The following is a 57671-nucleotide window of genomic DNA, read 5'->3' on the forward strand; positions in this document are numbered from 1 at the left end:
CGCCAGCCTGACCATTGCCTATGAGGTGCATGGCCCGGAAACCGGTGTGCCGGTGATCCTGCTTCACGGCTTCCCCTATTCCCCTCGCGCTTACGACGAGATCGCGCCGCTCCTCGCCGCTCAGGGTTACCGAGTCATCGTTCCGTACCTGCGCGGTTACGGGCCGACTCGCTTCAACGATGCAAAAACACTGCGCTCAGGCCAGCAAGCCGCACTCGCTCAGGATTTGCTGGATTTGATGGATGCACTCTCCATCGAACAAGCCACGCTCTGCGGTTATGACTGGGGTGGTCGCGCGGCATGCATCGTCGCGGCGTTATTTCCGGAACGGGTGCGCGGCCTGGTGACCGGTGATGGCTACAACCTGCAGGACATCCCGAACTCGATTCGACCGCTGGATCCCGAGACCGAACATCGGCTCTGGTATCAGTATTACTTCCACACGCCACGTGGCGTTGAGGGCCTGAAGCAAAATCGTCGGGAGTTTTGTGAATTGCTATGGAAGCTGTGGTCACCGACCTGGTCGCGCAGCGCCGAGCGTTATCCTCTGAGTGCGCCAACCTTCGACAACCCTGATTTCGTTGACGTGGTGATCCACTCCTATCGCCACCGTTTCATGTATGTCGCGGGAGATTCGGCGTTTGAATCGATGGAAGATTTGCTGACTCGACAACCGGCCATTAGCGTGCCGAGCATTTCTTTGTGCGGTGCCGACGACGGTGTCGGCCCTGCACCACAAGAGGATGAAGACGCGGAGCATTTCACTGGTTTTTATGAGCGGCGCGTGTTGTCCGGTGTCGGGCATAACATTCCCGAAGAAGCCCCCGAACAAACCCTCAAGGCATTACTGGATCTGTTGCAGCACTGACCGAAAACCGCTCGCGATAGGCTTGTGGCGTCACGCCAATCGCCCGCAGAAAACTGCGGCGCAATGTCTCTTCACTGCCAAACCCGCAATTGGCGGCGATGCGTTTGACCGGTAATCCAGTGTCGCCGAGCAATCGCCGAGCGGTTTCAACGCGGATCAATTCGATCGCCCGCGCCGGGGTCTGGCCGGTGTCGGCGCGGTAGTGGCGGACGAAGCTGCGTTCGCTCATCCCGGCTTGTTCGGCGAGGGTCGGGATGCCGAGGTCGCAGGTGAGGTTTTCGGCGATCCACGCGTGCAGTTCATCAAAACGATTGCCCTGATTTTGCAGCGATAAGGTCACGCTGAATTGCGACTGCCCGCCCGGGCGTTTGAGGAACACCACCAGATGCCGGGCGACGTCCAGGGCGATGTCGCTGCCGAGATCTTCCTCGACCATCGCCAGTGCCAGGTCGATGCCGGCGGTGACACCGGCGGACGTCCAAACGGGGCCGTCGTTGATGAAGATCGGATTGGCCTCGACTTGCAGTTTCGGATGTTGCTGGGCCAATTGTTCACAACGAGTCCAGTGCGTAACCACGCGGCGACCATCCAGCCAGCCACTCGCCGCCAGCAGAAACGCGCCGGTACATACCGAGGCAACCCGCCGGCATTTCGCAGCGTGCTCGCGCACCCAGTCGACCAGCGGCACGTCTTCGGCCGCAGGATAAATGCCCCAACCACCGGCGATGATCAACGTGTCACTCGCCTCTTGCGGCAACGGTTCGGCCAATACCGCCAGCCCCGCCGACGACATCACCGCCCCGCCGCCGCTGGCGATCACCGTCGGCGCATAAGGGATCGGCATACCGCGCTGGCGGGCGATGTCGTTGGCCGAGGCGAACACTTGCAGCGGCCCGGTGACGTCGAGGATCTGCATGTTGGCAAACGCGAGTACGTGGATGGTTTTGGACATTTGGCGTAATTCGTGGGGTTATTGGCGTATGCGCCAGAACCTACGCGCCTACAGTGAAGCCGTCCACCCCTTTTCATGGAGCAAGAACGATGACGCTGCAGATCGGTTTTCTGTTGTTTCCGCAGGTTCAGCAACTCGACCTGACCGGGCCTTATGACGTGCTCGCCTCGCTGCCGGACGTGCAGGTGCATCTGATCTGGAAGGATCTGATGCCAGTCACCGCCAGCACCGGTTTGCTGCTGAAACCGACCATGACATTTGAAGATTGCCCGGATCTGGATGTGATTTGTGTGCCGGGGGGTGGCGGTGTCGGCGTGTTGATGGAGGATGAAGCGACGCTGGAGTTCATCAAGCGTCAGGCTGCTCGGGCGAAATACGTGACGTCGGTGTGCACCGGGTCGCTGGTGCTGGGGGCGGCGGGATTGTTGAAGGGTAAACGCGCGACCACGCACTGGGCGTATCACGATCTGCTGCCGACGCTGGGGGCGATTGCGGTGAAGGATCGCGTGGTGCGTGACGGCAACCTGTTTACCGGTGGCGGGATTACGGCGGGGATTGATTTTGCCTTGGTGTTGGCGGCCGAGTTGGTGGGTGCGGATACCGCGCAACTGGTGCAGTTGCAGCTGGAATATGCGCCGGCGCCGCCGTTTGACTCGGGCAGCCCGGAGACGGCGCCGAGCGCTGTTGTCGATGAGGCCCGCCTGCGCGCTGCGCCTTCGTTGAAGTTACGCACGGAAATTACCGAGCGTGCGGCGGCGAAACTCAACCTGCGCTGATCCCTAGCCCTACACAAATCCCTGTAGGAGCTGCCGAAGGCTGCGATCTTTTGATCTTGATCTTGAAAAGCCAAAATCAAAAGATCGCAGCCTTCGGCAGCTCCTACAGGTTGTGTGTCCGGTTTGCCGCCACACTTCACTTGTCCCCACGCCCTCGCCCGTGTAGAAAGCCCTTCCACAAATGTGCACAGGGACTTTCGATGAAGGCTTTGCCATGGCTCTATCTGGCCCTTCTCAGCCTCGGCTACGGTTTGGCGTTGAGCCACGGCCAACTCGGCTGGCTGGCGTTGATCTCGCTTGGGCTGCTGTTGTTCGCGGGCTTTGCCGTGCGCCAGCAACAGGTGCCGGTCGGGCGGTTTCTCGGTCACGGTCTGTTCATCGTGCTGGCGTTAGCGTTGGCGCTGCACTGGTTGCCGGGCTTCTCCAGCGCGCGGGTTATCGATGCGCAACGCTTCACCGATGACGCCGTGCCATTCGCGATGTACCTCAATCTCGACAAACCGTTGATTGGCTTCTGGCTGTTGCTGGTCTGCCCGTGGATTGTCGCGCGACGTTCGTTGCGACTGACGGTCTACGCCACCGTCGTCGCCCTGACCTTGAGCGTGATCCTCGCCCTCGGCGGCGCGGTATTGCTCGGCGTGATCGCGTGGGCACCGAAGTGGCCCGATCAGGCCTGGTTATGGGTGCTGAACAATCTGCTGCTGGTGACGCTGGTCGAGGAAGCGCTGTTTCGCGGCTATATACAGGGCGGTCTCAGCCGTCGTTTGAAAAACCTGCCTTACGGCGAAAACCTCGCCCTACTGCTCGCCTCACTGATTTTCGGCCTGGTGCATCTGGGTGCCGGTTGGCAGTGGGTGTTGCTCGCGAGTCTGGCCGGTGTCGGTTATGGCCTGGCCTACCGTTTCGGCGGACTGGGCGCGGCGATCGCCACGCATTTCGGCCTGAATCTGCTGCACTTTGCGTTGTTCACTTATCCGATGCTTGCCGGTTGAAGCAATGGCCGTTTTGCGACGCCATTCTTGAATCTGAAAAATAATTTCAATAAAACGCCGCGACCGCCGACAACCTTTCAAAGCCTTGCGGATTGAAAAGCCATGCGTAATAACCAGCCCATCACACAACGCGAACGGACGTTCCCGGCTCAGCAGCGGTTGATTTCCACAACCGACGCCAAGGGCGTGATCACTTACTGCAACGACGCTTTCGTTGAAATCAGCGGGTTTTCGCGTGAAGAACTGATCCGTGCGCCGCACAACCTGGTTCGTCACCCCGACGTCCCGGCGGCGGTGTTTTCGCACATGTGGGGCACATTGAAACAAGGCTTGCCATGGATGGGCATTGTCAAGAATCGCTGCAAGACCGGTGACCATTACTGGGTTAACGCCTACGTAACACCGGTGTTCGACGGCAATCAGGTGGTCGGTTACGAGTCGGTGCGGATCAAACCCACCGCCGAACAGATCCGCCGCGCCGAAGCACTCTATCAACGCATCAACCAGGGCAAGTCGGCGATTCCTTCCAGCGATAAATGGCTACCGGTGCTGCAAGACTGGTTGCCGTTCATTCTGGTCAGCCAACTGAGCTTCGTGATCGGCGCGACCCTCAACTCGCACTGGGGCTTCGCCCTCGCCGCCGGTTTGTCGGTGCCGCTGGGCCTGATGGGTCTGCAATGGCAGCAGCGTGGGCTCAAGCGCCTGCTGCGTCTGGCCGAGCAGACCACGTCCGACCCGCTGATCGCACAAATGTACACCGACAGCCGTGGCGCGCAGGCGCGTCTGGAAATGTCGATCCTCAGCCAGGAAGCACGTCTGAAAACCTGCCTGACCCGCTTGCAGGACACCGCCGAACACCTGACCGATCAGGCCAGGCAATCCGACGTCCTCGCGCACAACAGCTCCAGCGGTCTGGAACGTCAACGCGTGGAAACCGAACAGGTCGCCACCGCCGTCAACCAGATGGCCGCGACCACGCAAGAAGTCGCGAGCCACGTGCAGCGCACGGCTGACGCGACGCAGGAAGCCAATCGCCTGACCGGTCGCGGTCGTGACATCGCTGGCGAAACCCGCGAAGCCATTCAGCGCTTGTCCGTCGTCGTCGGCGAGACCGGCCTGACCGTCACTCAACTGGCCAAGGACAGCGACGAAATCGGCGGCGTGGTTGATGTGATCAAAGGCATCGCCGATCAGACCAACCTGCTGGCGCTCAACGCCGCGATTGAAGCCGCACGTGCCGGCGAGATGGGCCGTGGTTTTGCCGTGGTGGCTGACGAAGTTCGCCAGTTGGCGCAACGCACCAGCGAATCGACCGGGCAGATTCACGCCTTGATCGCCAAGTTGCAGCAGACCGCGTCCAGCGCCGTGCAAACCATGGAAGCCGGGCATCGTCAGGCCGAAGAAGGTGTGGCGCGGGTATTGGAAGCGGATCAGGCATTGGTCGGGATCAGTGAAGCGGTGGCCAACATCACCGACATGACCACGCAGATTGCAGCGGCGACGGAAGAGCAAAGTGCGGTGGCGGAAGAGATCAGCCGCAACATCAGCAACATTTCGGAACTGGCGGATCAGACGTCGGAACAGGCGCACAACTCGGCATTGTTGAGTGAAGAGCTGACGAAGACGGCGAATACGCAGTACTCGTTGGTGGAGCGGTTTAACCGCTAAAAGCAAAAGATCGCAGCCTTCGGCAGCTCCTACATCGATCCCTGTAGGAGTTGCCGCAGGCTGCGATCTTTAGATCTTCAAAGCCCGGACAAGCGAAAGCTTTCCGGGCTTTTAATTGCCTAAGTGAAATCAATGAAACTGGCAGACCTGATCGCGAGCAGGCTCACTCCTACATTGAAGCTGCGGTGATCACAGCTTTTGCGCCCGATTACGCCCCCGCTGTAGGAGTGAGCCTGCTCGCGATCAGGCCTGAACTGTTGGTGCCTATCCCTTGGGCACCACGTTATCCAGTGCCTGATTGACCGCCAACTCCCCCAGCATCACAACCTGCGCAATGCCCAACAGCGTATTGCGGCTGGGGCCTTCCAACATCCCGGCGAAGTCACCGAGCATGACCGTGGCCGAGGCCAATGACTCACAGGCATTCGCCAATAAGGATTCAGTGTCGGTTTGCGGATTGACCATGAACATACTGCTGGGACTATAAGGCGTGGCCATGATCTGCGCGGGTGCGAGGTAATGGTCGAGGGCGCGTTCGGCGGCGGCGTGGAGCTTCTTTGAAGCGAATGATTCGTACGGTGAAGCCGGATCTGTGACCAGCGGTTTTGTGGTTTCGGACATAAGCTGAAACTCCTCGAAGCACTGCGAAAAAATGGCACCGTGTAGGCGCTGCCGCAGGCCGCGATCTTGTGATCGGCTTTTGATTGTTAAAAAGCAGATCAAAAGATCGCAGCCTGCGGCGGCAGCTCCAAGGGATCGTGGCGGGATCGCTAGTGCGGCAAGCGGCGACCATCCAGGACTCGATTGACCATGAGCTCACTGAGCATGATCACCTGATGCAGCATCAACAGGGCTCGGCGTTGTGTGTTGTCGACGACATCGCCGATTTCACGCGCCATGTCACTGGCGGCTGCTAGCGATTCGCAGGCTTCGACGAGTAATGTTTCTTCGTCCACGGCGGGGGCGATGAGGAAGATCTTGCTGGTCTTGCGGGAAGGGACTGAGAGTTTCAAAGAACCGGGGTTGAGATAGAAGTTGATGGCGCGGTCGGTTGCTTCTTTTATCTTTTGTGGTTCGAGGGTTGGGTCGTACGGGATTGCTTCGACGTCCGGGGGGTTTGGCGTGGCTTTGAACATAGATGAAACTCCAATTCGAAAAATGAGAGCCATCACCCTCGCTACCAAACGGCGGGTGGCGGCCATGCGCGGGTTGGTAGACCGGTCGAATTGGGAAACCCGGCGCTCACGAATGAGCCCCACGCATGCCCACCATACAAAGCGACGCTCAAAAAAGAGACCGCATTGGAGGTGTCGCAATATCCACAACTCAAAACGGGCTACCAAACCCGATCACTGTTTTTCAGTGACAGGGAAACGATATAACCCGGCCTATAGTCGTGTATGCCGGCGGATTCTGGCGTACGCGTAGGTAACGGCGCAAGGCGTTGTAGGGCTTGTGGCGTAACGGTTTGTGTAATGTAAACGCACTCACAGGATTACGTTTAAAGACAGAAAGAGACGGAGATTGCTCTAGTAGTTTGATGTGGTTTGTCCGAACACTTTCGCGAGCAAGCCCGCTCCCACAGTGGGATTTGTTACACCGGTTAGGGATGGGTTGGCTGGTAGGTCGCTATCGCTGGCAAGCCTGCTCCCACACGGATTGAGTACATCTGATAGAGATTCGGCGGGTCGCCATCGCCAGCAGGCTGGCTCCTACAGTGGGATCCGGTGCGTTCAGCAAGAGACAGGTCGGCTATCAGGCCGCCTTCGCGAGCAAGCTCAGCTCCTACAAAATCAAGATCAAAAGATCGCAGCCTTCGGCAGCTCCTACATGGAATTCGCGGCGCAGCCGCCCCACTCAACAGGATGAGCGTTAGCTCGGCTGCTGCTGTTGATTTTGATTTTGATTTGGATCTTGATCCACAAGCGACATCGGAAGGCTGAGTGGAGGGATTCATCCGGGGGTGGGAGCGCAGCGACCGTTTGGCGCAGCCAAACACATCGAGAGGAGGTGCAGCGCAGCAAACCGGAGGCGATGCGCCCGGATGGATCCCGGAGCGAAGGAACCCCGAGCCCCAGCGAGCGGGCCGAACGTAGGAGCAAGCGTTTTTTGCTTACTTTTTTAGGCGCTTGTAAAAAAGTGAGTCGCCGTAAGGGCGAAACCGTAAGTGGCCGTTACCGCAGCAATGGATATGTACTCAAAAAATATGTCGCAGCTGATATCCATCCCCCTCACCCCAGCCCTCTCCCCCAAGGGGGCGAGGGGGAAAGGGAGCAGATCTTCATGCAGTTCAAAATCTCAGCCCGGCTCGGTCACTTGCTGAGAAACTCGGATACTTTCTGCGCAGCACTGGCCAAATGCTGTTCATGGGTAAAACCTGAAGCCTTGAGCGGTTTCAAATCATGATCCCCGGCCACCAGCCAAAACACCTTGATACTCGGCGATAACGCATACGCCTCCACGGCTTCACGATTGCCAAGCGCATCCCGCTCCCCCTGCACAATCAACGTCCGCGTCTGCAAAGAAGCCAAATGCTCAACCCGAGGCTTCTCCGGCTTCCCCACCGCATAAAACGGATACCCCAGACACACCAACGCATCCACGCCCAATTCGTCAGCCAAAAGACTCGCCATCCGCCCCCCCATCGACTTCCCGCCAATCGCCAAAACCCCAGTGACATGACGTCGCACTACAGCAAACGCCTCACGCCAGCACTCCAACAGCTTCGGCGCCGGATTGGGCGGACGTTTACCACCGTCAACGCGCCGCTGCGCCATATACGGAAACTCAAACCGCAACACGTTAATCCCAAGAGCAGCAAGGCGCCCAGCCATGTCGTTCATCCAGTCGCTGTCCATCGGCGCACCAGCACCGTGAGCCAGGATCAACGTCGCCGCAGCTTCCCCATGAGCAGCATCCCAAAGCCACCCATGATCACGCACGCACTGCGCCCATTGATCCCCGTCAATACTGGCCTTGTGCTGTTTGTCCATGCTTGCCTCGCTTTTAGTCTGCCTATAACTCCAGACGAAGGATTCGCCGCGTCTTTTGCGCGGGCTCACTTCGGCTGAACCGTGGATGGGGAACCATGAACACTTCTATCAGTACCGCCTACAACTACAAGGTGGTCCGCCAATTCGCCATTATGACGGTGGTGTGGGGCATCGTCGGCATGGGGCTCGGGGTTTTTCTCGCGGCCCAATTGGTCTGGCCCGAACTCAACTTCAATTTGCCTTGGACCAGTTTTGGCCGCCTGCGCCCGCTGCACACGAACGCGGTGATCTTCGCGTTCGGCGGCTGCGCGCTGTTCGCCAGTTCGTTTTACTCGGTGCAACGCACCTGCCAGACCCAATTGTTCGCGCCAAAAATCGCCGCGTTCTGCTTCTGGGGCTGGCAACTGGTGATCCTGTTGGCGGCGATCAGCCTGCCACTGGGTTATACCAGCTCCAAGGAATACGCCGAGCTGGAATGGCCGATTGACATTCTGATCACCATTGTCTGGGTCGCCTACGCCATCGTGTTCTTCGGCACGATCATGCAGCGCAAAACCAGACACATCTACGTGGGCAACTGGTTTTTCGGCGCGTTCATCATCACCGTGGCGATTCTGCACATCGTCAACAACCTTGAGTTGCCGGTGAGTTTCACCAAGTCCTACTCGGTGTACGCCGGTGCAACCGACGCGATGGTGCAATGGTGGTACGGCCATAACGCCGTAGGCTTTTTCCTCACCGCCGGTTTCCTCGGGATGATGTATTACTTCGTGCCGAAACAGGCCGAGCGTCCGGTGTACTCGTATCGTCTGTCGATCGTGCACTTCTGGGCACTGATCACCCTGTACATCTGGGCCGGCCCGCACCACTTGCACTACACCGCGCTGCCGGACTGGGCACAGTCGCTGGGCATGGTGATGTCGCTGATTCTGCTGGCACCGAGCTGGGGCGGCATGATCAACGGCATGATGACCCTCTCGGGCGCCTGGCATAAGTTGCGCAGCGATCCGATCCTGCGCTTCCTCGTGGTCTCGCTGGCGTTCTACGGCATGTCGACCTTCGAAGGTCCGATGATGGCCATCAAAACGGTCAACGCCCTCTCCCACTACACCGACTGGACCATCGGCCACGTACACGCTGGCGCCCTCGGTTGGGTGGCGATGATTTCCATCGGCGCGCTGTACCACATGATCCCGAAAATCTTCGGCAAAGCGCAGATGCACAGCATCGGCCTGATCAACGCGCACTTCTGGCTCGCGACCATCGGCACCGTGCTGTACATCGCCTCGATGTGGGTCAACGGCATCGCGCAAGGCCTGATGTGGCGCGCCATCAACGAGGACGGCACGCTGACCTATTCCTTCGTCGAAACCCTGGTGGCCAGCCACCCTGGCTTCATCGTGCGGCTAATTGGCGGGGCGATCTTCCTCAGCGGCATGTTCCTGATGGCTTACAACACCTGGCGCACCGTGCGGGCCTCGCAGCCTGCTGACGTCGTCGCTGCCGCTCAGATGGCCTGAGGAGTCCGCCATGAAACACGAAACGATTGAAAAGAACGTCGGCCTGCTGATGTTGCTCATGGTGCTTGCCGTGAGCATCGGCGGCCTGACCCAGATCGTCCCGCTGTTCTTCCAGGACGTCACCAACAAACCGGTCGAAGGCATGAAGCCTTACACCGCGCTGCAACTGGAAGGCCGCGACATCTATATCCGTGAAGGTTGCGTCGGCTGCCACTCGCAGATGATCCGCCCGTTCCGCGCCGAAACCGAACGTTACGGACATTACTCGGTGGCCGGTGAAAGCGTCTGGGATCACCCGTTCCTGTGGGGCTCGAAACGTACCGGGCCGGATCTGGCCCGGGTCGGCGCGCGCTACTCGGATGACTGGCACCGTGCGCACTTGTACAACCCGCGCAACGTCGTACCGGAATCGAAAATGCCGGCCTACCCATGGCTGGTCACGCAAGCGGTCGACAGCAGCCACACCGAAACCAAGATCAAAGTCATGCGCACCCTCGGCGTGCCGTACACCGACGATGACATCGCCGGCGCGGTGGCCAGCCTCAAGGGCAAGACCGAAATGGACGCGCTCGTCGCCTACCTGCAAGTGCTTGGCACTGCGATCAAGAGCAAGAGGTGAGCACGATGGTCTTTGAAATGAGCGCAGGGCTGATCCGTGGTTTAGGCACTGTTGTCGTGTTTGTAGCGTTCGTCGGTTTGACCTTGTGGGTGTTCAACCGCAAGCGCACCCCGGAGTTCGCCGAAGCACGTCTGCTGCCGTTCGCCGACGAGCCACAGCCCGAAACTACCCCGGCATTTGCAACAACCCAAGCACCTGAACCAAGGAGTACCCGGCCATGACCACCTTCTGGAGTACGTGGATCTGCGTACTGACCATCGGCAGCCTGATCGGCCTGACGTGGTTGCTGATCGGCACCCGCCGGGGCGAGACCAAAGGCAGCGTCGACCAGACCATGGGCCACAGCTTCGACGGCATCGAGGAGTACGACAACCCGCTGCCGCAGTGGTGGTTCATGCTCTTCGCCGGCACGCTGGTATTTGCCGTGGGCTATTTGATTCTGTATCCGGGTCTGGGCAACTGGAAAGGCATCCTCCCGGGTTACGAGGACGGCTGGACCGGCGTTCACGAGTGGGAAAAGGAAATGAGCAAGGCTGACGCCAAGTTCGGGCCGATCTTCGCCAGGTTCGCTGCCATGCCGGTGGAAGAAGTGGCGAAGGATCCGCAGGCGCTGAAAATGGGTGGCCGCCTCTTCGCTTCCAACTGCTCGGTGTGCCACGGCTCCGACGCCAAGGGCGCATTCGGTTTCCCTAACCTCGCCGACAGCGACTGGCGTTGGGGCGGCGACGCCGAGACCATCAAGACCACCATCATGGGTGGCCGGGTCGCGGCGATGCCGGCGTGGGGCGAGGTGTTGGGCGAGGCCGGGGTGAAGAACGTGGCCGCGTATGTGCGTCATGATCTGGCCAAATTGCCGTTGCCCGCCGACAGCAAGGCTGACCTGCAAGCGGGCCAGCAGGCGTTCAGCACCACCTGCGTAGCCTGTCATGGGGCAACCGGCCAAGGCACCGAAGCCATGGGCGCGCCGAATCTGACGCACCCGGCCGGATTTATCTATGGCACCAGCCTGACCCAACTCGAGCAGACCATTCGCCATGGTCGTCAGGGTCACATGCCGGCGCAAAACGAGCTGCTGGGCAACGATAAAGTGCAATTGCTCGCTGCTTATGTATACAACCTATCAAAAGATCGCGATCAATTGAGCGAAAAGATTCAAGCTGAAAGCTCCAAGTAAAATCAACATCACTGTATACAATCCTGCGAGCGACTTGAACTATCTTGTCGCTTGCAGCTTTCTGATTGCAGCTGCTTCTTTTTGTCGCACCCCTTAACAGCCTCGCCTTTCGGTTCCCCGAATTCGGGTCTAAGCTTGCTCGATGCGGACTGGCTCATGCCGGTTGCAGGTCGATCCTGAGCGTTGTGTTCGATGAATTGGCTGACAGATTCGCCGCAAAGGCCAGTAGATACCGGCTGTCGCGCCGATTGCCATTCGTCACCCAAACCGGTCGTTTGAACACACCTCGTTACAAGCGACCTGAACCCCTCGCTTTTTTCATCCGCAGCGACTTTTTTTTCGAGGGCATTTTTGTCCTTACGCGGCGCATGGAAAGGCCGCAGAATCAGCGTTGGAAAGCATTGACCCAGGTCATGGCGCGTTGCAATGACCCCCTGCTCTCTGCATACTTGCGGCCGATTTTAATCCTAATAAAACACCCAAACCGTGGAACCTTAGAATGAGCACAGCAATCAGTCCGACTGCTTATAACTATAAGGTAGTCCGCCAGTTCGCCATCATGACGGTGGTCTGGGGGATCCTTGGCATGGGGCTCGGTGTCTTCATCGCCTCGCAACTGGTTTGGCCGGAGTTGAACTTCGGTCTGCCGTGGACGAGCTTTGGACGCCTGCGCCCGTTGCACACAAACCTGGTGATTTTCGCCTTCGGTGGTTGTGCACTGTTTGCCACTTCCTACTATGTCGTGCAGCGAACCTGCCAGACGCGACTGATTTCCGACAGCCTCGCGGCCTTCACCTTCTGGGGCTGGCAAGCGGTCATTGTCGGCGCGATCATTACCTTGCCGCTGGGTTACACCACCACCAAGGAATACGCGGAACTGGAATGGCCGATCGCCATTTTGCTGGCCATTGTCTGGGTCACCTACGGTCTGGTGTTCTTCGGCACCATCACCAAGCGCAAAACCAAGCACATCTATGTGGGTAACTGGTTTTACGGCGCGTTCATCGTCGTCACGGCGATGCTGCACATCGTCAACCACGCGTCGCTGCCGGTGAACCTGTTCAAGTCCTACTCCGCCTACTCCGGCGCGACCGATGCGATGATCCAGTGGTGGTACGGCCACAACGCCGTAGGTTTCTTCCTGACCACCGGTTTCCTCGGGATGATGTACTACTTCGTGCCGAAACAGGCCGAACGTCCGATCTACTCGTATCGTCTGTCGATCGTGCACTTCTGGGCACTGATCACCCTGTACATCTGGGCCGGCCCGCATCACTTGCACTACACCGCACTGCCGGACTGGGCACAATCGCTGGGCATGGCGATGTCGATCATCCTGCTGGCACCAAGCTGGGGCGGCATGATCAACGGCATGATGACCCTGTCGGGCGCCTGGCATAAGCTGCGCACCGACCCGATCCTGCGCTTCCTCGTGGTCTCGCTGGCGTTCTACGGCATGTCGACCTTTGAAGGTCCGATGATGGCGATCAAGACCGTCAACTCGCTCTCGCACTACACCGACTGGACCATCGGCCACGTACACGCCGGCGCGTTGGGCTGGGTGGCGATGATCTCGATCGGCGCGATCTACCACATGATCCCGAAACTGTTCGGTCGTGCGCAGATGCACAGTGTCGGCCTGATCAACGCGCACTTCTGGCTCGCGACCATCGGCACCGTGCTGTACATCGCTTCGATGTGGGTCAACGGCATCACTCAGGGCCTGATGTGGCGTGCAATCAACGATGACGGCACCCTCACCTACTCGTTCGTTGAAGCGCTGCAAGCCAGCCACCCGGGTTACATCGTGCGTGCCTTGGGCGGTGCTTTCTTCGCCAGCGGCATGTTCCTGATGGCTTACAACGTATGGCGCACCGTGCGTGCCTCGAACGCTGTTGAAGCTGAAGCCGCCGCCCAGATCGCTGTCGTTGGAGCTCACTGATGAAGCATGAAGCTGTCGAGAAGAATATTGGCCTACTGGCCTTCTTCATGGTCATCGCCGTCAGCATCGGTGGCCTGACTCAAATCGTTCCGCTGTTTTTCCAGGACGTCACCAACAAGCCGGTCGAAGGCATGAAGCCACGCCCCGCCCTTGAACTGGAAGGCCGCGACGTCTACATCGCCAACGGCTGTGTCGGCTGCCACTCGCAGATGATCCGTCCGTTCCGCGCTGAAACCGAACGCTATGGCCACTACTCGGTTGCCGGTGAAAGCGTCTGGGATCACCCGTTCCTGTGGGGTTCCAAACGTACCGGCCCGGATCTGGCCCGTGTCGGCGCGCGTTACTCCGATGACTGGCACCGCGCGCACTTGTACAACCCGCGCAACGTGGTGCCTGAGTCGAAAATGCCGGCGTACCCGTTCCTCGTGGAAAACAAGCTCGACGGCAAGGAGACGGCCAAAAAAATGGAAGTCTTGCGCACGCTCGGCGTTCCTTACACCGACGAAGACATCGCCGGTGCTCAGGATGCCGTGAAGGGCAAAACCGAAATGGACGCGCTGGTGGCCTATCTGCAAGGCCTGGGCACCATCATCAAAAGCAAACGGTGATTTAGATGGATATCGGGATGATTCGTGGCCTGGGCACCGTTGTTGTGATGGTGGCCTTCATCGGTCTGGCGCTGTGGGTGTTCAGCCCCAAGCGCAAGTCGGAGTTTGAAGACGCGACCTTGCTGCCTTTCGCGGATGATCCCGAAGCCATCAAGCACGTCGAGCAAGCTTCTAGGAGTAACAAAGAATGACTACATTCTGGAGTCTGTACGTCACAGTCCTCAGTCTCGGTACGATCTTTTCCCTGACCTGGCTGCTGCTGTCGACCCGCAAGGGCCAGCGCAGCGAGCAGACGGAAGAGACGGTCGGGCACTCCTTCGACGGGATCGAGGAGTACGACAACCCGCTGCCAAAATGGTGGTTCATGCTGTTCGTCGGCACCATCATTTTTGCCTTGGGTTACCTGGTGCTGTACCCGGGTCTGGGCAACTGGAAAGGCCTGCTGCCGGGGTACAACTACCTCGATAACGACAAGCAGACCGCGTTCGCCAACGGCCAGACCGGCTGGACCGGCGTGCACGAATGGGAAAAGGAAATGGCCCGTTCGGACGCCAAGTTCGGTCCGATCTTCGCCAAGTTCGCCGCCATGCCGATCGAAGAAGTCGCCAAGGATCCGCAAGCACTGAAAATGGGGGGCCGTTTATTCGCCTCCAACTGCTCGGTGTGCCACGGTTCCGACGCCAAGGGCGCTTACGGTTTCCCGAACCTGACCGACGCCGACTGGCGCTGGGGCGGCGAGCCGGAAACCATCAAGACCACCATCATGGGTGGTCGCCACGCGGTGATGCCGGCCTGGGCTGAAGTGATCGGCGAGCAAGGCGTTGCTGACGTTGCCGCGTTCGTGGTGAGCAACCTCGATGGTCGCAAGCTGCCGGAAGGCACCAAAGCGGATGTCGCCAACGGCCAGAAACTGTTCGCCGGCAACTGCGTGGCGTGCCACGGCCCGGAAGGCAAAGGTACGCCAGCGATGGGCGCACCTAACCTGACTCACCCGGCCGCGTTCATCTACGGTTCGAGCTTCGCGCAACTGCAGCAGACCATCCGTTACGGCCGTCAGGGCCAGATGCCTGCGCAGGAACAGCTGCAAGGGAACGACAAGGTTCACTTGCTGGCCGCTTACGTTTACAGCTTGTCCCACGGTGAAAAAGCCCCGGAAGCGAACGCCGAGTAAGGCTTACGCTTGAAACAAAAAACGGCCCCGCCAATGTGAATTGGCGGGGCCTTTTTGTTGCCGGCCTCGCTTTACTTTAAGACCTCGATGGTATCGATCAGCTCACGCCGCGGCCAATTGTTACCGTTGACCTGAAACACGTTCAGCTTCTTGCGATCATCGGCAAACTCGGCGATCAGGTAAGTCCAATTTGATGCACCGCCACTGAGGTAGACCGGCACATCGCCGAAGTTTTGATGGCTGTAGTAGAAGTAATAACCCGGTCGAGTGTGCAAGTGCCCGGCAAACACGGCAGTTACCGCATATTTAGCAATCATCGCTTTGAACCGATCGACCTGCTCGCTGCTACCCGCCCATCCACTGGGCTTGTGCAGATTTAAAAGAATGATCTTGTCTTGCGCACGAGCAGCTTTCAAATCCCGCTCAAGCCAATCGAGCGCACTCGTTATATCATAATCAACTTTAAACAGAGGAAAACCGGAAGAGAACGACACCGTATAGGTCGGCTCATTATTCAACTGCACCAGGTGCACGTCACCATAGTTTTTTGAGTAAGCGAGACTGCCATAGAATGTCTTCCTGCCTTTAATAACTCGCGCTGCAAGATCAAACGTATCGACCTTCCCCCAATACTTATCCTTCATATCCGAAATGCTGCCGGCAGCACAGTTATTCTCCGGAACACTGCAATCATTGATATTGTTTTCATAATCATGATTACCAAGACCGTAATCGTAATCACCCCCCAGGTGCTTCTCCAGAATCTCCTTGGTAGTGGAGCGTTGCCCGCTGTGGCCGAACGCCGTCAAGTCACCATTGATCATGACCGGAATCGGCCGCAACTCCCGGTTGAAAAACTTTCGGTAACTGGCAACATCCGAGTATTGGGTTTCTATCAGCCAGCGAGAGCGCTTGTCACGATCCGACGCCGACTCTTCCCCACCATTATCGGAACTTTCAGTCCATGGAAATTGCGGATCAGATGTAAAAATCAGTCGATTGGGGGAACGCTCATCAGCTTGAGCCCCAATCGTTACTGCCATCAGAAAAAACGTTAAAACACTGCACCGCCACAACTTGACTTGTTGCATGAGAGATCCTTCTCGTATGAGCTTATTAAATTAAAAGCCTGACTGGCCACTTCAATAAAACTACTGCAAGCACACGACAGTGAAAACCTTAAGTACGAATAACATTAATAACTTTTATGTCTGTCACCCCCTGAAACAACAAAAAGCAGACTTACGCTTTTAGTTCTTCTTGATGCACCCAACAACGCAAGTCTTGAATGTGCGGATCCTGCCGGTCAATGCCACCATCACCCTGCGCTCGCAGCAACAACGTCGGTGCACGGCTTTACCGTGATGGCGAGTCGCCCGCTCATATTTGGCAATTGAAATTCGATAGGCACGTTGCCCGACACGCGATAACGTCTGAGCTCTTCAGAAGTACCGCCATGCAATACACCCTCAATTAATCAGACAAGGATGCTGAGTAATGACCGAACCAGACAAAACCCTGAATTCCGAACTTCCGACCGTGGACAGCGCACTCGCGCCACTGACTGGCTCCGAAGACCTGAACAGAAAAAAACGCTCGATTGACGACGAAAACGAGATTGATAAAAAACGTGGCAGTGGCGGCCTCGACAGCCTCGGCGGTGGCCGACTGCCTTGATCGGTGAGTGAAAACGGGGCAGTGCCTGCACTGCCCTCCTCAGCTGTCACGATACCGGCAACAGCCATCGTCTATAGTCAATTGACCTGCATCATGCTTTGCTGCAATCGCTACACCATTCACGCTCTTCCCCCAACGCGACCAAAGGTCGCACCCTTGAGCTAGAGCGACAGGCGTATCATTGCGCCACTGCAATACCCCCTTTTGACCGCGGTTGGCACGTATCGACCGAGGCATTTTTCCACTGCCGTGGGATGCAATGATGAGCAACCAGATTCCGGTACACGACGTCACACCACCGAGCAAAAACGCGAACAACAGCGTTGACCTTTACGCCTCACGAGAAAAAATCTACACCCGCGCTTTCACCGGCCTGTTCCGCAACCTGCGGATGATAGGCGGCGCCGCGCTGTTTCTGCTGTATTTCGGTACGGTCTGGCTGAATTGGGGCGGCCATCAGGCGGTGTGGTGGAACTTGCCCGAGCGCAAATTCTTCATCTTCGGCGCTACCTTCTGGCCGCAGGATTTCATTCTGCTGTCCGGCCTGTTGATCATTGCCGCGTTCGGCCTGTTCTTTATAACCGTGTACGCCGGTCGCGTCTGGTGCGGTTATACCTGTCCGCAAAGTGTGTGGACGTGGATTTTCATGTGGTGCGAGAAGGTCACCGAAGGCGACCGCAACCAGCGCATCAAACTCGACAAGGCGCCGATGAGCGCCAACAAACTGCTGCGCAAAGCCGCGAAACACGCGATGTGGCTGCTGATTGGTTTTGTCACTGGCATGACCTTTGTCGGTTACTTCTCGCCAATCCGCGAACTGGTTTTTGAATTCTTCACCGGCCAGGCCGATGGCTGGTCGTACTTCTGGGTCGGTTTCTTCACCCTCGCCACCTACGGCAACGCCGGTTGGTTGCGCGAGCAAGTGTGCATCTACATGTGTCCGTATGCGCGCTTCCAGAGCGTGATGTTCGATAAAGACACGCTGATTGTTTCCTACGATCCGCGCCGTGGCGAAAGCCGTGGCCCGCGCAAGAAAGGCATCGACTACAAGGCGCAGGGCCTCGGTGATTGCATCGACTGCACCATGTGCGTTCAGGTCTGCCCGACCGGCATCGACATTCGCGACGGTCTGCAGATCGAGTGCATCGGTTGCGCCGCGTGCATCGACGCCTGCGACAGCATCATGGACAAGATGAATTATCCGCGCGGCCTCATCAGTTACACCACCGAGCACAACCTGTCCGGGCAGAAAACCCATAAACTGCGACCGCGCCTGATCGGCTATGCCGTGGTGTTGCTGGCGATGATCAGCCTGTTGGTGACCGCGTTCTTTATGCGCTCGCTGGTTGGTTTCGACGTCAGCAAGGATCGCGTGCTGTACCGCGAGAATGCTGAAGGCCGGATCGAAAACGTCTACAGCCTGAAGATCATGAACAAGGATCAGCGCGACCACACCTATGTGCTGGAAGCCAGCGGTCTGCCGGATCTGCGCCTGCAAGGCAAACGCGAGATCAAGGTGCCGGCCGGGGAGATTTTCAGCATGCCGGTCGAGCTGTCGAGCGCCCCCGAACAACTGCCATCGAGCACCAACGAGGTGAAATTCATCCTCAAGGATGCCGATGACAACAGCGTACACGTTGAAGCCAAGAGCCGATTCATCGGCCCACAAATCCGTTGAGAGAACTGAACATGCCCGCAGCAAACGCCGCAAGCCCTTGGTACAAGCACCTCTGGCCATGGATCATCATCGGGATTCTGGCCTGCTCGGTGACCCTGACCTTGTCCATGGTGACCATCGCGGTAAACAACCCGGACAATCTGGTGAACGACAACTACTACGAGGCCGGCAAAGGCATCAACCGTTCGCTGGATCGTGAGTTGCTCGCGCAGAACCTGAAGATGCGCGCCAACGTGCATCTGGATGGCGTCACGGGTGAAGTTGATCTGCGTTTGAGCGGTGACAGTCAGCCGAAAACCCTGGAGCTGAACCTGATCTCGCCGACCCAGCCGGAGAAGGATCGCAAGATCGTCCTGACTCGCAGCGAATCTGAAACCGGCCGTTACCTCGGGCAACTGAACGACAAGGTTGAAGGGCGTCGTTTTGTTGAGTTGCTCGGCAGTCAGGATGACCACGTGTGGCGCATGTTCGAAGAAGAACTGGTCAGCCACGACAAGGATCTGCTGCTGGGTGATGAACCCCTCCAGGGCGCCGAAGACCTGAAAAAATAAACAACTCCTGTGCCTGATCGTTCCCACGCTCTGCGTGGGAACGCAGCCAAGGACGCTCCGCGTCCCAGCCGAAGCGGACGCGGAGCGTCCGGGGAGGTATTCCCACGCGGAGCGTGGGAACGATCATCGGAACAAGTGCCATGACCAGCCCACTCCCCTGCTACCACTGCGCCCTGCCCGTTCCGTCGGGCAGCCGCTTCACCGCTGTCGTACTCGGGGAATCCCGCGAATTCTGCTGCCCGGGCTGCCAGGCCGTGGCCGAAGCCATCGTTGCCGGCGGCCTCGACAGTTATTACCAGCATCGCAGCGAAGCCTCGGCCAACCCCGAAGCGCTGCCGGTGCAACTGACCGACGAACTGGCGCTGTACGACCGCGCCGACGTGCAACAACCGTTCGTGCGCCATGCAGGCGATCTGGCCGAAACCACGTTATTGATGGAAGGCATCAGTTGCGCCGCGTGCGGCTGGCTGATCGAGAAACATCTGCGCACGCTGCCCGCTGTGGCCGAAGCACGACTGAACCTGTCCAACCATCGCCTGCACGTGAGCTGGGCCGACGCGCAATTGCCGCTGAGCCAGATCCTCGCCGAACTGCGCCACATCGGTTACGCCGCCCACCCGTATCAGGCCGACCGCGCCAGCGAACAACTGGCCAGCGAAAACCGTCTCGCCCTGCGCCAGCTCGGCGTCGCTGGATTGCTGTGGTTTCAGGCAATGATGGCGACCATGGCCACCTGGCCGGAATTCAATATCGACCTCAGCCCCGAACTGCACACGATCCTGCGCTGGGTCGCGCTGTTCCTCACCACGCCGATCGTCTTCTACAGCTGCGCGCCGTTCTTCAAAGGCGCAATGCGCGATTTGCGCACCCGCCACCTGACCATGGACGTCTCGGTGTCGCTGGCCATCGGCAGCGCCTACATCGCCGGGATCTGGACGGCGATCACCGGCGTCGGCGAGTTGTACTTCGATGCGGTCGGTATGTTTGCGTTGTTCCTGCTCGCCGGGCGTTATCTGGAACGCCGCGCCCGCGAACGCACTGCGGCCGCCACCGCCCAGTTGGTGAATCTGTTGCCCGCGTCGTGCCTGCGCCTGGACTGTAGCGGCCAGAGCGAGCGCATTTTGCTCAGCGAACTGCGCACGGGCGACAAGATTCTGGTGCAAGCCGGGTCGATCCTCCCAGCCGACGGCAAGATCATTGATGGCCAATCAAGCATCGACGAATCGCTGCTCACCGGCGAATACCTGCCGCAACCGCGCACGCTGGGCGATGCGGTCACCGCCGGCACCCTTAACGTCGAAGGGGCGCTGACGGTTGAAGTGCAGGCGCTGGGGCAAGACACGCGCCTGTCCGCCATCGTCCGCCTGCTTGATCGCGCTCAGGCAGAAAAACCGCGACTGGCAGAAATCGCCGACCGCGCCGCGCAATGGTTTCTGTTGCTATCGCTGATCGCCGCTGCCGTCATCGGCCTGCTCTGGTGGGAGCTGGATTCCTCGCGCGCGTTCTGGATCGTCCTCGCCATGCTCGTCGCGACCTGCCCGTGCGCGCTGTCGCTGGCGACGCCGACCGCCCTCACCGCCGCCACCGGCACCCTGCACAAACTCGGTTTGCTGTTGACGCGCGGCCATGTGCTGGAAGGCCTGAATCAGATCGACACAGTGATTTTCGATAAGACCGGCACCCTCACCGAGGGCCGCTTGGTATTGCGTTCGATCCGCCCGCTCGGCGCACTGGACAGCGAGCAATGCCTGAGCCTCGCCGCCGCGCTGGAAAACCGTTCAGAACACCCGATTGCCCGGGCTTTCGGTCGCGCACCGCTGGCGGCAGAGGAAGTTCACAGCACACCGGGGCTCGGTCTCGAAGGCTTGGTCGGCGAGCAGCGTTTGCGCATCGGTCAGGCGCAATTTGTCTGCGCCCTCAGCGGCGCGGCAGTCCCGACGATGCCGGACGAAGCAGGCCAATGGCTGCTGCTGGGCGACGCTCAGGGACCGTTGGCGTGGTTCGTCCTTGATGACCGCTTGCGCGATGACGCCCCCGCCCTGCTCGCGGCGTGCAAGGCGCGCGGCTGGCGCACATTATTGCTATCGGGCGACAGCTCGCCGATGGTCGCCAGCGTAGTCGCTGAATTGGGCATCGACGAGGCCCGTGGTGGTTTGCGCCCTGACGACAAACTGCAAGTCTTGCAACGGTTGCACAAGGAAGGTCGCAAGGTGCTGATGCTTGGCGACGGCGTCAACGATGTGCCGGTACTGGCGGCGGCCGACATCAGCGTGGCCATGGGTTCGGCCACCGATCTGGCGAAAACCAGCGCCGATGCGGTGCTGCTGTCCAACCGCCTCGACGCGCTGGTTCAGGCCTTCACATTGGCGCGGCGCACGCGCCGGGTAATCATCGAGAACCTGCTGTGGGCGGCGCTGTACAATGGCCTAATGTTGCCGTTCGCCGCCCTCGGCTGGATCACGCCGGTGTGGGCCGCGGTCGGCATGTCGATCAGTTCGTTGACCGTGGTGCTCAACGCTTTGCGCCTGACTCGCCTGCCGGGTTCGCCGCACGCCAGCACTCGTTCGGAAACCCGCCCGCTGCCGGCCTGAGCCGCGCGGGCATGGAGTACAGATGCCAGCTCTCTACGTGATGATCCCCGCCGCACTGCTGATCGTGGCCATCGCCGTTTACATTTTCTTCTGGGCGGTGGACAGCGGTCAGTACGACGACCTCGACGGCCCGGCCCACAGCATCCTGTTCGACGATCAGGATCCGCAACACACCGCCGCCGTCGACGAAGTCAACGCGACCAAACCGGACGACAAGGCCCCACCCCATGCTTGAACTGGCGCCACTGCTGGTCTCGGCGCTGATCCTCGGCTTGCTCGGTGGCGGCCATTGCCTGGGCATGTGCGGCGGCTTGATGGGCGCGCTGACCCTGGCGATTCCCAAGGAGCAACGCAGTCGGCGTTTTCGTCTGCTGCTGGCGTATAACCTCGGACGGATTCTCAGTTATGCCACGGCGGGATTGCTGATCGGTCTGGCGGGCTGGGCGGTTGCCAACAGTCCTGCGGCGATGTTCATGCGCGTACTGGCCGGTTTGTTGTTGATCGCCATGGGTTTGTACCTGGCCGGTTGGTGGAGCGGGCTGACGCGGATCGAAAGCCTCGGACGCGGGTTGTGGCGGCACATTCAGCCAGTGGCTAACCGTTTGTTGCCCGTGTCGAGTGTGCCGCGTGCGTTGTTGCTCGGCGCGTTGTGGGGCTGGCTGCCGTGTGGGCTGGTTTACAGCACGTTGCTGTGGTCGGCGAGTCAGGGCAATGCGCTGGACAGTGCGTTGTTGATGCTCGCGTTTGGGCTGGGGACGTGGCCGGTCTTGCTCGCCACGGGCCTAGCGGCAGAGCGCGTCACTGCGCTGTTGCGCAAGCGCAGCGTGCGCATGACGGGTGGGCTGCTGGTCATCCTTTTCGGCGTCTGGACCCTGCCCGGCCCGCATCAACATTGGCTCATGGGGCATTAAGATCAAAAGATCGCAGCCTTCGGCAGCTCCTACAGAGTTACACATTCCAAAGTAGGAGCTGCCGAAGGCTGCGATCTTTTGATCTCCTGCGGTTGATGCAAATCAAGTGCCTCATCGCCGCACCCCGATAGACTCCCCCCACACTGCCAGCCTATTCGGGGGAATGCCCGCATGCTCGACGCCATTCGTTGGGACTCTGATCTGATTCGCCGTTACGATCTCGCGGGACCGCGCTACACCTCGTATCCGACGGCCGTGCAATTTCACAGTCAGGTCGGCTCGTTCGATCTGTTTCACGCTCTGCGCGACAGCCGCAAGGCCCTGCGCCCGTTGTCGCTGTATGTGCATGTGCCGTTCTGCGCGAACATTTGCTACTACTGCGCCTGCAACAAGGTCATCACCAAGGATCGCGGCCGCGCCCTGCCGTACCTGCAACGTCTGGAGCAGGAAATCCAGTTGATCGCCTGCCACCTCGACCCCGCACAAAAAGTCGAGCAACTGCACTTCGGCGGCGGCACCCCGACCTTTCTCAGCCACGATGAACTGCGTCAGTTGATGGCGCACCTGCGCAAGCATTTCAATCTGCTGGATGACGATTCCGGCGATTACGGCATCGAAATCGACCCGCGCGAAGCCGACTGGTCGACCATGGGCCTGCTGCGTGAACTCGGTTTCAATCGCGTCAGCATCGGCCTGCAAGACCTCGATCCGGCCGTACAACGCGCAGTCAATCGCCTGCAAAGTCTGGAAGAAACCCGCGCCGTGATCGATGCGGCGCGCACCCTGCAATTTCGCTCGATCAACATCGACCTGATTTACGGCCTGCCCAAACAGACCCCGGACAACTTCGCCCGTACCGTCGAGGAAGTCATCAGCCTGCAACCGGATCGGCTCTCGGTGTTCAACTACGCGCACCTGCCGGAACGCTTTATGCCGCAGCGGCGGATCAACACCAGCGAACTGCCGAGCCCGGCGCAGAAACTGGAGATGTTTCAGCGCACCACCGAACAATTGATCGCCGCCGGTTACCGCTACATCGGCATGGATCACTTCGCCCTGCCCGATGACGAACTGGCGATTGCTCAGGAAGAGGAAACCCTGCAACGCAACTTCCAGGGCTACACCACCCACGGCCATTGCGATTTGATTGGTCTGGGGGTTTCGGCGATCAGCCAGATTGGCGACCTGTACTGCCAGAACAGCAGCGATCTGAACGAATACCAGAACAGCCTCGCCGCCGCGCAACTGGCAACCAGCCGTGGCTTGGTGTGCAACGCCGATGATCGGCTACGACGTGCGGTGATTCAGCAACTCATCTGCAACTTCAGTCTGGATTTCGCCGAGATCGAGCAGCAGTTCAACATCGATTTTCAGGGTTACTTCGGCGCGCTATGGCCACAACTGCAAGGCATGGCCAACGATGGCTTGATCACTCTGGATCGTGACCGCATCGAGATTCTGCCGGCGGGACGCTTGCTGGTGCGTTCGGTGTGCATGGTGTTTGACGCTTACCTGGAGCAGCAAAACCGCCAGCGTTTTTCCCGGGTGATCTGAGCGCCCAGCAAAATGAACCAGTCCGGACAGCGACACTTTGCCGGCAGGACAGACGCGCCACGCACTGGCCTGAACGTCCTCTTGTGGGTTACCCTTACGTCTTATGTGTGTTTTCCCACAAGGATTAAAGAAATGTCCGAGCCAGTTAAACTGCGCGCTCATAACCAGGCTCATTGCAAGGATTGCAGCCTGGCCCCTCTCTGCCTGCCACTTTCTCTGAATCTGGAAGACATGGATGCGCTGGACGAGATCGTTAAACGTGGCCGCCCGTTGAAAAAGGGTGAGTTCCTGTTCCGCCAGGGCGACACGTTCGATTCCGTTTTTGCAGTACGTTCCGGCGCCCTGAAGACTTTCAGCCTGAGCGATTCCGGCGAAGAACAACTGACCGGCTTCCACTTGCCAAGCGAACTGGTCGGCCTGTCCGGCATGGACACCGAGAAACACCCGGTGTCCGCTCAGGCGCTGGAAACCACCTCGGTCTGCGAAATTCCCTTTGAACGCCTCGACGAACTGGCCCTGCAATTGCCGCAGTTGCGCCGTCAGTTGATGCGCGTGATGAGCCGCGAAATTCGCGATGACCAGCAAATGATGTTGCTGCTGTCGAAGAAAACCGCCGACGAGCGCATCGCCACCTTCCTGGTCAACCTGTCCGCACGCTTCCGCGCTCGCGGCTTTTCGGCCAATCAATTCCGCCTTGCAATGTCGCGTAACGAAATCGGTAACTACTTGGGTCTGGCGGTGGAAACCGTGTCCCGCGTGTTCACCCGCTTCCAGCAAAACCAGCTGATCGCCGCCGAGGGCAAGGAGATTCACATCCTCGACCCGATCCAGCTCTGCGCGCTGGCCGGTGGTTCGTTAGAAGGCTGATCTCGATCCGCGGTTGAGCGAAGCGTTTCAGCCGCGGGTATACTGCGCCGTTTGCAGCCCTGCCAGGACACCTCGACGATGGTCTTCGACTCCTTCGACATCAAATCCCTGATCCGCCCCGTGATCGACTTCCCGAAACCGGGCGTGATCTTTCGCGACATCACCCCGCTGTTCCAATCGCCCACGGCCCTGCGCCTGGTGATGGACAGCTTCGCCCACCGCTACGTGGAGGCTGATTTCACCCACATCGGCGCGATGGATGCGCGCGGTTTTCTGATCGGTTCGGTACTGGCCTATCAGTTGAACAAGCCACTGGTGCTGTTCCGCAAGCAAGGCAAACTGCCGGCGGACGTGCTCGCTGAAGGTTACGCGACCGAATACGGCGAAGCGTTTCTGGAAGTGCACGCGGATAGCCTGTGCGAAGGCGATTCGGTGGTGATGTTTGATGATTTGATCGCCACCGGCGGCACCCTGATTGCGGCGGCCAACCTGATTCGTCGCATGGGCGCGCGGGTGCATGAGGCGGCGGCGATTATTGACCTGCCGGAGCTGCAAGGTTCGCAGCGTCTGCAGGACATGGGCATCCCTACCTTCTGCCTGACGCAGTTTGCGTTGACCGATAAGTAATCAAGAGCAAAAGATCGCAGCCTTCGGCAGCTCCTACATTGGGATGTGCGTTTCCCTGTAGGAGCTGCCGAAGGCTGCGATCTTTTGACTTTAAAGCCCCATCTGCTTGCTGATAATCTCGTTCATCACTTCCCGCGTCCCGCCGCCAATCGACAAGATGCGGTTATCCCGATACAGCCGCTCCACCAGACTCTCGCGCATATACCCCAGCCCACCAAGAATCTGCACCGCCTCCGTGGTAATCCGATCCGAGGTGTCCGTGGCAAAGTTCTTCGCCATGGAAATCTCTTTGATCACACTCTGCCCCGCCGCCATTTTCGCCGCTTGCCGGTAAGTGAATTCGCGTGACACTTCCAGCGCTGTGGCCATCTCGGCCAGTCGATGTTTGATCACCTGAAACTTGCCAATCGGTTTGCCAAAGGCTTCCCGCTCGCGCGCCCACTTCAGGCTTTCCTCCAGTGCAAGCTGCGAAGTCATGTTGGCCATCAGCGCCAAGGCCAGGCGTTCGCTCTGAAAATTGCCCATGATGCAGGCGAAGCCCATGTTCTCGGCGCCGATCAGATTTCCTACAGGCACACGGCAATCGTCGAAGAACAATTCAGCCGTGTCCGACGCCCACCAGCCCATTTTCTTCAACTGACGGCCCACGGTGAAACCGGGTGTGCCCTTCTCGATCATCAACAGGCTGATGCCACCGAAGCCTGGCGCACCGGTGCGTACCGCGACGGTGTAGAAATCCGCGCGCACGCCACTGGTAATGAAGGTTTTGCTGCCGCTGACCCGATAGACGTCGCCATCACGCACGGCGCGGGTTTGCAGGTTGGCGACGTCAGAGCCGCCACCGGGCTCGGTAACTGCCAAGGCGCTGATCTTTTCGCCGCTGAGCACTTGTGGCACGACGCGATCTCGCACTTCAGGGCGAGCCCATTTGACGATGGGCGGCAGACCGATATCCAGCGAGCCAAGCCCCGCTACCAGGCCACCAGAGCCGCAGCGCATCAGCTCTTCACTGGCGGCGACCTTGGCGAAGAGATCGCCTTCATGGCTGCCACCGAGCGCTTCCGGGTAGCCGATGCCGAGGATGCCGGCGGCACCAGCCTTCAGGTACAGCTCACAGGGGAAGCTTTCGGCTTCTTCCCACTGGTCAATGTCCGGCAGGATTTCGCGTTCGACGAAACGTCTGACGCTGTCGCGGACTAATTGATGGCTTGGGTCGAAGTATTCCTGAAAGGCAGGCATGGGCGAGCTCCACGGAAGGGTTCGCCGAACTTAACCGAGCGCTTGCTTGGTTTACAAGATACAGAAGAGCAAAAGATCGCAGCCTGCGGCAGCTCCTACATTGGAATGCGTTTCCCTGTAGGAGCTGCCGCAGGCTGCGATCTTTTGATTTTTATCAGAGGGAAATCGGTTTCCGCCCGGCAAACGAATGCGCCAGCGTGCCGCCATCCACCAGTTCCAGTTCGCCACCCAACGGCACACCGTGAGCAATCCGCGAAGCGATCAGGCCTTTGTTCTGCAACAACTGCGCGATGTAATGCGCTGTGGCTTCACCCTCAACCGTAGGATTGGTCGCAAGGATCACTTCAGCAAACGTCCCCGCCTCTTCAATCCGCGCCATCAGTTGCGGAATACCGATCGCCTCAGGCCCGAGACCGTCCAGCGGCGACAAATGCCCCTTGAGCACAAAGTAGCGGCCACGGAAGCCCGTTTGCTCGACCGCATAGACATCCATCGGCCCTTCGACCACACACAACAACGTGTCATCGCGGCGGGTGTCGGCGCATTGCGGGCACAGATCGTCTTCGGTCAGCGTGCGGCATTGGCGGCAGTGACCGACCCCTTCCATGGCTTGGCTCAAGGCCTGAGCCAGACGCAGACCGCCGCTGCGATCACGCTCGAGCATCTGCAACGCCATGCGCTGGGCGGTTTTCTGACCCACGCCGGGCAAGGTGCGCAGGGCGTCGATCAGTTGGCGAATCAAAGGGCTGAAGCTCATGGGTAAAAAGTCCGACAAAACAACGAGACGCGGTTTATACCCGCGCCTCTGGCCAGCGTCAAATACTCAGTCCTGAGCGACCCGCACCACCAGTTTGCCGAAGTTACGCCCCTCCAGCAGACCGATAAACGCTTCCGGCGCCTGCTCCAGGCCATCGACCACGTCTTCGCGGAATTTCACCTTGCCATCGCGCACCCACGGCACCATCGCGCTGATGAATTCCGGCTGACGATCGCCGTAGTCATCAAACACGATGAAACCCTGAATGCGTACGCGTTTGGTCAGCAACGTACGCTGCAGCATCGGCAGACGATCCGGGCCTTTCGGGGCTTCAGAGGCGTTGTAACCGGCGATCAGGCCGCACAGCGGGATGCGCGCTTTAGGGTTGAGCAACGGCACGACCGCGTCGAATACGTGGCCGCCGACGTTTTCGTAATAGATGTCGATGCCATTCGGGCACGCCTTGGCCAGTTGCTCGGCGAAGTCGTCAGCCTTGTGATCGATGCAGGCGTCGAAGCCCAATTCCTCGACCACGTATTTGCACTTCTCGGCACCACCGGCGACACCGACCGCGCGCAGGCCTTTGATCTTCGCCACTTGCCCGACCACCGAACCGACAGCACCGGACGCGGCAGCGACGACGAGGGTCTCGCCTTCTTTCGGCTGACCGATGTCCATCAGGCCCATGTACGCGGTCATGCCGGGCATGCCCAGCACACCGAGGGCCATCGACGGGCTCGGCAACCCGGACGGGATCGGGATGATGTCGCGGCCATCGCTGATGCTGTGGCTTTGCCAGCCTGTGGCACCGACCACCAGATCACCTTTATGAAACTTCCGATGACGCGAGTCTTCGACGCGACTGACAGCGCCACCGGTCATCACCTCGCCGATTTCGACGGGCGCGGCGTAGGACGGTGCGTCACTCATGCGACCGCGCATGTAGGGGTCGAGGGACAGGTAGAGGGTTTTCAGCAGTATCTGGCCGTCCTGCAGATCGGGCAGCGCTTCGCGTTCGAGGCGGAAGTTTTCCGGGGTCGGCGCGCCAACCGGACGCGAGGCAAGGACGAAGCGTTGATTGAGGGTAAGAGGGTCGGACATGTCAGCGTCTCCTGTGAATGATGAATTCAGCGGGTATAGGGAGCAGACCGTTGAGGCGGTGGGGTGTTCGATGTTTCTTCAGGTGGACTGAGTCGACTTCTTCGCGAGCAAGCCCGCTCCCACATTCGACCGCATTTCTCCAGATGGAATGCAATCACCTGTGGGAGCGGGCTTGCTCGCGAAGGCGTCCGCATGACCAACACAGCTCTCCACCCGCCAGAAACAAAAATGCCAGGCGCAATGCCTGGCATTTTGTGTAGCTCATCTGCCGCCGATTGGCGAATCAGAATGGCAGTTTCATACCCGCAGGCAGGTTCATGCCGGCGGTCATGCCGCCCATTTTTTCCTGGCTGCTGGCTTCGATCTTGCGCACGGCGTCGTTGACGGCGGCGGCGACCAGGTCTTCGATCACTTCACGGTCGTCTTCGTCCAGACCCGGCAGCAGGGTCGGGTCGATGCTGACGCGCTTGAGGTCGTGACGACCGGTCATCACCACGGTGACCATATCGCCGCCGGCCTTACCGGTGACTTCGGCGTTGGCCAGTTCTTCCTGCATCTTGGCCATTTTTTCCTGCATCTGCTGCGCCTGCTTCATCAGGCCGGCCATGCCACCTTTCATCATGGGAATCACCTCAAAAGTACTTGGATCAAAACAGCGCCCGGCCATGGAGGCCGGCCACCTTCAGTTATTAGCCTTGGGCGACCAAGGCGTCGACAGGTTCAATAGTATCGTGTCGCACCACCGCGCCAAACTGCTGAACCATCTGCTGGATGAACGGATCGCCATGAATCGACTCCTCCGCTTCGCGCTGACGGTTGGCCCGGCGACGGGAGGCGGCCTGAGCCGGGGTCTCCTGCTCGGGTTTGATCAGCTCGATGGTCAGCGTCAGCGTGCGACCGTGGAACTGGTTCAACGCATCGTTCAGACGTCGCTGCTGCGTGGCGTTGAACAGCGCACTGTGCGCCGGATCGAGGTGCATCAGCCAATGATCGCCATCAACCGCGATCAACGTACAGTTGGCGGCGATGCTGCCGGTCATGCCGGAGATCGGCAGTTTCGGGAACAGCTCAAGCCATTGCAAGGCCAGACCGGTGGCTGGCGCCGCTGCGGGCTCAGGTTCGGGTTCCGGCTCTGGGTCGGCGGCGTGTTCGCTGGCCAGTTCGTCGAGGTAGCTGTACGCCGAGTCCATGTCCGGCTCGATGTAATCCTCGTCCAGCGGCGGCTCGTCGTCCATGTCGGTGCCCGGGGTAGCGGCATCGACGTCGGCGACTGACGGCTCTGGAATCGGCGCGGCGGCCCACTCCGGCGCGTCAGGGACGACGCTGTCCGGGGTCGGCAACGGCATCGGCGGCAACTCGGGTTGCTCGGCAGCGGTTTCCAGCATGGGCTCGACGGCAGGTTGCTGAGCTGGCTCGGGTTCTGGCTCAGCCTCGGCTTCTACCGGATCGTTCCACGGCAGATCGACAACGGCTTCGGCGACGACGGGCGTTGGCTCTGGCTCTGGCTCTGGCTCGGCAACTGGAGCAACAGGAGCAACCGGCGCAGGCTCTGGAGCTGGCGCAGGTGCTGTTACAGGAGCCGGCGTCGGGGCAACAGCCGCAGCAACCACCGGCGCAGGTTTAGGCGCGGCAGCCACTGAATTTGCGGAATCAACTGTGGCCTGGCTGATCCCCACTGGCTTTAGCGGTTGCCTCGGGGCGTCCGCCGTATCAGCCGGCCGGAAGGCCAGCATCCGCAGCAGCACCATTTCGAAACCGCCGCGCGGATCCGGCGCCAGCGGCAAATCGCGGCGGCCGATCAGGCCCATCTGGTAATAGAACTGCACATCTTCGGCCGGCAAGGCTTGCGCCAGCGCCAACACGCGATCGCGATCGCCATGGCCGTTGTCGACGCCTTCCGGCAGCGCTTGAGCGATAGCGACGCGGTGCAGCACGTTGAGAATTTCCGAGAGCACGCCGTTCCAGTCAGGGCCCTGCTCGGCCAGGTGGCGCACCGCTTCAAGCAATGCCTTGGCATCGCCTTCAATTAACGAATGCAGAACGTCGAAGACCTGACCGTGATCCAGCGTGCCGAGCATCGCCCGCACGTCGGTGGCGAGTACCTTGCCTTCACCGAAAGCAATGGCCTGATCGGTCAGGCTCATGGCGTCACGCATCGAACCGTCAGCGGCGCGACCGAGCAGCCACAGTGCATCGTCTTCGAACGGCACGCTTTCGGCGGTCAGCACGTGGGTCAAATGCTCGACCACGCGCTCCGGCGTCATGTTCTTCAGCGAGAACTGAAGGCAGCGCGACAAAATCGTTGCCGGAAGTTTCTGCGGGTCGGTGGTCGCCAGGATGAACTTGACGTACGGCGGCGGCTCTTCGAGGGTTTTCAGCAGCGCATTGAAGGAATGGCTGGAGAGCATGTGCACTTCGTCGATCAGGTAGACCTTGAAGCGCCCACGGCTCGGCGCGTACTGCACGTTGTCGAGCAACTCGCGGGTGTCTTCGACCTTGGTGCGGCTCGCGGCGTCGATCTCGATCAGGTCGACAAAGCGGCCTTCGTCGATTTCACGGCACACCGAGCACTCGCCGCACGGGCTGGAAGTGATACCTGTCTCACAGTTCAGGCATTTGGCAATGATCCGCGCAATCGTGGTTTTACCCACCCCGCGAGTACCGGTAAACAGGTACGCGTGGTGCAGCCGCTGGCTGTCCAAGGCATTGATCAGAGCTTTGAGCACATGGGTCTGGCCGACCATTTCGCGGAACGAGCGCGGACGCCATTTACGTGCAAGAACCTGATAACTCATCGAAAACCGTCGCAGCGAAGGAAGCAGAAGCGGCTAATGCTAGCGGAGCAAGGGCAAAATTGCATCCGATGTCCTCGTCTAATGTGGCTAAGCTCCATCAGCAGAGGCTTTTATCGGCTCAGGACAGGGAATTACCGGAGCGTTTATGCGTTGGGCCGTGGGGGCACTGCTGGGATTCAGCCTGAGCGTGGCGGCCGCAGAGCCACCGCTGCGCTTTGCCATGCCCGACAGTTGGGCGATGCCGATGGTGCAATACGAACGCGGCCGCCCGACCCAGGGCATCCTCTACGACATCATGCTCAGCCTCGCCACCCAGGTCGGCGCGCCGGCCGAGTTTCACGTGCTGCCGCGCGCCCGGGTGCAGAGCGCCATGGAGCACGGCGAGATTGATGTGCGCTGCTATGCCGCGCAATCGTGGCTGCCGAATCAGTCGGGGGATTACATCTGGAGTCTGCCGCTGTTGTTTCAGCGTGATCTGTTGGTCAGTCGCAAGGATCAGCCTGCCAACGTCGACCCTCCCAGCCTGCCCCGGCAATCCATCGGCACCGTGCTTGGTTACATCTACCCTACCCTGCAACCACTGTTCGATACCGATCGCTTGCACCGCGAAGATGCGCGCAATCAGGAGCAGGTGTTGGAGAAGTTACTGGCCGGGCGTTATCGCTATGCGGTGAGCAATCAGTGGACGCTGGACTGGTTCAATCAGCGCCTGACGCCGGAGCAGCAATTGCAAGCGGTGGCGGTGTTGCAAGAGCAGAAGGTCGGTTGTTATGTAAGGAACGACCCGAAGGTGCCGGTGCAACGGATCTTGCGCACGTTGTTGCGGATGAAAATGTCGGGGGAGATTGATGAGATTATCCGGCTTTACACCGGCCAGTCCGACAACACCCCATAACTGTGTAGGAGCAAGGCTTACCCGCGAAGGCGGTGTGTCAGTGAAAAAATGTAAACCTGACACACCGTCTTCGCGGGCAAGCCTTGCTCCTACAGGATCTTTGTCAGCAGGGGATTTGTTTCGTTTTGGAAAATCGCAGACACAAAAAAACCGCAGTGGGTGAAACCCATGCAGTTCTGGTTGAAGCGTTCGATTGTTCGTTAAGGTGGCGACCCCACCAGCCACACCCCGGCACACAATGTTCCCGCTGTGGCTGCTGCCTTCCGGCTCTGACCAGGTTCACGGGTAATCGTTGCGGGGGGACCGATGGGGTCACCATAACGACGCTTGCCTGTCGGCGAGCCGCGCCATTGTACCTATCTGAGACGAAGTTACAACCGTTGGTTTCAGATTAAAAACATGAACAAGGTCAAGGACATAAAGATCGCAGCCTGCGGCAGCTCCTACAGGGCCAGTACCTCGTCCGCTTTGCCGCCCGCCTGCTGGATCACCAGATGAATAAAGTGCAGCTTGGCAATCGCAGCCGCCGGCAGCACGAACGGGTAAAAATCCGGCTGGCCCATGCTGCGTGACAATTCATTGAGCATGCCGGCCAACTCGATCCACGCATTAACAAACGCCAGGAACGCCTCGCCACCGGGATGCTGCGGGTCGTACAGCGTGCTGCTCGGAAACGGCTGGTAATCGAAATCCATTTCCCGCGCGCTCATGCCAAACCCCAGCGCCGTGTCCACCGCGTCCATCATGTGCAGGTAATGCGCCCATGTTTCCGCCCAGTCTTCCCACGGGTGCATGGTCGCGTAGGCGCTGACATAGTGCTGAGGCCAGTCGAGGGGCGCGCCTTGTTGGTAATGACGATCGAGCGCCTCGGCGTAACTGGCGCGCTCGTCGCCGAACAGGTTACGGAATGAATCGAGCCACGGGCCGTTGGCGATCAGCCGATCCCAATAGTAGTGCCCGACCTCATGCCGAAAATGCCCGAGCAGCGTGCGATACGGTTCATGCATCTGCGCCCTCACCCGCTCGCGGTGGGCGTCGTCGGCTTCTTTGATGTCGAGGGTGATCAGGCCGTTCGCGTGGCCGGTCATCGGCGCGTTGCCTTCGAGGTCGACGCCGATGAAATCGAAAGCGAGGCCGCTGTCTTCATCCACGGTTTTCGGGATGACCTGCAAGCCAAGAGTGATCAGTTGCGCGACGAGGCGGCGCTTGGCGATTTCAACCTTGCGCCAGCGCTCGGGATTTTCCGGATCGGACAGGTCGGGGATGGTGCGATTGAGGCTGCAAGCGACGCACAAAGCATCGTCGACGTTGGCCGGCAGCAGCCAGTTGCACGCGGCGGGCGTGTCGAGGTTGGCGCAGCGGCGAAACAGGCCTGCGTCGGGATCAGCATCCAGCGTCCACGTGCCGTTCTCCACACCGGGCGACAGGGAGGTGATGCGGCTTTCTTCCGGCTGGTAGCCGAGCAAGGCATTGCAGGCCAGGCACTGGCTGTTGCGAAAGAACAACGACTGGCCGCAGCGGCACGGCCAGACTTTGCTGTTGCGCGAAGATTCGCCCATGAACGGCGCGATGATGCGAGAACTCAGTTGCTCGAAAAAACGGTGCATGGCGATCTCTCTCTGGGGCTTGCAGAGACTAGATCATTCTGGCGCGATGATCGTTCCCACGCTCTGCGTGGGAATGCATCCAGTGACGCTCTGCGTCACAGCGGACGCGGAGCGTCCGGGGCGGCATTCCCACGCGGGAGCGTGGGAACGATCAAGTGCAACCAAGTGATAGCACCATTGTGGCGAGGGGATTTATCCCCGCTGGGTTGCGAAGCGACCCCAAATCCATACGACGCTGTTAATCAGGTGTACCGCGTTGTCTGGTTTTGCGACGACTGCGTCGCCGAACGGGGATAAATCCCCTCGCCACAGGGTTTTGTGTCAGACCTGAAGGCCATGGGCTTTGTGTCAGACCTAAAGGCCATGGGTTTTGTGTCAGACCTGAAGCCCATGGGTTTTGTGTCATACCTGAAGGCCATGGGTTTTGTGTCAGACCTGAAGGCCATGGATTTTGTGTCAGACCTGAAGGCCATGGGTTTTGAGGAATGCGATGAAGGTTTCTTCGTCCATCACTTTTACGCCCAGCTCATTGGCTTTGGTCAGTTTCGATCCGGCACCGGGGCCTGCAACAACGCAATGAGTTTTCGCCGAGACCGAACCGGCAACCTTCGCCCCCAGGCTTTCGAGGTGATCTTTAGCCACATCCCGGCTCATCAACTCGACCTTACCCGTCAGCACCCAGGTCTCGCCGGACAACGGCAAGCCTTCGACGACTTTCTTCTCGCTCTGCCAGTGCATGCCGAAATCACGCAGTTGCTTCTCAGAAGCCTCAGCCAGTTGTCGATTCTCCGCGACCGCAAAAAACTCGCGCACCGAATTCGCCTGTTTCTCCGGCAACGCCTGACGCATGTCCAGCCAGTCGGCGTTCATCACCGCTTCCAGCGAACCAAACTTGTCCGCCAGTTTCTGCGCGCCACCCGGGCCGACCGAAGGAATGTGCAGCTTGTCGAGGAAACCGCCAAGCGTGGTGCTGGCCGCGAATTCTGCGCCCAACTCGCCCTGATCCTGAATCTGCAAGCCATGGCCCAGCAATTCGGTGATCACCTGCTGGTTATGCGCATCTTCAAAGAAGCTGTGAATCTCGTGCGCCACTTCCAGACCGACATCCGGCAAATACGTCAGCACTTGCGGCAACGCCTGCTGCACGCGCTCCAGCGAACCCAGCGAGCGCGCCAGCACCTTGGCGGTCTCCTCGCCGACATCGGGAATGCCCAGCGCATAGATGAAACGCGCCAGCCCCGGCTTCTTGCTGTCTTCGATGGCCGCCAACAGCTTGTTACTGGAGACCTCGGCAAAACCTTCAAGATCGACGATGTCGTCGAACTTCAGCGCATACAAATCGGCCGGTGAACTGACCAAGCCCTCATCGACCAACTGCTCGACGCTCTTGTCGCCCAAGCCTTCGATGTCCATCGCCCGACGCGAGACGAAGTGGATGATCGCCTGCTTCAGTTGCGCGCCACAGGCCAGTCGACCCACGCAGCGATACACCGCGCCTTCGCTGACGGTTTCCTTGCCCTTGCTGCGCTTGATCAGTTGCGTGCGCTCAACGTGCGAGCCGCACACCGGGCAGCTCTCGGGAATCGCCACTGGGCGGGCGTTGTCCGGACGACGCTCCAGCACCACTTGCACCACTTGCGGAATCACGTCACCGGCACGGCGAATGATCACGGTGTCGCCGATCATCAGGCCCAGACGCGCGACTTCGTCCATGTTGTGCAGCGTGGCATTGGCCACGGTGACGCCAGCCACCTTGACCGGTTTCAATCGTGCGACCGGCGTAACAGCGCCAGTGCGACCGACCTGAAATTCCACATCAAGCAGCTCGGTGAGTTCTTCCATCGCCGGGAATTTATGCGCGATCGCCCAGCGCGGTTCGCGGGCGCGGAAGCCCAGTTCGCGCTGATCGGCAATGCTGTTGACCTTGAACACCACGCCGTCGATTTCATAGGTCAGCGCGTTACGGCGTGCGCCGATGTCGCGGTAGTAATCCAGGCATTCGTCGATGCCTTTTGCCAGTTTCAGCTCATGGCTGATCGGCATGCCCCACTTCTGCAATTGCTTGAGGTTGCCGATGTGGGTGTCGGAAATGTCGTGGGAGACCTGGCCGATGCCGTAGCAGCAGAATTCCAGCGGACGGTTGGCGGTGATCTTCGAATCCAGCTGACGCAAGCTGCCGGCGGCGGCGTTGCGCGGGTTGGCGAAGGTCTTGCCGCCGACTTCCAGTTGCGAGGCGTTGAGGCGCTCGAAACCGGCCTTGGACATGAACACTTCGCCGCGCACTTCGAGGGTCGCCGGCCAGCCTTCGCCGTGCAGCTTCAGCGGAATGTTGCGCACGGTGCGCACATTGACGCTGATGTCTTCGCCGGTGGTGCCGTCGCCGCGTGTGGCGCCGCGTACCAGCACGCCGTCCTGATACAGCAGGCTGACCGCCAGGCCATCGAGTTTCGGTTCGCAGCTGTATTCCACCGCCGCGCCGCCGCCGAACAAATCGCCGGCAGGGATATCAAGACCTTCGGTGACGCGACGATCGAACTCGCGCATGTCGCTTTCTTCGAAGGCGTTGCCGAGGCTGAGCATCGGTACTTCGTGACGCACCTGAGTGAACGCGGTGAGCGCCACGCTGCCGACGCGCTGGGTCGGCGAGTCGCTGGTGATCAGTTCCGGATTGGCCGCTTCCAGCGCCTTGAGCTCGTGGAACAACCGGTCGTACTCGGCGTCCGGAATGCTCGGCTCGTCGAGGACGTGGTAACGGTAGTTGTGCTGATCGAGTTCAGCGCGCAGCTCGAGAATGCGGTTTTTGGCGGCGGTCATGGGTGTTCTCTCATAAAGCAAAAGAGCAGCCGAGGCTGCTCCAGTTTCATCCTTAAAAGATCGCAGCCTCGTTGCACTCGACAGCTCCTACAGGATCGCGATCCTCTGTAGGAGCTGCCGAAGGCTGCGATCTTTTGATCTGGCCTTAGCGCTTCTGGGTCAATGCGCGGCGTTCGAATTCAACGATGCGCTGACGGTAGTGCTCGATCGTCTGCGCGGTCAGCACGCTGCGCTGGTCATCTTTCAGCTCGCCGTTGAGTTCCTGCGACAGCTTGCGGGCTGCGGCCACCATCACGTCGAAGGCTTGCTTTGGATGACGCGGGCCTGGCAGGCCGAGGAAGAAGCTCACCGCCGGGGTGCTGAAATGGTCGATGTCGTCCAGATCAAAAATGCCCGGTTTGACCGCGTTGGCCATCGAGAACAGCACTTCACCGTTGCCGGCCATGCTTTCGTGACGGTGGAAAATATCCATTTCGCCAAAACGCAGACCGCTTTCCAGAATGTTCTGCAACAGCGCCGGGCCTTTGAAGCCGGCGGCGTCGCGGCAGATCACGCTGATCACCAAAACTTCTTCAGCTTGCGGCTGATCTTTTTCGACCACGGCCGGTGCAGGCTTGCTGTCGTCGGCGAAATCATCGTCACGGCTGCTGAAGCTCGGGCCGTCATCCAGATCCAGATCGAGGTTCAAGTCGCCCTGCGCCGAACCTTTGCCGCCACGTTTGCCACGTTTGTTGCCGGAATCGCGAGGCTCGCGTGCTTCGCGGGCCGGCATGCTCACCGACGGCAAATCGTGTTCGTCCAGCTGCGGCTCTTTATGCGTGTCCAGCACGCGGGCCGGGCCCAACAGCTCAGCGCTGGTGTCCTCGTCCGGCAGGTTGGACAGACTTCGGTCAAGACGGAACTTCAGTTTTCCCTTGCCGCCGCGCATACGGCGCCAGCCATCGAAAAGAATACCGGCTATCACTATGATGCCGATGACGATCAGCCACTCGCGCAGACCGATTTCCATGTAATCCCGTGCCTCTATAAAAAATGCTGAAAAATAAGGGGTTTACACTGTGCAAACCGCTTTAAAACGTGGCGCCAACTCTATGTTCTGACAGGCGTTTTGCCCACGTATACGAAAATTTGACATTAAACTAGCACGACCAAAGGCAACTTTACACCGTCTGTCGAAATCGCTGCGCAAATTGTGAGCTCGCTTCGCTCAGGCTTCGAGCCGTAAGCTTCTAGCTTGTAGCTCAAAGCTTGTCGCTCAAAGCTGCGCCGCTAGGCGTCCACCATCGCCATTGCCTCTTCGACATCCACGGCCACCAGTCGCGAACAACCCGGTTCATGCATCGTTACGCCCATCAACTGCTCGGCCATTTCCATGGCGATTTTGTTGTGGGTGATATAGATGAACTGCACGGTCTGCGACATCTCTTTGACCAAGCGTGCGTAGCGTCCAACGTTAGCGTCATCCAGCGGCGCGTCAACCTCATCGAGCATGCAGAACGGCGCCGGGTTCAACTTGAAGATCGCAAAAACCAGTGCCAATGCGGTCAGGGCTTTTTCCCCGCCGGAGAGCAAATGGATGGTGCTGTTCTTCTTCCCTGGCGGCTGCGCCATGATCGTTACCCCTGTATCGAGTAGATCTTCGCCCGTCAGTTCCAAATACGCGCGCCCGCCACCGAAAACTTTTGGGAAAAGCGCCTGTAAACCGCCATTGATCTGATCAAAGGTATCTTTGAAGCGGTTACGGGTTTCCTTGTCGATCTTGCGGATAACGTTTTCCAGCGTCTCCAGTGCTTCGACTAGATCGGCGTCCTGCGCATCCAGATAGCGCTTACGCTCAGACTGCTGCGTGTATTCGTCGATGGCCGCGAGGTTGATCGCGCCCAGGCGTTGAATCCGCGCATTGATGCGTTCGAGTTCTTCTTCGGCTTCGCGTTCACTGGCTTGGGCGGTTAATGTCGCGAGCACGCCGTTGAGATCGTAGCCGTCTTCGAGCAATTGATCCTGCAAGGCCTTGCGGCGCACGGTCAGGGCTTGCCATTCCATGCGCTGCTGTTCGAGTTGGCCGCGAATCAACTGCGATTGTTGTTCAGCCTGAGTCCGGCGTTTTTCCGCGTCGCGCAATTCGCGGTCGGCGTCTTCCAGGGCGATCTGCGCAGTCTTGAGTTCTTCGTCGACGGTCATGCGCTTGTCGAGCAGCTCTTCGAGTTTCAGGCGCAGCTCTTCCAGCGGCGCCTCGCCCTCCTCCAGGTTCAGACTCAACTGTTCGCGTTTTTCAGTCAGGCGCTCGGACTGCATTTCCAGACGCTCCAGCGCCTGACGCGTGGAGTCATGCTGCGCGCGCAACGAGCCGAGCCGCACGGCCAATTGATGCGCATGATCCTTGTGCTGCCGCGCTTCCTGACGCACGCGATCGAGGCGTTCGCGCAGGCTGTCACGCTGGGCCAGCAACAACTCGCGTTGCTCGGTGTCCAGCGCCATGGCATCCAGCGCTTCCTGCAACTGCATGCGCGCTTCGCCGACTTGTTCGTGCTCAAGCTCACGCTGTTCGCCGAGTTCGATCAACTCTTCATCGAGACGGGTGCGACGCAGAGTCAGCTGTTCGGCCTTGGCTTTGCCGGCGGACAACTGAGCTTTCAGTTCGCCTTGCTGGCGCGCTTCGTCTTGCAGCAAACGACGCAAATGTTCGCGACCGTTTTCCTGCTGACGCTGTTGCGCACGCAGGGTTTGCAGACGGGTTTCCATGGCCTCGACGGTGGCTTCTTTCTCTTCGCGTTCGAGGTGCAGCGCTTCGATTTCCTGACCACGGGCGAGCATGCCGCTTTCCGCTTCGCTGGCACGTCGTACACGTAAAAAGTGTCGACCGACCCAGTAACCGTCGCGGCTGATCAAGCTCTCGCCAGCACTCAACTGCCCGCGTAAAGCCAACGCCTGCTCGAGGCTGTCGACCGGTTTGACCTGACCGAGCCACGGCGACAGATCGATCTGCGCATCGACTTTATCCAGCAAGCTGCCCGCTGCCCGCACGCCATCATTGCCGGGGCTGAGCAGGCGCAAATCGCCCTGAGTAAAACCGGACAAATCGAAGCCACCGAAGTCGTCGACCAGCACCGCTTGCAGATCGGCGCCGAGCACGGTTTCCACCGCCAATTCCCAACCGGCCTCGACCTTCAAACCTTCAGCCAGGCGCGGACGCTCGGCGAGGTTGTGCTCCTTCAGCCACTCGGCGGTGCCGGTGCCCGGATCGAGCGCGGCTTGCTGCAAGGCTTCAAGGGATGCGAGCCGACCATTGAGGCGCTGTAAATCGCCCTGCGCCTGCTGCTGCGCGGTCAGCGCTTGCTGCAATTCCTGACGCAGTTGTTCGAGTTTTTCGACCTGCGCTTCTTCGCTGGTCTGCAAATCTTCGAGGGTCGCTTCGGACTCGGCGAGCTGCTCGTTGAGCTCCATGATCGCCGCGTCTTCCGGGTCGGCCGAGAGCAACGCGCGCTCTTCGCCGAGACGCTTTTGTCGATCGGCGAGGCGCTCCATGCTGGTTTCCAGCTGCTGGATGCGCGACTGCTGCACCTCAGCCTGACGGCGCGGTTCGGCGGCAGTCAGGTTGAAAGCGTCCCACTGTTCCTGCCAGCCGTGCATGACGCTTTCGGAATCTTCCAGCGCCGCAGCGGCTTCTTCGGCGGCCGCGCTGGTGACTTCTTGCTCGGGGGTGAGCATGTCCAGCTCTTCGCCGAGGGTCAGCAGCAGTGTGCGATCGTGGCCCAGATGCGATTCGGTTTCGAGGCGGGCGCGCTCGGCTTCTTTCAGATCGTCTTGCAACTGCCGCAGACGTTGCTGGCCGTGCTGGATGCTCTGTTCGACCCGGGCGATGTCACCGCCGACCGAATAGAAGCGCCCTTGCACCAGATTGAAGCGCTCGGACAGATCATGGTGACCGTCGCGCAGGCGCTCGATGGCCGCGTCGGCATTACGCTGCTCAGCGACCAAGGCTTCGAAACTGATTTCCTGAGTGCCGATGATCGACTCGCGCTGACCGACCTGATCATTCAGATCCTGCCAGCGCAGGGCCGACAGTTGCGCCTTGAGCTGACGCTCCTCGGCTTTGAATTCTTGGTACTTCTTCGCCGCTTCGGCCTGACGGTGCAGGCGTTCGAGTTGACGCTCGAGCTCATCGCGCAAGTCAGTCAGACGCGCGAGGTTTTCGTGGGTGCGGCGGATGCGGTTTTCGGTCTCGCGACGGCGCTCTTTATATTTCGAGATGCCCGCGGCTTCTTCAATAAAGTTACGCAGGTCTTCGGGCTTGGATTCGATCAGCTTGGAGATCATCCCCTGCTCGATGATCGAGTAGCTGCGCGGGCCGAGACCGGTGCCGAGGAAGATATCGGTGATGTCGCGACGACGGCATTTGGTGCCGTTGAGGTAATAGGTGGTCTGGCTGTCGCGGGTGACTTTGCGGCGAATGGAAATTTCCGCGTAGGCCGCGTATTCGCCCAGCAGCGTGCCGTCGGAGTTGTCGAAAACCAGCTCGATACTGGCCTGACTCACCGGTTTGCGGCTGGTCGAGCCGTTGAAGATGACATCGGTCATCGACTCGCCACGCAGGTTTTTCGCTGAACTTTCGCCCATCACCCAGCGAACGGCGTCGATGATGTTCGACTTGCCGCAACCGTTCGGCCCGACGACCGCCGCCATGTTACTGGGGAAGTTCACCGTGGTCGGGTCGACGAAGGATTTGAATCCCGCCAGTTTGATGCACTTGAGCCGCACGCTTAAGCGCCCGTCAAGGCAGCAACCACCAGATCGCAGCTGCGCTGGCCGTAAGCCGTGAGCACGATGCGGATCTGCGGCAAATCACGGGCAAGCACGGCGGCCAGCAGGCGTTCGAACAGTTCGAGGAACTCGCTCATTTCCGCCTTGCGCTGTTCGAGGGCGAGGAAGTAGGCGCGGCTCATCGCCGGCTGCAGGTTCTCGACCGTTTCTTGCAGGTAAGGATTGTTGGCGAACGGATAGGCGGCGCGCATCACGCTGAAGCTGTCATCGACAAAGCTGCGGATGTCCTGGCGCTCGTAGCTGGCGGTCAGGCGCTGCTGGATCTGCACGAACGGCGCCATGTCCGACTGGACTTGCCAGCCATTGGCCACCGAGTTGCCGAGCAGGATGTACAGCTCGCTCATCAGCGTGCACAGGCTCTGCACCTTATGCGGCGTCATTTCGGTGACGTGCGCACCACGGCGCGGCAGGATCGCGATCAGGTGGCGGCGTTCAAGGATCAGCAAGGCTTCACGAACGGAGCCGCGGCTGACATTGAGGGCCAGCGTGACCTTTTGTTCCTGGATGCGCTCTCCCGGCTTCATTTCGCCACGAATGATGCGTTCGGCGAGGTGGTGAGCGATTTGCTCGGCGAGGCTGTCCGGCGCCTTGAACGTCATGGTTGTCCTTCAAACTCTATCGATCTGCACAAGCGGCGCAGTGTAGCGCAAATGCGGGCTCATGGCGGAGTGCCCACTCAGCGGTTTTTGGCACGATTCCCGCAGTTTTCTTTAGAAAACCAAACAAAAAACCAGGCTGACCAATGAAGGTCAATACTGAATAGACACGTTGTTGATCGACGAAATGGATTTTCCTGACCTTTAAGTCAGAAAACCATTGACCGAAAAGTCAGACCTGCTAAATTCGGCTCAAGTCGGTTAACAACAATAATGAGTCTGCGAGGCCTTCCGTGATCCAGTTTTTACTTAACCAGGAACTCCGTAGCGAGCACGCCCTGGACCCGAATCTGACCGTGCTCAACTACCTGCGTGAACACGTTGGTAAATCCGGCACTAAAGAAGGTTGCGCCAGCGGTGACTGCGGCGCCTGCACCGTAGTGGTCGGCGAGTTGCAAACGGATGACGATGGCCGCGAACACATTCGCTATCGCAGCCTCAACTCGTGCCTGACCTTTGTCTCGTCGCTGCATGGCAAACAATTGATCAGCGTCGAAGACCTCAAGCACAAAGGTGAACTGCACAGCGTGCAGAAAGCCATGGTCGAGTGCCACGGCTCGCAGTGCGGTTTCTGCACCCCCGGTTTCGTCATGTCGCTGTTCGCCCTGCAAAAGAACAGCGATGCACCCGATCACGCCAAAGCCCACGAAGCACTGGCCGGCAACCTCTGCCGTTGCACTGGCTACCGGCCGATTCTGGCGGCTGCCGAGCAATCCTGCTGCGGCAAGCAACCGGATCAGTTCGATGCCCGCGAAGCGGAGACCATTGCTCGTCTGAAAGCTATCGCTCCGACCGATATCGGCGAACTGAACAGTGGCGACAAGCGCTGCCTGGTGCCGCTGACCGTCGCCGATCTGGCCGACCTTTATGACGCTTATCCCCAAGCACGTCTGCTGGCTGGCGGTACCGATCTGGCGCTGGAAGTCACCCAGTTCCACCGCACCCTGCCGGTGATGATCTACGTCGGTAACGTCGCGGAAATGAAGCGCATCGAAACCTTCGATGACCGCATCGAAATCGGCGCCGCCACTGCCCTCTCCGACTGCTACGAAGCGTTGAACGCCGAGTACCCGGACTTCGGCGAACTGCTGCACCGCTTCGCTTCCCTGCAAATCCGCAATCAGGGCACCCTCGGCGGCAACATCGGCAACGCCTCGCCGATCGGTGACTCGCCACCACTGCTGATCGCTCTCGGCGCGCAGGTTGTGCTGTGCAAAGGTGAAACCCGCCGCACCCTGAACCTCGACGATTACTTCATCGATTACAAAGTCACTGCCCGTCAGGAAAGTGAGTTCATCGAGAAGATCATCGTGCCGCGCGCCACGGCCGAGCAGTTGTTCCGCGCCTACAAAGTCTCCAAGCGCCTGGACGATGACATCTCCGCCGTCTGCGCAGCGTTCAACCTGCGCGTGGAAAACGGCGTGATCACCGATGCGCGTATGGCGTTCGGCGGCATGGCCGCGATCCCGAAACGCGCGGCCCACTGTGAAGCTGCGCTGATCGGTGCGCCGTTCAACAACGCTGTGGTCGAACGGGCCTGCGCCGCACTGGCGGAGGATTTCACGCCGCTCTCGGACTTCCGCGCCAGCAAGGAATATCGCCTGCTCAGTGCGCAAAACCTGCTGCGTAAATACTTCATCGAACTGCAAACACCGCACATCGAGACTCGGGTGACCGCTTATGTCTAACCATCACGGCGTAGAGAAAACTCAAGCTGAACTGGCTGAATTGTTCGCCAAGGATCTGACCTCCGGTGTCGGCCGCAGCGTCAAGCACGACAGCGCCGCCAAACACGTGTCCGGTGAAGCGCAGTACATCGATGACCGTCTGGAATTTCCCAACCAGTTGCACTTGTATGCACGCATGTCGGATCGCGCCCACGCGAAAATCATCAGCATCGACACTTCGCCGTGCTACGCCTTCGAAGGCGTGCGCATCGCCATCACCCACGAAGACGTGCCGGGCCTGAAAGACATCGGCCCGTTGATGCCGGGCGATCCGTTGCTGGCCATCGATGACGTGCAGTTCGTTGGTCAACCGGTGCTCGCCGTTGCGGCGAAAGATCTGGAAACCGCGCGCAAAGCGGCGATGGCCGCGATCATCGAATACGAAGACCTCGAACCTGTGCTCGACGTGGTTGAGGCCCTGCGCAAACGCCACTTCGTGCTCGACAGCCACACCCACCAGCGCGGCGACTCAGCCTCTGCGCTGGCAACCGCTGAACACCGCATTCAAGGCACGCTGCACATCGGCGGTCAGGAACACTTCTACCTGGAGACGCAAATCTCCTCGGTGATGCCGACCGAAGACGGCGGCATGATCGTTTACTGCTCGACGCAGAACCCGACCGAAGTACAGAAACTGGTCGCCGAAGTGCTCGACGTGTCGATGAACAAAATCGTCGTCGACATGCGCCGCATGGGCGGTGGTTTCGGTGGCAAGGAAACTCAGGCCGCCAGCCCGGCGTGCCTGTGCGCGGTGGTTGCGCATCTCACCGGTCAGCCGACCAAGATGCGCCTGCCGCGCGTTGAAGACATGCTGATGACCGGCAAGCGTCACCCGTTCTACGTCGAATACGACGTTGGCTTCGACAGCACCGGGCGCCTGCACGGGATCAACATGGACCTGGCCGGCAACTGCGGCTGCTCGCCGGACTTGTCCGCGTCGATCGTTGACCGTGCGATGTTCCACTCGGACAACTCGTACTACCTCGGCGACGCGACCATCAACGGTCATCGCTGCAAGACCAACACCGCGTCGAACACTGCTTACCGTGGTTTCGGTGGCCCGCAAGGGATGGTCGCGATCGAAGAAGTGATGGACGCGATTGCCCGTCACTTGAACGTCGATCCGCTGTCGGTGCGCAAGGCCAACTACTACGGCAAGACCGAGCGCAACGTCACCCATTACTACCAGACCGTCGAGCACAACATGCTCGAGGAAATGACCGCCGAACTGGAAGAAAGCAGTCAGTACTACGAGCGTCGCGAAGCGATTCGTCGCTACAACGCCAACAGCCCGATCCTGAAAAAAGGCCTGGCGCTGACCCCGGTGAAATTCGGTATTTCCTTTACCGCGAGCTTCTTGAACCAGGCCGGCGCGCTGATCCACATCTACACCGACGGCAGCATCCACCTGAACCATGGCGGCACAGAAATGGGCCAAGGCCTGAACACCAAAGTCGCGCAGGTCGTGGCCGAAGTGTTCCAGGTGGAAATCGACCGTGTGCAGATCACCGCGACCAACACCGACAAAGTGCCGAACACCTCGCCGACCGCCGCCTCCAGCGGCGCTGACCTGAACGGTAAAGCGGCGCAGAACGCGGCAGAAATCATCAAGAAACGTCTGGTCGAATTCGCTGCGCATCACTTCAAAGTCACTGAAGAAGACGTTGAATTCCACAACGGCCATGTGCGGGTGCGTGATCACATTCTGACTTTTGAAGCGCTGATCCAGCAGGCGTATTTCAATCAGGTGTCGCTGTCGAGCACCGGCTTCTACAAGACCCCGAAAATCTACTACGACCGCAGCCAGGCGCGCGGCCGTCCGTTCTACTACTTCGCCTTCGGCGCGGCATGCTGCGAAGTGATCGTCGACACCCTGACCGGCGAGTACAAGATGCTGCGTACCGACATTCTTCACGACGTCGGCGCTTCCCTGAACCCGTCCATCGACATCGGTCAGGTTGAGGGTGGCTTCATCCAGGGCATGGGCTGGCTGACCATGGAAGAGCTGGTCTGGAACAACAAAGGCAAGCTGATGACCAACGGCCCGGCCAGCTACAAGATCCCGGCGGTGGCGGACATGCCGCTCGACCTGCGCGTGAAACTGGTGGAAAACCGCAAGAACCCGGAAGACACGGTGTTCCATTCCAAGGCTGTCGGTGAACCGCCGTTCATGCTCGGGATTGCGTCGTGGTGTGCGATCAAGGATGCGGTGGCGAGCCTCGGGGATTACAAGCATCAGCCGCAGATTGATGCGCCGGCGACGCCGGAGCGGGTGTTGTGGGGTTGTGAGCAGATGCGGCAGTTGAAGGCGGTGAAGGCCGTCGAAGCTGAGACCGAGGTTGTTTGATGATCGTTCCCACGCTCTGCGTGGGAATGCAGCCCGCGACGCTCTGCGTCGCATCCTGAACAGCGGACGCGGAGCGTCCAGTGATGCATTCCCACGCAGAGCGTGGGAACGATCTGAGAGGTGTGTATGTACAACTGGATCGACGCCCTCGCCGACCTGCAGAACCAGGGCGAGCCCTGTGTGCTGGTGACGATCATCGAAGAACTCGGCTCGACGCCACGCAACGCCGGCTCGAAAATGGTCATCAGCGCCAACCAGAGCTTCGACACCATCGGTGGCGGGCATCTGGAATACAAAGCCATGCAGATCGCCCGCGACATGCTCGCCAGCGGTAAGCAGGACACCCATCTGGAGCGCTTCAGCCTCGGCGCCAGCCTCGGCCAGTGCTGCGGCGGCGCCACCGTGTTGCTGTTCGAACCGATGGGCCAGGTACAGGCGCAAATCGCCGTGTTCGGTGCCGGCCACGTCGGCCGCGCTTTGGTGCCGCTGCTCGCCAGCCTGCCCTGCCGGGTGCGCTGGATCGATTCGCGCGATGCCGAATTCCCCGAACACATCCCCCACGGCGTGCGTAAAATCGTGTCCGAAGAGCCTGTGGATGAAATCGATGACCTGCCCGCCGGCAGTTATTGCATCGTCATGACCCACAACCATCAGCTCGACCTTGAACTCACTGCCGCGATCCTCAAACGCAACGACTTCGCCTACTTCGGCCTGATTGGCTCGAAGACCAAACGCGCGAAGTTCGAACACCGTCTGCGCGATCGCGGTTTCGACAGTAGCGTCGTGCAACGCATGCGCTGCCCGATGGGCATTGGCGAAGTCAAAGGCAAACTGCCTGTGGAAATCGCCATCTCCATCGCCGGCGAAATCATCGCCACCTATAACGCCAACTTCGGCCAGCAGACTGCCAGTGCCGAACCGATTGCCAAACTGCTGCCGGTTTCGCGGCGCAGTCAGGCCGCCAAACTCAAAGCCTCAAACTGATTAGAGAACCCTCATGCCTCTGACTCGCAAAGCCTACCGCGCCGCCATCCTGCACAGCATTGCCGACCCCGCCGAAGTCGGGATCGAAGCCTCCTACGAGTATTTCGAGGATGGCCTGCTGGTGGTCGATGGCGGCAAGATCAGCGCCCTTGGCCACGCCAGTGATTTGCTGCCGACCCTGCCGGCGGACATCGAAATCACCCAATATCAGGACGCCCTGATCACCCCGGGCTTCATCGACACGCACATTCACTTGCCACAAACCGGCATGGTCGGCGCCTACGGCGAGCAACTGCTCGACTGGCTGAACACCTACACCTTCCCGTGCGAAAGCCAGTTCGGCGACAAGGCGCATGCTGACGACGTCGCGGATATCTTCATCAAGGAACTGCTGCGCAACGGCACCACCACCGCGCTGGTGTTCGGTAGCGTGCACCCGCAGTCGGTGAACTCGTTCTTTGAAAAGGCCGAGCAGCTCGATCTGCGCATGATCGCCGGCAAGGTGATGATGGATCGTAACGCGCCGGATTATCTGACCGATACCGCCGAATCCAGCTACGTCGAAAGCAAGGCGCTGATCGAGCGCTGGCACGGCAAGGGTCGCTTGCACTACGCGGTGACCCCGCGTTTCGCACCGACCAGCACCCCGGAACAACTGACCCTCGCCGGGCAACTGCTGACTGAATACCCGGATCTGTACATGCAGACCCACATCAGCGAGAACCTCAAGGAAATCGAGTGGGTCAAGGAACTGTTTCCGGAGCGCAAGGGCTACCTCGACGTTTACGACCACTACAAATTGCTCGGCGAGCGCTCGGTGTTCGCCCACGGCGTGCACCTGTGCGACGACGAATGCGCGCGTCTGGCGGAAACCGGCTCGGCGATCTCGTTCTGCCCGACGTCGAACTTCTTCTTGGGTAGCGGCCTGTTCAATCTGCCGATGGCCGAGAAGCACAAACTCAACGTCGGTCTGGGCACTGACGTCGGCGGCGGCACCAGTTTTTCGCTGCTGCAAACGCTGAACGAAGCGTACAAAGTGATGCAGCTGCAAGGTGCGCGACTGAGCCCGTTCAAGTCGCTGTACTTGGCGACGCTGGGTGGCGCGCGGGCGCTGCGTCTGGAAGACAAGATCGGCAACCTGCAACCGGGTTCCGACGCTGACTTCCTGGTGCTGGACTACAACGCGACGCCGCTGCTGAGCTATCGCTTGAAGCAGGCCAACAACATTGCCGAGTCGTTGTTTGTGTTGATGACGCTGGGTGATGATCGTACGGTGCAGCAGACGTATGCGGCGGGTGCGCTGGTGCATCAGCGCTAATCCACCCTACTCCATGATCGTTCCCACGCTCTGCGTGGGAACGATCAGGCATAAAAAAATCCCCCGTTGGTGTTCACCCCGGGGGATTTTTATTGCCTGTCAGGACGATCAAAAGATCGCAGCCTGCGGCAGCTCCTACATTGGATCGCACGCCCCTGTAGGAGCTGCCGAAGGCTGCGATCTTTAGACCTTTGCTGCAGGGCGCCCAGGCTTCTTGGTCTGCAACAAATGCGAGAACACCGCATGCAAATCATCCGACGCGCTTTCTTCGTCGAGGTTGAGCTTGCTGTCGATGTGATCCATGTGATGCATCATCAAACGCACCGCCAGATCGCCGTCGCGCTTTTCAATCGCGTCGATCAACTGGGTGTGTTCGTCGTAGGAACAGTGCGAACGGTTGCCGCTTTCATACTGGGCAATGATCAGCGATGTCTGCGACACCAGGCTGCGCTGGAAGCTGATCAACGGCGCGTTCATCGCCGCTTCCGCCAGTTTCAGGTGGAATTCGCCCGACAGACGAATACCGGCGCCGCGATCACCGCGCGAGAAGCTGTCGCGCTCATCGTTGACCATCTGGCGCAGTTCGGCGATCTGCTCGGCGGTGGCGTGTTGCACCGCCAGCTCAGTGATCGCGCGCTCGACCAGACGACGGGCGAGGAACACCTGACGCGCCTCCTCGACACTCGGGCTGGCGACGACGGCGCCACGGTTCGGCCGCAACAGCACGACGCCTTCATGGGCCAGACGCGACAGCGCGCGGCGAATGATGGTGCGGCTGACCCCAAAGATTTCCCCCAGCGCTTCTTCGCTCAACTTGGTGCCGGGCGCCAGACGCTGTTCGAGGATGGCCTCGAAGATATGCGCGTAGACAATATCGTCCTGGGTTCCGCTGCGGCCGGCTTTGCCTGCTCGCGGCTGTTTCTTGAGGGGTTGCAACTGTTCGTTCATGGGCACTCGAGTCGGGAGAACTGCGGCGAATAGACCGTGACTGTAATACGGCACAGTAGGTCGCTGGCAAGTATCGCGTAAAAAACACCGCGATTGTACACAATGGATGGTGGCAACACGACTGTACGGCTGTTTGTGAGTTCGGCTGTATTGCAACGATCCGTTACGATTGAGTTTAGGCTTGATCCCGAAATCCGCCGCCCGTCTCTATCTCAATGTAGGAGCTGCCGAAGGCTGCGATCTTTTGATTTTGATTTTCTAGAAGAAAGATCAAAAGATCGCAGCCTTCGGCAGCTCCTACAGGGGAATACTATCTGTAGAAGGAACACCGCCGTCATGAACGACGCCACGCACACTCAGCTCCGCCCCCTGGCCGACACTTCGCCGTCGGCGATCGTCGCCGGTTTCATCGCGATGATGACCGGCTACACCAGCTCCCTGGTGCTGATGTTCCAGGCCGGGCAAGCGGCGGGCCTGACCAGCGGGCAGATTTCTTCGTGGATCTGGGCGATTTCGATCGGCATGGCAGTGTGTTCGATCGGCCTGTCGCTGCGCTATCGCACGCCAATCACCATAGCCTGGTCGACGCCCGGCGCGGCACTGCTGATCACCAGTCTGGGTGGCGTCAGTTACGGCGAAGCCATTGGCGCCTACATCACTTGCGCGGTGCTGGTGATCATTTGCGGGCTGACCGGCAGCTTCGAACGGCTGGTGAAAAAGATCCCGGCATCCCTGGCGGCGGCGTTGTTGGCGGGGATTCTGTTCAAGATCGGCAGCGAAATCTTCGTCGCCGCACAGCACCGCACGGGTTTGGTGCTGGGGATGTTCTTCACTTATTTAGTGGTCAAGCGCCTGTCGCCGCGTTATGCCGTGCTCGCTGCACTGCTGATCGGCACCGCGCTGTCGGGCTTCATGGGATTGCTGGATTTCAGCGGTTTTCATCTGGAAGTGGCGACGCCCGTGTGGACGACGCCGCATTTCTCGCTGGCGGCGACCATCAGCATCGGCATCCCGCTGTTCGTGGTGGCGATGACCTCGCAGAACATGCCCGGCATCGCCGTTTTACGCGCCGATGGCTACACCGTCCCCGCCTCGCCACTGATCACCACCACCGGCATCGCCTCGCTGTTGCTGGCACCGTTTGGCTCCCACGGCATCAACCTCGCGGCGATCAGCGCGGCGATTTGCACCGGGCCGCACGCCCATGAAGATCGCAACAAGCGCTACACGGCGGCGGTGTGGTGCGGGATTTTCTACGGGATTGCCGGGGTGTTCGGCGCGACATTGGCCGCGTTGTTTGCAGCGTTGCCGAAAGAATTGGTGTTGTCGATTGCCGCGCTGGCACTGTTTGGCTCGATCATCAATGGTTTGAGCATTGCGATGACTGAGGTGAAGGAACGGGAAGCGGCGCTGATTACCTTTATGGTCACGGCGTCGGGGTTGACGCTGTTTTCCATCGGGTCGGCGTTTTGGGGGATTGTTGCGGGGGTGCTGACGCTGCTGATTTTGAACTGGCGCAAAGCTTAAAAGCAAAGATCGCAGCCTTCGGCAGCTCCTACAGGAGATCGCGCTCCCCTGTAGGAGCTGTCGAGTGAAACGAGGCTGCGATCTTTTGATCGACGAAAAAAAACGGCGACCCTCAGGTCGCCGTTTTTTTCAGTATCACTTAGCCGCGTTGATCGGCTTTTCCGGATACCAAACGTCCAGCAACGGGCTGACTTCATACTTGGTCAGCTCGGAGCGGGTTTTCAGCCAGGCTTCAACGGCAGCGCGCTGCTCTTCGTTGACCGAGCCACGCTTCTGCAGGCAAACCAGACCGAAGTCGTCGCCGCCAACATAACCCAGACCGTTGGCTTCCATGGCTTCTTTGATGAATGCTTCGAGGAAAGCGTCAATGGCTTCTTCGGACAAGTCTTCTTTGAAGTCCAGGTTCAGTTCGAAACCCAGCTCTTGAAATTCATCAACGCACAGTTTTTTGCGCAGACGCTGGGAACGGTTAGTCGCCATTGGAACAATCCTCTTAAGTAAATACGGCGGGCACTTTACCAGTTTCAGCAATCGTTTGCCCGCCTCTCTGGACACAGAGGCCGACCGCCTGTAAAAAAATCAATGAATCGCCACCCCGAGGAAGCCACAATCGGTTACACCTTGGGGCATAATGCCGACACTTTCGTGACCACTGAGGACCTTTTCATCCATGTCCTCGTCTTTTTCCCCTCGGCTGTAGGGTTTTATTTCATATGATCAAATCGTTGCGTCCACTGTTTCTCGCCGGCCTTCTTCTGCCTCTGGCCCTGCCTGTTTCCGCTGCCACCATCAATACTTCCCTCACCCCGAACGTCGAAAAAGCCCTCAAGGCGAGCAAATTGCAACCTAGCGCCCTGTCGCTGGTGATGGTGCCGCTCGACGGGCCGGGCACGGCGACCGTGTTCAACGCCGACGTGTCGGTCAATCCGGCCTCGACCATGAAACTGGTGACCACCTACGCGGCGCTAGAAATGCTCGGCCCCAATCATCAGTGGAAAACCGAGTTCTACACCGACGGCACACTGAGCGGCGGCATTCTCAACGGCAACCTCTACCTCAAGGGTGGCGGCGATCCGAAGTTGAACATGGAAAAACTCTGGCTGCTGATGCGCGACCTGCGCGCCAACGGCGTGACGCAGATCACCGGTGATCTGGTGCTCGACCGCAACTTCTTTATCCAGCCGCAACTGCCGGAATTCAACGATGACGGCAATGATGAGAACAAGCCGTTCCTGGTCAAGCCGGACTCGCTGCTGGTCAACCTCAAAGCCCTGCGCTTTGTCGCGCGCAACGACGGTGGCCGCGTACTGATCTCGGTCGAGCCGCCGATTGCCAGCATCCACATCGAAAACACCGTCAAAGCCCTGCCGTCGAAGCAATGCACCGGCGGCGTGCGCTACAACCCGGTGCCGCAAGCCGATGGCAGCGTGACCGTGACTGTTGGCGGCCAGTTGGGCGAAGGCTGCAGCTCGCAGACTTATCTGTCGCTGCTCGACCACGCGACTTACACCGCCGGCGCCGTGCGCGCGATCTGGAAAGAACTGGGCGGCAGCATTCAGGGCCGCGATCGCCTGGCGACCACGCCAAGCAACGCCAAACTGCTGGCTCGCGCTTATTCGCCGGATCTGGCCGAGATCATTCGCGACATCAACAAATACAGTAACAACACCATGGCCCAGCAGCTGTTCCTGAGCCTCGGCCAGAAATTCCGCAACGACGCCGACGGCGATGATGCCAAGGCTGGGCAACGCGTTGTCCGTCAGTGGCTGGCGAAGAAAGGCATCACCGCGCCGCACCTGGTGATGGAGAACGGCTCCGGCCTGTCCCGCGCTGAACGCGTCAGCGCCCGTGAAATGGCAAACATGCTGCAAGCCGCGTGGCACAGCCCGTATGCCGCTGAATACATCAGCTCGCTGCCGATCGCTGGCACCGACGGCACCATGCGTAAACGCCTGAAAACCACCGCAATGCGCGGCGAAGCGCACGTCAAGACCGGCACCTTGAACACCGTGCGGGCGATTGCCGGCTTCAGCCGTGACGTCAATGGCAATACCTGGGCGGTGGTGGCGATCCTCAACGACAAAGCCCCGTTTGGCGCCTCGTCAGTGCTCGATCAGGTGCTGCTGGATCTGTATCGCCAGCCGAAGCTGCCGCAGACTGCGTCAGTGCTCTAAAAGCAAAAGATCGCAGCCTTCGGCAGCTCCTACAGGTGAACATGTAGGAGCTGCCGAAGGCTGCGATCTTTTGATCTTCTGTAGGAGCAAGGCTCGCCCGCGAAGGCGTCGTATCAGTCAATGAAGTGGGTGACTGAACTGACGCTTTCGCGGGCGAGCCTTGCTCCTACAAGGGTTTGGCGTTAGCTCATCTGTTCGACGCGATCGCGGCCGCCCTGTTTTGCCGCGTACACGCCGGAATCCGCGCGCAGCAGCAGCGCATCCGCGCCCTCTCCCGTGCGCCAACTGGCGATGCCGAAACTCGCTGTGACTACGCCGACCACATCCACCGGCGCGCCCCGCAAGCCCTGCCACAGCTCAACCGCCAGCATGTGCGCGTGCTCGCCGTCGATGTCCGGGCACAGCACCATGAATTCCTCGCCGCCCAAACGGCAGAACACATCGGTGCGCCGCAACCGGTGGCCAATGCGTTCGCACACCGCCTGCAAAACCCGATCGCCCACGGCATGCCCGTACTGGTCGTTGATGCGTTTGAAGTGGTCGATGTCGAGCATGATCACCGACAACTCGCCGCCGCCACGCTCGACCCGAGCCATTTCAGTGGTCAGGCGTTCCTGGAAATAACGGCGGTTATGAATGCCGGTCAGCGAGTCCGTCACCGACAGCGCACGCAGTTCTTCCTCGACGCGTTTGAGGTCGGAAATGTCGGAGATGTAGCCATGCCACAACACTCCGCCGCCCGGCAGCTCTTCCGGCGTCGCCTCGCCGCGCACCCAACGCAGGCCGCGCTCGGGCAGTTGCACGCGGTATTCCTCGCGCCACGGGCTGAGGTTGTCCGCCGACTCACGGATCGAAGCGCGCACCCGCGTGGTGTCCTGCGGATGAATGCGGGTGAAGATCGCCTCGGCATTCAGTAGCAACACATCCGGCTCCAGCTCGTAGATCTCACGAATGCCGTCGCTGGCGTAGATCACGCTGAAGCGCCCGTCGAATTCCATCTTGAACTGGTAAATGCCGCCGGGTACATGGGCGCTGAGTTTCTTCAGCAACACATCCCGTGCCGCCAGCGCCTCGTGCACACGCTTGCGCTCGGTGATGTCGATGCAGATCGCCAGATGCCCGACCCAAAGCCCCTGCTCGTCGAGCACCGGGGTGGCGAGCATGTTCACTGGCAGATGACTGCCATCGCTGCGCACCAACGTCCACTCGCGCGCTTCATGACCACCGACTTCGCCGCCCTCAACCAGCATCGCGTGGCAAGTCGGAATGCTTTTGCCGTAACGCGCGCTCAACTCCGCCGAACGTGTGGCGAGTTCTCGCGGCAGATGCAGGTTTTCCAGGGTCATGTGGCCGATAACGTCAGCGCTGCTGTAACCGAGCATTTGCTCGGCGCCGGGATTAAACGTGCTGATCACGCCGCGCAGGTCGGTGGCGATGATTGCCACTTGTGTCGCCGCGTTAAGCACCCCGCGCAACTGACCATGGGTGCCGCGCAATTCCTGTTCGCTGGCGTGTAGTTCCTCGGTGCGTTGCTCGACCATGCGCACCGCGCGCTGACGCTGACTGACCAGCACATACAGCAGCGCACTGAGCAAAACGCTGAGCAGTCCACCGAGAATCACGATGCTGCCAACCGACGAATGGTTGGCCTGCATAAACGCTTCGCTCGGCAGGATATCGACCTGATAGTCGTGATCGGCCATTCGCAACAGGCGAGTCGCAGACAAGTCACTCGGCGCCGGCTCATTGGTCGATTCGAACAACACTTCGTGCTGATCATTGGTCGACAGATCGGTAATGCGCACCGACAGATAGTCATGAAATGCGTCCGGCAAGCCGTCGGCGAGCAGCTGGCGCATGCTGATCACCGCCGCGACATAACCGAACGACTGCTGCTCACCCTCATGGATCACGGGAGCCACCAAAAGCACCCCGCGCGCGTAGGAAGGTTCGGTGCTGACCAGGTGCAACGGTTGCGACACCGCCAGATTGTTCAACTGATCGGCACGCATCAGCGTGTCACGGCGCATCGGTTGCGCGAGCAAGTCGTAACCCAACGGCGAGCCGAGCTTGCTCTGGGTCTGGCTGTACAGCACCGGCACGTATTCATCGCGGGAAGCGGCCAGTTGCAGTTCGCCACGGGCATTCAGTTCGCGAATGGTGAAATCGCCCAAGCCGTCATCCCGCACGCGCTGCTCAAACGTCGCGCGCTCGGCGCCACTGACCTTGAGGGCGAACGAATAGGCTTGAGTACGCAGTAACAGAGGTTGGGTGTAACCGTCGAATTCGGCGCGGGACACCGATTCAGAATTGGAGAAGAAACGGCGCAGACCGTCGAGGCGTTGCTCTTGATCTTCAAAGCGTTCTTCGATGCGGCTGTAACGTTCATTGGTCAGCAGTTGGAAACGCTGACGCAATTGCTGGTGAAATTCGTTGAGGGTGGCCCAGGCGAGCAGCCCCGTGAGAATCCCGCCGGCGAGCAATACCAGCAGCGCGACCAGCCAGGCCGAGACTTCTTCGCTGATAAAACCCAGTATCTTCGGGCGCACGGGGTGCAACGACATAAGGACAACTCACTACGCCAATGTTCCGGGAAAAACCCCTTGGCCATGGGTTGAGTTATAGCTATTAGCCATTAATTTGGCTAGCGCTGACTGGATCCAAGAGCCTTTAAAAATCAAGGCTCTGTGGATCCAGTCTGGCGAAGCGTCAACGAGCCGTTATTTTCCAGGCGCGGTGGATCTTGGTGTTGCGGGCAAAATCCGGATCAATGGTCTGTGCGCTGATTTCCTCGACCGCGTAACGCTCGGTCAGGTTCTCTTCTAACTGGAACTTGCGGAAGTTGTTCGAGAAGTACAACACGCCGCCCGGCGCCAGACGCGCCATGGCCAGGTCGATCAACTGCACCTGATCACGCTGCACGTCGAAGATGCCTTCCATACGCTTGGAGTTGGAGAAGGTCGGCGGATCGATGAAGATCAAGTCGTACTCTTCACGGCAGCTCTCCAGCCAGACCATCACGTCGCCCTGCTCCAGTCGGTTCTTGTCCGAGAAGCCGTTCAGCGACAGGTTGCGGCGCGCCCAGTCGAGGTAGGTTTTCGACAGGTCGACGCTGGTGGTGCTGCGCGCGCCGCCCTTGGCTGCGTGCACGCTGGCGGTCGCGGTGTAGCAATACAGATTGAGGAAACGCTTGCCCTCGGCCTCTTTCTGAATGCGCATGCGGATTGGGCGGTGATCAAGGAACAGGCCGGTGTCGAGGTAGTCGGTGAGGTTGACCAGCAACTTCACGCCGCCCTCGGTGACTTCATTGAACTTGCCCTGCGCGCTCTGACGCTCGTACTGCTTGGTGCCGCTCTGGCGCTCGCGGCGTTTGACCACCACGCGGCTCTTGTCGACGTTCAGCGCCTGCGGAATCGCCGCCAGCGCATCGAACATGCGTGCCGAGGCTTTTTCCGGATCGATCGACTTCGGCGCGGCGTATTCCTGCACATGCACCCAGTCGTGATACAGATCGATCGCCATCGCGTACTCAGGCATGTCGGCATCGTAGACGCGGTAGCAATCGATGCCTTCGCGCTTGACCCACTTGCTCATCGCCTTGAGATTTTTTTGCAGACGGTTGGCAAACATCTGCCCGCCTTCGCTCAAGCGCGGCTGCTCGATCACCGGTGCCGGGGCTGGCGTCGGTTTGATCGGGTTGCCGTTCTTGTTGAACTTGCGCTCTTGCGGCTCGTCCGGGGTTTGATCGTAAGCCGCTTGCTCACGCTCGGCCTGACGCTGTTCCGGCGTACGACGCTCGCCAGTGACGAACTGATCCGGAGTGACCTTGATCAGCAACAGCTTGCACGGCAACGCGCCGTTCCAGAACGAATACTGTTTGTGGCTGCGGATGCCCATGCGCTTGCCGAGATCCGGCGCGCCGGTGAACACCGCTGCTTCCCAGTTCAGGCAAGCCTGACGCAGACGCTCGCCGAGGTTCTGGTAGAGGTACAACAGGCTGGCTTCGTCACCGAGACGCTCGCCGTACGGCGGGTTGCAGATGACCAGACCTTTCTGGTTCTGATCCGGACGCGGCTCGAAAGTGGCGACTTCGCCTTGGTAGATCTTGATCCACTCGCTCAGACCGGCACGCTCAACGTTGTTGCGACCCGGTTGAATCAAACGTGGATCGGCTTCGTAACCGCGAATCCACAGCGGTGGCTTGGCCAGACCGGCAGCGGCG

General features: G+C 59.7%; 47 protein-coding genes and 1 other RNA gene (2 of these 48 running past the window's edge). 28 read left to right on the forward strand and 20 right to left on the reverse strand.

What is annotated here, in order from left to right; all coding sequences use genetic code 11:
• A protein-coding gene (locus ACP3TY_RS15925; RefSeq protein ID WP_426617960.1) for an alpha/beta fold hydrolase crosses the window boundary here: on the forward strand, nt 1-868 show its 3' portion. It extends 32 nt beyond the left edge of the window; 868 of the gene's 900 nt are visible here — the last part of the coding sequence; its start codon lies beyond the left edge, outside the window; the stop codon is at nt 866-868.
• Here the strand turns inward: ACP3TY_RS15925 and ACP3TY_RS15930 are convergent.
• On the reverse strand, nt 837-1820 hold the full coding sequence (locus ACP3TY_RS15930; protein WP_426617961.1) for a GlxA family transcriptional regulator: 984 nt from the start codon (nt 1818-1820) through the stop codon (nt 837-839). The genes ACP3TY_RS15925 and ACP3TY_RS15930 overlap by 32 nt on opposite strands.
• 89 nt (nt 1821-1909) lie before the next feature.
• On the opposite strand from ACP3TY_RS15930, the gene inhA reads away from it, so the two are divergent.
• From inhA to ACP3TY_RS15945, 3 genes are all read left to right on the forward strand, one after another.
• Nucleotides 1910-2596 (forward strand): isonitrile hydratase, encoded by a 687-nt coding sequence (inhA, locus tag ACP3TY_RS15935; RefSeq protein WP_426617962.1) that lies wholly within the window; start codon nt 1910-1912, stop codon nt 2594-2596.
• A 200-nt stretch (nt 2597-2796) separates the two neighbouring features.
• Complete coding sequence (locus tag ACP3TY_RS15940; protein ID WP_426617963.1) at nt 2797-3588, forward strand: CPBP family intramembrane glutamic endopeptidase; 792 nt, start codon at nt 2797-2799, stop codon at nt 3586-3588.
• Between the two features lie 102 nt (nt 3589-3690).
• Nucleotides 3691-5256 carry a methyl-accepting chemotaxis protein gene (locus ACP3TY_RS15945; protein WP_159813758.1) on the forward strand — a complete coding sequence of 522 codons (1566 nt, stop codon included), beginning with the start codon at nt 3691-3693 and terminating at the stop codon, nt 5254-5256.
• A gap of 264 nt (nt 5257-5520) precedes the next feature.
• Here the strand turns inward: ACP3TY_RS15945 and ACP3TY_RS15950 are convergent, their stop codons facing one another.
• The 3 genes from ACP3TY_RS15950 to ACP3TY_RS15960 form a co-directional block, all read right to left on the reverse strand.
• On the reverse strand, nt 5521-5877 hold the full coding sequence (locus ACP3TY_RS15950; RefSeq protein ID WP_426617964.1) for a DUF6124 family protein: 357 nt from the start codon (nt 5875-5877) through the stop codon (nt 5521-5523).
• Between the two features lie 149 nt (nt 5878-6026).
• Nucleotides 6027-6392 carry a DUF6124 family protein gene (locus ACP3TY_RS15955; protein ID WP_426617965.1) on the reverse strand — a complete coding sequence of 122 codons (366 nt, stop codon included), beginning with the start codon at nt 6390-6392 and terminating at the stop codon, nt 6027-6029.
• A 1176-nt stretch (nt 6393-7568) separates the two neighbouring features.
• A complete protein-coding gene (locus ACP3TY_RS15960; RefSeq protein ID WP_426617966.1) occupies nt 7569-8249 on the reverse strand; it encodes an alpha/beta family hydrolase in 681 nt (226 codons plus the stop codon).
• A 95-nt stretch (nt 8250-8344) separates the two neighbouring features.
• Between ACP3TY_RS15960 and ccoN (ACP3TY_RS15965) the strand changes: the two genes are divergently transcribed.
• From ccoN (ACP3TY_RS15965) to ccoP (ACP3TY_RS16000), 8 genes are all read left to right on the forward strand, one after another.
• The gene (gene ccoN, locus ACP3TY_RS15965; protein ID WP_426617967.1) at nt 8345-9769 is read left to right on the forward strand and encodes a cytochrome-c oxidase, cbb3-type subunit I; all 1425 of its coding nucleotides are present in this window, start codon (nt 8345-8347) and stop codon (nt 9767-9769) included.
• 10 nt (nt 9770-9779) lie between these two features.
• Entirely contained in the window at nt 9780-10388 is a 609-nt protein-coding gene (gene ccoO, locus ACP3TY_RS15970) for a cytochrome-c oxidase, cbb3-type subunit II (RefSeq protein WP_053118801.1), read from the forward strand.
• Nucleotides 10389-10393: 5 nt separating this feature from the next.
• Nucleotides 10394-10609, forward strand: a complete 216-nt coding sequence (locus ACP3TY_RS15975; RefSeq protein WP_426620491.1) for a cbb3-type cytochrome oxidase subunit 3 — start codon at nt 10394-10396, stop codon at nt 10607-10609.
• Nucleotides 10606-11562: a cytochrome-c oxidase, cbb3-type subunit III gene (gene ccoP, locus ACP3TY_RS15980; protein ID WP_426617968.1), complete on the forward strand. Its 957-nt coding sequence runs from the start codon at nt 10606-10608 to the stop codon at nt 11560-11562. The genes ACP3TY_RS15975 and ccoP (ACP3TY_RS15980) overlap by 4 nt, the downstream gene beginning before the upstream one ends.
• A 499-nt stretch (nt 11563-12061) precedes the next feature.
• A complete protein-coding gene (gene ccoN, locus ACP3TY_RS15985; RefSeq protein WP_053118794.1) occupies nt 12062-13504 on the forward strand; it encodes a cytochrome-c oxidase, cbb3-type subunit I in 1443 nt (480 codons plus the stop codon).
• Nucleotides 13504-14112: a cytochrome-c oxidase, cbb3-type subunit II gene (ccoO, locus tag ACP3TY_RS15990; RefSeq protein WP_053118792.1), complete on the forward strand. Its 609-nt coding sequence runs from the start codon at nt 13504-13506 to the stop codon at nt 14110-14112. The genes ccoN (ACP3TY_RS15985) and ccoO (ACP3TY_RS15990) overlap by 1 nt, the downstream gene beginning before the upstream one ends.
• Before the next feature lie 5 nt (nt 14113-14117).
• Nucleotides 14118-14303, forward strand: a complete 186-nt coding sequence (locus ACP3TY_RS15995) for a CcoQ/FixQ family Cbb3-type cytochrome c oxidase assembly chaperone (RefSeq protein ID WP_003175465.1) — start codon at nt 14118-14120, stop codon at nt 14301-14303.
• The gene (gene ccoP, locus ACP3TY_RS16000; RefSeq protein WP_053118790.1) at nt 14300-15283 is read left to right on the forward strand and encodes a cytochrome-c oxidase, cbb3-type subunit III; all 984 of its coding nucleotides are present in this window, start codon (nt 14300-14302) and stop codon (nt 15281-15283) included. Before ACP3TY_RS15995 ends, ccoP (ACP3TY_RS16000) begins: the two co-directional genes overlap by 4 nt.
• A 71-nt stretch (nt 15284-15354) precedes the next feature.
• Here the strand turns inward: ccoP (ACP3TY_RS16000) and ACP3TY_RS16005 are convergent, their stop codons facing one another.
• A complete protein-coding gene (locus ACP3TY_RS16005) occupies nt 15355-16374 on the reverse strand; it encodes a metallophosphoesterase family protein (protein WP_426617969.1) in 1020 nt (339 codons plus the stop codon).
• Between the two features lie 406 nt (nt 16375-16780).
• Here ACP3TY_RS16005 and ACP3TY_RS16010 point away from each other — a divergent pair, with 406 nt between their 5' ends.
• The 9 genes from ACP3TY_RS16010 (at nt 16781) to ACP3TY_RS16050 (ending at nt 25739) form a co-directional block, all read left to right on the forward strand.
• Nucleotides 16781-16960, forward strand: a complete 180-nt coding sequence (locus ACP3TY_RS16010) for a hypothetical protein (RefSeq protein WP_426617970.1) — start codon at nt 16781-16783, stop codon at nt 16958-16960.
• Between the two features lie 262 nt (nt 16961-17222).
• Nucleotides 17223-18638 (forward strand): cytochrome c oxidase accessory protein CcoG, encoded by a 1416-nt coding sequence (ccoG, locus tag ACP3TY_RS16015; protein WP_426617971.1) that lies wholly within the window; start codon nt 17223-17225, stop codon nt 18636-18638.
• An 11-nt stretch (nt 18639-18649) separates the two neighbouring features.
• Nucleotides 18650-19189, forward strand: a complete 540-nt coding sequence (locus ACP3TY_RS16020; protein WP_212544359.1) for a FixH family protein — start codon at nt 18650-18652, stop codon at nt 19187-19189.
• Nucleotides 19190-19329: 140 nt separating this feature from the next.
• Complete coding sequence (locus ACP3TY_RS16025) at nt 19330-21780, forward strand: heavy metal translocating P-type ATPase (protein ID WP_426617972.1); 2451 nt, start codon at nt 19330-19332, stop codon at nt 21778-21780.
• 22 nt (nt 21781-21802) lie between these two features.
• The gene (gene ccoS, locus ACP3TY_RS16030) at nt 21803-22015 is read left to right on the forward strand and encodes a cbb3-type cytochrome oxidase assembly protein CcoS (protein WP_053118779.1); all 213 of its coding nucleotides are present in this window, start codon (nt 21803-21805) and stop codon (nt 22013-22015) included.
• Nucleotides 22008-22691 carry a sulfite exporter TauE/SafE family protein gene (locus tag ACP3TY_RS16035; protein WP_053118777.1) on the forward strand — a complete coding sequence of 228 codons (684 nt, stop codon included), beginning with the start codon at nt 22008-22010 and terminating at the stop codon, nt 22689-22691. The genes ccoS and ACP3TY_RS16035 overlap by 8 nt, the downstream gene beginning before the upstream one ends.
• Nucleotides 22692-22862: 171 nt before the next feature.
• Nucleotides 22863-24245, forward strand: a complete 1383-nt coding sequence (hemN, locus tag ACP3TY_RS16040; RefSeq protein ID WP_400651649.1) for an oxygen-independent coproporphyrinogen III oxidase — start codon at nt 22863-22865, stop codon at nt 24243-24245.
• A gap of 132 nt (nt 24246-24377) precedes the next feature.
• Complete coding sequence (fnr, locus tag ACP3TY_RS16045; protein WP_053118774.1) at nt 24378-25112, forward strand: fumarate/nitrate reduction transcriptional regulator Fnr; 735 nt, start codon at nt 24378-24380, stop codon at nt 25110-25112.
• Nucleotides 25113-25190: 78 nt separating this feature from the next.
• Nucleotides 25191-25739 (forward strand): adenine phosphoribosyltransferase, encoded by a 549-nt coding sequence (locus ACP3TY_RS16050; RefSeq protein ID WP_024012326.1) that lies wholly within the window; start codon nt 25191-25193, stop codon nt 25737-25739.
• 90 nt (nt 25740-25829) lie between these two features.
• Here the strand turns inward: ACP3TY_RS16050 and ACP3TY_RS16055 are convergent, their stop codons facing one another.
• The 5 genes from ACP3TY_RS16055 to dnaX all read right to left on the reverse strand — a co-directional run bounded on the left by ACP3TY_RS16055 (nt 25830) and on the right by dnaX (nt 31631).
• A complete protein-coding gene (locus ACP3TY_RS16055; RefSeq protein WP_426617973.1) occupies nt 25830-26978 on the reverse strand; it encodes an acyl-CoA dehydrogenase family protein in 1149 nt (382 codons plus the stop codon).
• A gap of 154 nt (nt 26979-27132) precedes the next feature.
• On the reverse strand, nt 27133-27735 hold the full coding sequence (gene recR / locus ACP3TY_RS16060; RefSeq protein WP_008088815.1) for a recombination mediator RecR: 603 nt from the start codon (nt 27733-27735) through the stop codon (nt 27133-27135).
• Nucleotides 27736-27801: 66 nt separating this feature from the next.
• Entirely contained in the window at nt 27802-28836 is a 1035-nt protein-coding gene (locus ACP3TY_RS16065) for an NADP-dependent oxidoreductase (RefSeq protein ID WP_426617974.1), read from the reverse strand.
• 283 nt (nt 28837-29119) lie between these two features.
• Nucleotides 29120-29458: a YbaB/EbfC family nucleoid-associated protein gene (locus ACP3TY_RS16070; protein WP_053118768.1), complete on the reverse strand. Its 339-nt coding sequence runs from the start codon at nt 29456-29458 to the stop codon at nt 29120-29122.
• 67 nt (nt 29459-29525) lie between these two features.
• On the reverse strand, nt 29526-31631 hold the full coding sequence (dnaX, locus tag ACP3TY_RS16075; protein WP_426617975.1) for a DNA polymerase III subunit gamma/tau: 2106 nt from the start codon (nt 31629-31631) through the stop codon (nt 29526-29528).
• Between the two features lie 145 nt (nt 31632-31776).
• On the opposite strand from dnaX, the gene ACP3TY_RS16080 reads away from it, so the two are divergent.
• On the forward strand, nt 31777-32526 hold the full coding sequence (locus tag ACP3TY_RS16080; RefSeq protein ID WP_426617976.1) for a substrate-binding periplasmic protein: 750 nt from the start codon (nt 31777-31779) through the stop codon (nt 32524-32526).
• Between the two features lie 212 nt (nt 32527-32738).
• On the opposite strand, the gene ffs is transcribed toward ACP3TY_RS16080, so the two are convergent.
• From ffs to ACP3TY_RS16110, 6 genes are all read right to left on the reverse strand, one after another.
• Nucleotides 32739-32835, reverse strand: an RNA gene (gene ffs, locus ACP3TY_RS16085) — signal recognition particle sRNA small type.
• Between the two features lie 134 nt (nt 32836-32969).
• Nucleotides 32970-34133 carry a zinc-binding metallopeptidase family protein gene (locus ACP3TY_RS16090; RefSeq protein WP_212544352.1) on the reverse strand — a complete coding sequence of 388 codons (1164 nt, stop codon included), beginning with the start codon at nt 34131-34133 and terminating at the stop codon, nt 32970-32972.
• Between the two features lie 456 nt (nt 34134-34589).
• A complete protein-coding gene (gene ligA, locus ACP3TY_RS16095; protein ID WP_426617977.1) occupies nt 34590-36947 on the reverse strand; it encodes an NAD-dependent DNA ligase LigA in 2358 nt (785 codons plus the stop codon).
• A gap of 145 nt (nt 36948-37092) precedes the next feature.
• Nucleotides 37093-37956, reverse strand: a complete 864-nt coding sequence (zipA, locus tag ACP3TY_RS16100) for a cell division protein ZipA (protein ID WP_212544350.1) — start codon at nt 37954-37956, stop codon at nt 37093-37095.
• A gap of 260 nt (nt 37957-38216) precedes the next feature.
• Nucleotides 38217-41705, reverse strand: coding sequence for a chromosome segregation protein SMC (gene smc / locus ACP3TY_RS16105; RefSeq protein ID WP_426617978.1), 3489 nt, complete (start codon nt 41703-41705; stop codon nt 38217-38219).
• Nucleotides 41706-41707: 2 nt separating this feature from the next.
• A complete protein-coding gene (locus ACP3TY_RS16110) occupies nt 41708-42367 on the reverse strand; it encodes a GntR family transcriptional regulator (protein WP_053118751.1) in 660 nt (219 codons plus the stop codon).
• 290 nt (nt 42368-42657) lie between these two features.
• Between ACP3TY_RS16110 and xdhA the strand changes: the two genes are divergently transcribed.
• The 4 genes from xdhA (at nt 42658) to guaD (ending at nt 48800) form a co-directional block, all read left to right on the forward strand.
• Nucleotides 42658-44112 (forward strand): xanthine dehydrogenase small subunit, encoded by a 1455-nt coding sequence (gene xdhA / locus ACP3TY_RS16115; protein WP_426617979.1) that lies wholly within the window; start codon nt 42658-42660, stop codon nt 44110-44112.
• A complete protein-coding gene (gene xdhB / locus ACP3TY_RS16120; RefSeq protein WP_426617980.1) occupies nt 44105-46498 on the forward strand; it encodes a xanthine dehydrogenase molybdopterin binding subunit in 2394 nt (797 codons plus the stop codon). The genes xdhA and xdhB overlap by 8 nt, the downstream gene beginning before the upstream one ends.
• A gap of 126 nt (nt 46499-46624) precedes the next feature.
• On the forward strand, nt 46625-47482 hold the full coding sequence (gene xdhC / locus ACP3TY_RS16125) for a xanthine dehydrogenase accessory protein XdhC (protein ID WP_426617981.1): 858 nt from the start codon (nt 46625-46627) through the stop codon (nt 47480-47482).
• A 13-nt stretch (nt 47483-47495) separates the two neighbouring features.
• Complete coding sequence (gene guaD, locus ACP3TY_RS16130; RefSeq protein ID WP_159813696.1) at nt 47496-48800, forward strand: guanine deaminase; 1305 nt, start codon at nt 47496-47498, stop codon at nt 48798-48800.
• 183 nt (nt 48801-48983) lie between these two features.
• On the opposite strand, the gene ACP3TY_RS16135 is transcribed toward guaD, so the two are convergent.
• A complete protein-coding gene (locus ACP3TY_RS16135; RefSeq protein WP_426617982.1) occupies nt 48984-49748 on the reverse strand; it encodes a GntR family transcriptional regulator in 765 nt (254 codons plus the stop codon).
• A gap of 336 nt (nt 49749-50084) precedes the next feature.
• Here ACP3TY_RS16135 and ACP3TY_RS16140 point away from each other — a divergent pair, with 336 nt between their 5' ends.
• A complete protein-coding gene (locus tag ACP3TY_RS16140) occupies nt 50085-51275 on the forward strand; it encodes a benzoate/H(+) symporter BenE family transporter (protein ID WP_400651102.1) in 1191 nt (396 codons plus the stop codon).
• Between the two features lie 135 nt (nt 51276-51410).
• Here the strand turns inward: ACP3TY_RS16140 and ACP3TY_RS16145 are convergent, their stop codons facing one another.
• Nucleotides 51411-51755 (reverse strand): YggL family protein, encoded by a 345-nt coding sequence (locus ACP3TY_RS16145; RefSeq protein ID WP_007916365.1) that lies wholly within the window; start codon nt 51753-51755, stop codon nt 51411-51413.
• A gap of 233 nt (nt 51756-51988) precedes the next feature.
• On the opposite strand from ACP3TY_RS16145, the gene dacB reads away from it, so the two are divergent.
• A complete protein-coding gene (dacB, locus tag ACP3TY_RS16150; protein ID WP_053118738.1) occupies nt 51989-53449 on the forward strand; it encodes a D-alanyl-D-alanine carboxypeptidase/D-alanyl-D-alanine endopeptidase in 1461 nt (486 codons plus the stop codon).
• Nucleotides 53450-53631: 182 nt separating this feature from the next.
• Here the strand turns inward: dacB and ACP3TY_RS16155 are convergent, their stop codons facing one another.
• Together ACP3TY_RS16155 and rlmKL are read right to left on the reverse strand one after the other, a co-directional pair.
• A complete protein-coding gene (locus tag ACP3TY_RS16155) occupies nt 53632-56013 on the reverse strand; it encodes a sensor domain-containing diguanylate cyclase (protein ID WP_426617983.1) in 2382 nt (793 codons plus the stop codon).
• 145 nt (nt 56014-56158) lie between these two features.
• On the reverse strand, nt 56159-57671 hold the 3' portion of the coding sequence (gene rlmKL / locus ACP3TY_RS16160; protein ID WP_159815720.1) for a bifunctional 23S rRNA (guanine(2069)-N(7))-methyltransferase RlmK/23S rRNA (guanine(2445)-N(2))-methyltransferase RlmL. 758 nt of this gene lie beyond the right edge of the window; 1513 of the gene's 2271 nt are visible here — the last part of the coding sequence; the start codon falls outside the window, past its right edge; the stop codon is at nt 56159-56161.

Origin of the sequence: Pseudomonas rustica (assembly GCF_049959085.1) — a bacterium.
In the GTDB taxonomy this organism is placed as follows: domain Bacteria; phylum Pseudomonadota; class Gammaproteobacteria; order Pseudomonadales; family Pseudomonadaceae; genus Aquipseudomonas; species Aquipseudomonas rustica.

Coding starts and splice junctions, on each gene's coding strand:
- ACP3TY_RS15930 (WP_426617961.1), bottom strand. CDS start 1,820: ATGTCCAAAACCATCCACGTACTCGCGTTTGCCAACATGCAGATCCTC.
- inhA (WP_426617962.1), top strand. CDS start 1,910: ATGACGCTGCAGATCGGTTTTCTGTTGTTTCCGCAGGTTCAGCAACTC.
- ACP3TY_RS15940 (WP_426617963.1), top strand. CDS start 2,797: ATGAAGGCTTTGCCATGGCTCTATCTGGCCCTTCTCAGCCTCGGCTAC.
- ACP3TY_RS15945 (WP_159813758.1), top strand. CDS start 3,691: ATGCGTAATAACCAGCCCATCACACAACGCGAACGGACGTTCCCGGCT.
- ACP3TY_RS15950 (WP_426617964.1), bottom strand. CDS start 5,877: ATGTCCGAAACCACAAAACCGCTGGTCACAGATCCGGCTTCACCGTAC.
- ACP3TY_RS15955 (WP_426617965.1), bottom strand. CDS start 6,392: ATGTTCAAAGCCACGCCAAACCCCCCGGACGTCGAAGCAATCCCGTAC.
- ACP3TY_RS15960 (WP_426617966.1), bottom strand. CDS start 8,249: ATGGACAAACAGCACAAGGCCAGTATTGACGGGGATCAATGGGCGCAG.
- ccoN (WP_426617967.1), top strand. CDS start 8,345: ATGAACACTTCTATCAGTACCGCCTACAACTACAAGGTGGTCCGCCAA.
- ccoO (WP_053118801.1), top strand. CDS start 9,780: ATGAAACACGAAACGATTGAAAAGAACGTCGGCCTGCTGATGTTGCTC.
- ACP3TY_RS15975 (WP_426620491.1), top strand. CDS start 10,394: ATGGTCTTTGAAATGAGCGCAGGGCTGATCCGTGGTTTAGGCACTGTT.
- ccoP (WP_426617968.1), top strand. CDS start 10,606: ATGACCACCTTCTGGAGTACGTGGATCTGCGTACTGACCATCGGCAGC.
- ccoN (WP_053118794.1), top strand. CDS start 12,062: ATGAGCACAGCAATCAGTCCGACTGCTTATAACTATAAGGTAGTCCGC.
- ccoO (WP_053118792.1), top strand. CDS start 13,504: ATGAAGCATGAAGCTGTCGAGAAGAATATTGGCCTACTGGCCTTCTTC.
- ACP3TY_RS15995 (WP_003175465.1), top strand. CDS start 14,118: ATGGATATCGGGATGATTCGTGGCCTGGGCACCGTTGTTGTGATGGTG.
- ccoP (WP_053118790.1), top strand. CDS start 14,300: ATGACTACATTCTGGAGTCTGTACGTCACAGTCCTCAGTCTCGGTACG.
- ACP3TY_RS16005 (WP_426617969.1), bottom strand. CDS start 16,374: ATGCAACAAGTCAAGTTGTGGCGGTGCAGTGTTTTAACGTTTTTTCTG.
- ACP3TY_RS16010 (WP_426617970.1), top strand. CDS start 16,781: ATGACCGAACCAGACAAAACCCTGAATTCCGAACTTCCGACCGTGGAC.
- ccoG (WP_426617971.1), top strand. CDS start 17,223: ATGAGCAACCAGATTCCGGTACACGACGTCACACCACCGAGCAAAAAC.
- ACP3TY_RS16020 (WP_212544359.1), top strand. CDS start 18,650: ATGCCCGCAGCAAACGCCGCAAGCCCTTGGTACAAGCACCTCTGGCCA.
- ACP3TY_RS16025 (WP_426617972.1), top strand. CDS start 19,330: ATGACCAGCCCACTCCCCTGCTACCACTGCGCCCTGCCCGTTCCGTCG.
- ccoS (WP_053118779.1), top strand. CDS start 21,803: ATGCCAGCTCTCTACGTGATGATCCCCGCCGCACTGCTGATCGTGGCC.
- ACP3TY_RS16035 (WP_053118777.1), top strand. CDS start 22,008: ATGCTTGAACTGGCGCCACTGCTGGTCTCGGCGCTGATCCTCGGCTTG.
- hemN (WP_400651649.1), top strand. CDS start 22,863: ATGCTCGACGCCATTCGTTGGGACTCTGATCTGATTCGCCGTTACGAT.
- fnr (WP_053118774.1), top strand. CDS start 24,378: ATGTCCGAGCCAGTTAAACTGCGCGCTCATAACCAGGCTCATTGCAAG.
- ACP3TY_RS16050 (WP_024012326.1), top strand. CDS start 25,191: ATGGTCTTCGACTCCTTCGACATCAAATCCCTGATCCGCCCCGTGATC.
- ACP3TY_RS16055 (WP_426617973.1), bottom strand. CDS start 26,978: ATGCCTGCCTTTCAGGAATACTTCGACCCAAGCCATCAATTAGTCCGC.
- recR (WP_008088815.1), bottom strand. CDS start 27,735: ATGAGCTTCAGCCCTTTGATTCGCCAACTGATCGACGCCCTGCGCACC.
- ACP3TY_RS16065 (WP_426617974.1), bottom strand. CDS start 28,836: ATGTCCGACCCTCTTACCCTCAATCAACGCTTCGTCCTTGCCTCGCGT.
- ACP3TY_RS16070 (WP_053118768.1), bottom strand. CDS start 29,458: ATGATGAAAGGTGGCATGGCCGGCCTGATGAAGCAGGCGCAGCAGATG.
- dnaX (WP_426617975.1), bottom strand. CDS start 31,631: ATGAGTTATCAGGTTCTTGCACGTAAATGGCGTCCGCGCTCGTTCCGC.
- ACP3TY_RS16080 (WP_426617976.1), top strand. CDS start 31,777: ATGCGTTGGGCCGTGGGGGCACTGCTGGGATTCAGCCTGAGCGTGGCG.
- ACP3TY_RS16090 (WP_212544352.1), bottom strand. CDS start 34,133: ATGCACCGTTTTTTCGAGCAACTGAGTTCTCGCATCATCGCGCCGTTC.
- ligA (WP_426617977.1), bottom strand. CDS start 36,947: ATGACCGCCGCCAAAAACCGCATTCTCGAGCTGCGCGCTGAACTCGAT.
- zipA (WP_212544350.1), bottom strand. CDS start 37,956: ATGGAAATCGGTCTGCGCGAGTGGCTGATCGTCATCGGCATCATAGTG.
- ACP3TY_RS16110 (WP_053118751.1), bottom strand. CDS start 42,367: ATGACGTTCAAGGCGCCGGACAGCCTCGCCGAGCAAATCGCTCACCAC.
- xdhB (WP_426617980.1), top strand. CDS start 44,105: ATGTCTAACCATCACGGCGTAGAGAAAACTCAAGCTGAACTGGCTGAA.
- xdhC (WP_426617981.1), top strand. CDS start 46,625: ATGTACAACTGGATCGACGCCCTCGCCGACCTGCAGAACCAGGGCGAG.
- guaD (WP_159813696.1), top strand. CDS start 47,496: ATGCCTCTGACTCGCAAAGCCTACCGCGCCGCCATCCTGCACAGCATT.
- ACP3TY_RS16135 (WP_426617982.1), bottom strand. CDS start 49,748: ATGAACGAACAGTTGCAACCCCTCAAGAAACAGCCGCGAGCAGGCAAA.
- ACP3TY_RS16140 (WP_400651102.1), top strand. CDS start 50,085: ATGAACGACGCCACGCACACTCAGCTCCGCCCCCTGGCCGACACTTCG.
- ACP3TY_RS16145 (WP_007916365.1), bottom strand. CDS start 51,755: ATGGCGACTAACCGTTCCCAGCGTCTGCGCAAAAAACTGTGCGTTGAT.
- dacB (WP_053118738.1), top strand. CDS start 51,989: ATGATCAAATCGTTGCGTCCACTGTTTCTCGCCGGCCTTCTTCTGCCT.
- ACP3TY_RS16155 (WP_426617983.1), bottom strand. CDS start 56,013: ATGTCGTTGCACCCCGTGCGCCCGAAGATACTGGGTTTTATCAGCGAA.